Annotated in this window: 52 protein-coding genes and 1 tRNA gene (2 of these 53 running past the window's edge); 21 read left to right on the top strand and 32 right to left on the bottom strand. The window is 58.5% G+C overall.

Annotated features, from left to right (window positions below; all coding sequences use genetic code 11):
* Positions 1-109, top strand: partial view of a peptide-methionine (S)-S-oxide reductase MsrA gene (msrA, locus tag JZI28_RS20320; protein WP_297339384.1) — the 3' portion only. Its footprint begins 401 nt before the window's first position; only the last 109 of its 510 coding nucleotides appear in the window; the start codon falls outside the window, past its left edge; its stop codon occupies positions 107-109.
* Positions 110-179: 70 nt separating this feature from the next.
* On the opposite strand, the gene JZI28_RS20315 is transcribed toward msrA, so the two are convergent.
* The 8 genes from JZI28_RS20315 to JZI28_RS20280 form a co-directional block, all read right to left on the bottom strand.
* Complete coding sequence (locus JZI28_RS20315; RefSeq protein WP_375698771.1) at positions 180-2,186, bottom strand: hydantoinase/oxoprolinase N-terminal domain-containing protein; 2,007 nt, start codon at positions 2,184-2,186, stop codon at positions 180-182.
* A 69-nt stretch (positions 2,187-2,255) separates the two neighbouring features.
* Positions 2,256-3,308: a tRNA epoxyqueuosine(34) reductase QueG gene (gene queG / locus JZI28_RS20310; protein WP_375698770.1), complete on the bottom strand. Its 1,053-nt coding sequence runs from the start codon at positions 3,306-3,308 to the stop codon at positions 2,256-2,258.
* Positions 3,309-3,410: 102 nt separating this feature from the next.
* A complete protein-coding gene (locus JZI28_RS20305) occupies positions 3,411-4,076 on the bottom strand; it encodes a glutathione S-transferase family protein (RefSeq protein WP_122074534.1) in 666 nt (221 codons plus the stop codon).
* A 69-nt stretch (positions 4,077-4,145) separates the two neighbouring features.
* Positions 4,146-4,886: a monofunctional biosynthetic peptidoglycan transglycosylase gene (gene mtgA / locus JZI28_RS20300; protein ID WP_375698769.1), complete on the bottom strand. Its 741-nt coding sequence runs from the start codon at positions 4,884-4,886 to the stop codon at positions 4,146-4,148.
* A 152-nt stretch (positions 4,887-5,038) separates the two neighbouring features.
* On the bottom strand, positions 5,039-9,571 hold the full coding sequence (gene gltB / locus JZI28_RS20295) for a glutamate synthase large subunit (RefSeq protein WP_375698768.1): 4,533 nt from the start codon (positions 9,569-9,571) through the stop codon (positions 5,039-5,041).
* 12 nt (positions 9,572-9,583) lie between these two features.
* The gene (locus tag JZI28_RS20290) at positions 9,584-10,420 is read right to left on the bottom strand and encodes a hypothetical protein (RefSeq protein WP_375698767.1); all 837 of its coding nucleotides are present in this window, start codon (positions 10,418-10,420) and stop codon (positions 9,584-9,586) included.
* Positions 10,421-10,446: 26 nt separating this feature from the next.
* Entirely contained in the window at positions 10,447-10,887 is a 441-nt protein-coding gene (locus tag JZI28_RS20285) for a GFA family protein (protein ID WP_348154127.1), read from the bottom strand.
* 33 nt (positions 10,888-10,920) lie between these two features.
* The gene (locus JZI28_RS20280; protein WP_375698766.1) at positions 10,921-12,366 is read right to left on the bottom strand and encodes an NAD(P)-dependent oxidoreductase; all 1,446 of its coding nucleotides are present in this window, start codon (positions 12,364-12,366) and stop codon (positions 10,921-10,923) included.
* Between the two features lie 252 nt (positions 12,367-12,618).
* Here JZI28_RS20280 and JZI28_RS20275 point away from each other — a divergent pair, with 252 nt between their 5' ends.
* Positions 12,619-13,425, top strand: a complete 807-nt coding sequence (locus tag JZI28_RS20275) for an undecaprenyl-diphosphate phosphatase (protein ID WP_375698765.1) — start codon at positions 12,619-12,621, stop codon at positions 13,423-13,425.
* Between the two features lie 107 nt (positions 13,426-13,532).
* On the opposite strand, the gene JZI28_RS20270 is transcribed toward JZI28_RS20275, so the two are convergent.
* A complete protein-coding gene (locus tag JZI28_RS20270; RefSeq protein ID WP_375698764.1) occupies positions 13,533-14,522 on the bottom strand; it encodes a complex I NDUFA9 subunit family protein in 990 nt (329 codons plus the stop codon).
* 244 nt (positions 14,523-14,766) lie between these two features.
* On the opposite strand from JZI28_RS20270, the gene JZI28_RS20265 reads away from it, so the two are divergent.
* From JZI28_RS20265 to JZI28_RS20225, 9 genes are all read left to right on the top strand, one after another.
* Positions 14,767-15,198, top strand: coding sequence for a globin (locus JZI28_RS20265; RefSeq protein ID WP_375698763.1), 432 nt, complete (start codon positions 14,767-14,769; stop codon positions 15,196-15,198).
* 121 nt (positions 15,199-15,319) lie between these two features.
* Positions 15,320-15,406: transfer RNA gene (locus tag JZI28_RS20260), tRNA-Leu, on the top strand.
* Between the two features lie 514 nt (positions 15,407-15,920).
* Entirely contained in the window at positions 15,921-16,535 is a 615-nt protein-coding gene (locus JZI28_RS20255; RefSeq protein ID WP_375698762.1) for a ribonuclease D, read from the top strand.
* Positions 16,532-17,500, top strand: a complete 969-nt coding sequence (locus tag JZI28_RS20250; RefSeq protein ID WP_375698761.1) for an SIS domain-containing protein — start codon at positions 16,532-16,534, stop codon at positions 17,498-17,500. The genes JZI28_RS20255 and JZI28_RS20250 overlap by 4 nt, the downstream gene beginning before the upstream one ends.
* A 17-nt stretch (positions 17,501-17,517) precedes the next feature.
* Positions 17,518-18,114, top strand: coding sequence for an LPS export ABC transporter periplasmic protein LptC (gene lptC, locus JZI28_RS20245; protein WP_348154138.1), 597 nt, complete (start codon positions 17,518-17,520; stop codon positions 18,112-18,114).
* Between the two features lie 3 nt (positions 18,115-18,117).
* Positions 18,118-18,630 (top strand): LptA/OstA family protein, encoded by a 513-nt coding sequence (locus tag JZI28_RS20240; RefSeq protein ID WP_295449645.1) that lies wholly within the window; start codon positions 18,118-18,120, stop codon positions 18,628-18,630.
* Positions 18,630-19,391: an LPS export ABC transporter ATP-binding protein gene (gene lptB / locus JZI28_RS20235; RefSeq protein WP_295449642.1), complete on the top strand. Its 762-nt coding sequence runs from the start codon at positions 18,630-18,632 to the stop codon at positions 19,389-19,391. Before JZI28_RS20240 ends, lptB begins: the two co-directional genes overlap by 1 nt.
* A 321-nt stretch (positions 19,392-19,712) precedes the next feature.
* Positions 19,713-20,282, top strand: coding sequence for a ribosome hibernation-promoting factor, HPF/YfiA family (hpf, locus tag JZI28_RS20230; protein ID WP_295449639.1), 570 nt, complete (start codon positions 19,713-19,715; stop codon positions 20,280-20,282).
* A 45-nt stretch (positions 20,283-20,327) separates the two neighbouring features.
* Positions 20,328-20,792: a PTS sugar transporter subunit IIA gene (locus JZI28_RS20225; protein WP_375698760.1), complete on the top strand. Its 465-nt coding sequence runs from the start codon at positions 20,328-20,330 to the stop codon at positions 20,790-20,792.
* A gap of 475 nt (positions 20,793-21,267) precedes the next feature.
* Here the strand turns inward: JZI28_RS20225 and JZI28_RS20220 are convergent, their stop codons facing one another.
* From JZI28_RS20220 to cysQ, 9 genes are all read right to left on the bottom strand, one after another.
* The gene (locus JZI28_RS20220) at positions 21,268-22,431 is read right to left on the bottom strand and encodes a sulfotransferase family 2 domain-containing protein (protein WP_375698759.1); all 1,164 of its coding nucleotides are present in this window, start codon (positions 22,429-22,431) and stop codon (positions 21,268-21,270) included.
* Positions 22,392-22,700, bottom strand: a complete 309-nt coding sequence (locus JZI28_RS20215; protein ID WP_375698758.1) for a hypothetical protein — start codon at positions 22,698-22,700, stop codon at positions 22,392-22,394. The genes JZI28_RS20220 and JZI28_RS20215 overlap by 40 nt, the downstream gene beginning before the upstream one ends.
* Positions 22,701-22,703: 3 nt before the next feature.
* The gene (locus JZI28_RS20210) at positions 22,704-24,407 is read right to left on the bottom strand and encodes a beta-1,6-N-acetylglucosaminyltransferase (RefSeq protein WP_375698757.1); all 1,704 of its coding nucleotides are present in this window, start codon (positions 24,405-24,407) and stop codon (positions 22,704-22,706) included.
* Positions 24,404-25,390: a glycosyltransferase family 2 protein gene (locus tag JZI28_RS20205; RefSeq protein ID WP_375698756.1), complete on the bottom strand. Its 987-nt coding sequence runs from the start codon at positions 25,388-25,390 to the stop codon at positions 24,404-24,406. The genes JZI28_RS20210 and JZI28_RS20205 overlap by 4 nt, the downstream gene beginning before the upstream one ends.
* Positions 25,391-25,657: 267 nt before the next feature.
* Positions 25,658-26,701 (bottom strand): glycosyltransferase family 2 protein, encoded by a 1,044-nt coding sequence (locus JZI28_RS20200; RefSeq protein ID WP_375698755.1) that lies wholly within the window; start codon positions 26,699-26,701, stop codon positions 25,658-25,660.
* 1 nt (position 26,702) lies between these two features.
* Entirely contained in the window at positions 26,703-27,686 is a 984-nt protein-coding gene (galE, locus tag JZI28_RS20195) for a UDP-glucose 4-epimerase GalE (protein ID WP_375698754.1), read from the bottom strand.
* Positions 27,687-27,754: 68 nt separating this feature from the next.
* On the bottom strand, positions 27,755-28,657 hold the full coding sequence (locus JZI28_RS20190) for a UTP--glucose-1-phosphate uridylyltransferase (RefSeq protein WP_375698753.1): 903 nt from the start codon (positions 28,655-28,657) through the stop codon (positions 27,755-27,757).
* 244 nt (positions 28,658-28,901) lie between these two features.
* A complete protein-coding gene (locus tag JZI28_RS20185; protein WP_375698752.1) occupies positions 28,902-29,702 on the bottom strand; it encodes a 3-deoxy-manno-octulosonate cytidylyltransferase in 801 nt (266 codons plus the stop codon).
* Positions 29,702-30,499: a 3'(2'),5'-bisphosphate nucleotidase CysQ gene (cysQ, locus tag JZI28_RS20180; protein WP_297340292.1), complete on the bottom strand. Its 798-nt coding sequence runs from the start codon at positions 30,497-30,499 to the stop codon at positions 29,702-29,704. Before cysQ ends, JZI28_RS20185 begins: the two co-directional genes overlap by 1 nt.
* 134 nt (positions 30,500-30,633) lie before the next feature.
* Here cysQ and JZI28_RS20175 point away from each other — a divergent pair, with 134 nt between their 5' ends.
* Positions 30,634-31,455: an ABC transporter permease gene (locus JZI28_RS20175; RefSeq protein WP_375698751.1), complete on the top strand. Its 822-nt coding sequence runs from the start codon at positions 30,634-30,636 to the stop codon at positions 31,453-31,455.
* Complete coding sequence (locus JZI28_RS20170; RefSeq protein ID WP_375698750.1) at positions 31,452-32,063, top strand: SH3 domain-containing protein; 612 nt, start codon at positions 31,452-31,454, stop codon at positions 32,061-32,063. Before JZI28_RS20175 ends, JZI28_RS20170 begins: the two co-directional genes overlap by 4 nt.
* Here JZI28_RS20170 and JZI28_RS20165 read toward each other — a convergent pair.
* A complete protein-coding gene (locus JZI28_RS20165; protein WP_295449599.1) occupies positions 32,060-32,662 on the bottom strand; it encodes an alpha-ketoglutarate-dependent dioxygenase AlkB in 603 nt (200 codons plus the stop codon). The two genes, JZI28_RS20170 and JZI28_RS20165, sit on opposite strands and share 4 nt — an antisense overlap.
* A 210-nt stretch (positions 32,663-32,872) precedes the next feature.
* Between JZI28_RS20165 and dnaK the strand changes: the two genes are divergently transcribed.
* The 3 genes from dnaK to radC all read left to right on the top strand — a co-directional run bounded on the left by dnaK (position 32,873) and on the right by radC (position 36,951).
* Complete coding sequence (gene dnaK, locus JZI28_RS20160; RefSeq protein WP_375698749.1) at positions 32,873-34,792, top strand: molecular chaperone DnaK; 1,920 nt, start codon at positions 32,873-32,875, stop codon at positions 34,790-34,792.
* Positions 34,793-34,870: 78 nt separating this feature from the next.
* Positions 34,871-36,034 (top strand): molecular chaperone DnaJ, encoded by a 1,164-nt coding sequence (dnaJ, locus tag JZI28_RS20155; RefSeq protein ID WP_297340550.1) that lies wholly within the window; start codon positions 34,871-34,873, stop codon positions 36,032-36,034.
* A gap of 134 nt (positions 36,035-36,168) precedes the next feature.
* The gene (gene radC / locus JZI28_RS20150; protein ID WP_375698748.1) at positions 36,169-36,951 is read left to right on the top strand and encodes a DNA repair protein RadC; all 783 of its coding nucleotides are present in this window, start codon (positions 36,169-36,171) and stop codon (positions 36,949-36,951) included.
* A gap of 153 nt (positions 36,952-37,104) precedes the next feature.
* Here radC and JZI28_RS20145 read toward each other — a convergent pair whose 3' ends face one another.
* From JZI28_RS20145 to secA, 3 genes are all read right to left on the bottom strand, one after another.
* A complete protein-coding gene (locus JZI28_RS20145; RefSeq protein WP_297340552.1) occupies positions 37,105-38,661 on the bottom strand; it encodes a phosphate ABC transporter substrate-binding/OmpA family protein in 1,557 nt (518 codons plus the stop codon).
* A 24-nt stretch (positions 38,662-38,685) separates the two neighbouring features.
* The gene (locus tag JZI28_RS20140) at positions 38,686-39,651 is read right to left on the bottom strand and encodes a hypothetical protein (RefSeq protein ID WP_375698747.1); all 966 of its coding nucleotides are present in this window, start codon (positions 39,649-39,651) and stop codon (positions 38,686-38,688) included.
* Positions 39,652-39,900: 249 nt separating this feature from the next.
* Positions 39,901-42,606: a preprotein translocase subunit SecA gene (gene secA / locus JZI28_RS20135; protein ID WP_375698746.1), complete on the bottom strand. Its 2,706-nt coding sequence runs from the start codon at positions 42,604-42,606 to the stop codon at positions 39,901-39,903.
* 179 nt (positions 42,607-42,785) lie between these two features.
* Here secA and JZI28_RS20130 point away from each other — a divergent pair, with 179 nt between their 5' ends.
* Genes JZI28_RS20130 through mutT form a run of 3 tightly spaced genes read left to right on the top strand, consistent with a single transcriptional unit; the run spans position 42,786 to position 45,261 of the window.
* The gene (locus JZI28_RS20130; RefSeq protein ID WP_295449579.1) at positions 42,786-43,637 is read left to right on the top strand and encodes a peptidylprolyl isomerase; all 852 of its coding nucleotides are present in this window, start codon (positions 42,786-42,788) and stop codon (positions 43,635-43,637) included.
* 2 nt (positions 43,638-43,639) lie between these two features.
* Positions 43,640-44,866 carry a bifunctional glutamate N-acetyltransferase/amino-acid acetyltransferase ArgJ gene (argJ, locus tag JZI28_RS20125; RefSeq protein ID WP_375698745.1) on the top strand — a complete coding sequence of 409 codons (1,227 nt, stop codon included), beginning with the start codon at positions 43,640-43,642 and terminating at the stop codon, positions 44,864-44,866.
* Positions 44,863-45,261, top strand: a complete 399-nt coding sequence (mutT, locus tag JZI28_RS20120) for an 8-oxo-dGTP diphosphatase MutT (RefSeq protein ID WP_297341247.1) — start codon at positions 44,863-44,865, stop codon at positions 45,259-45,261. The genes argJ and mutT overlap by 4 nt, the downstream gene beginning before the upstream one ends.
* 597 nt (positions 45,262-45,858) lie before the next feature.
* Here the strand turns inward: mutT and infB are convergent.
* From infB to pip, 6 genes are all read right to left on the bottom strand, one after another.
* Positions 45,859-48,366, bottom strand: a complete 2,508-nt coding sequence (infB, locus tag JZI28_RS20115; RefSeq protein WP_375698744.1) for a translation initiation factor IF-2 — start codon at positions 48,364-48,366, stop codon at positions 45,859-45,861.
* A gap of 8 nt (positions 48,367-48,374) precedes the next feature.
* The gene (locus tag JZI28_RS20110) at positions 48,375-48,995 is read right to left on the bottom strand and encodes an RNA-binding protein (RefSeq protein ID WP_295449566.1); all 621 of its coding nucleotides are present in this window, start codon (positions 48,993-48,995) and stop codon (positions 48,375-48,377) included.
* Between the two features lie 31 nt (positions 48,996-49,026).
* On the bottom strand, positions 49,027-50,652 hold the full coding sequence (gene nusA / locus JZI28_RS20105) for a transcription termination factor NusA (protein ID WP_348154165.1): 1,626 nt from the start codon (positions 50,650-50,652) through the stop codon (positions 49,027-49,029).
* Positions 50,652-51,242, bottom strand: a complete 591-nt coding sequence (gene rimP / locus JZI28_RS20100) for a ribosome maturation factor RimP (protein WP_295449560.1) — start codon at positions 51,240-51,242, stop codon at positions 50,652-50,654. The genes nusA and rimP overlap by 1 nt, the downstream gene beginning before the upstream one ends.
* Before the next feature lie 262 nt (positions 51,243-51,504).
* The gene (locus tag JZI28_RS20095; protein ID WP_375698743.1) at positions 51,505-52,362 is read right to left on the bottom strand and encodes an ABC transporter substrate-binding protein; all 858 of its coding nucleotides are present in this window, start codon (positions 52,360-52,362) and stop codon (positions 51,505-51,507) included.
* A complete protein-coding gene (gene pip, locus JZI28_RS20090) occupies positions 52,359-53,339 on the bottom strand; it encodes a prolyl aminopeptidase (RefSeq protein ID WP_295449554.1) in 981 nt (326 codons plus the stop codon). Before pip ends, JZI28_RS20095 begins: the two co-directional genes overlap by 4 nt.
* A gap of 50 nt (positions 53,340-53,389) precedes the next feature.
* Between pip and ubiG the strand changes: the two genes are divergently transcribed.
* Positions 53,390-54,136: a bifunctional 2-polyprenyl-6-hydroxyphenol methylase/3-demethylubiquinol 3-O-methyltransferase UbiG gene (gene ubiG / locus JZI28_RS20085; protein ID WP_375698742.1), complete on the top strand. Its 747-nt coding sequence runs from the start codon at positions 53,390-53,392 to the stop codon at positions 54,134-54,136.
* Positions 54,137-54,512: 376 nt separating this feature from the next.
* On the opposite strand, the gene JZI28_RS20080 is transcribed toward ubiG, so the two are convergent.
* From JZI28_RS20080 to JZI28_RS20065, 4 genes are all read right to left on the bottom strand, one after another.
* Positions 54,513-54,953, bottom strand: a complete 441-nt coding sequence (locus tag JZI28_RS20080; protein WP_295449547.1) for a MarR family winged helix-turn-helix transcriptional regulator — start codon at positions 54,951-54,953, stop codon at positions 54,513-54,515.
* The gene (locus tag JZI28_RS20075; protein ID WP_375698741.1) at positions 54,953-55,783 is read right to left on the bottom strand and encodes a carbon-nitrogen hydrolase family protein; all 831 of its coding nucleotides are present in this window, start codon (positions 55,781-55,783) and stop codon (positions 54,953-54,955) included. Before JZI28_RS20075 ends, JZI28_RS20080 begins: the two co-directional genes overlap by 1 nt.
* Positions 55,784-55,815: 32 nt before the next feature.
* Positions 55,816-56,073, bottom strand: a complete 258-nt coding sequence (grxC, locus tag JZI28_RS20070; protein ID WP_295449541.1) for a glutaredoxin 3 — start codon at positions 56,071-56,073, stop codon at positions 55,816-55,818.
* Positions 56,074-56,156: 83 nt separating this feature from the next.
* The gene (locus JZI28_RS20065; protein WP_375698740.1) at positions 56,157-56,885 is read right to left on the bottom strand and encodes a ComF family protein; all 729 of its coding nucleotides are present in this window, start codon (positions 56,883-56,885) and stop codon (positions 56,157-56,159) included.
* Between the two features lie 13 nt (positions 56,886-56,898).
* On the opposite strand from JZI28_RS20065, the gene JZI28_RS20060 reads away from it, so the two are divergent.
* A protein-coding gene (locus JZI28_RS20060) for an SAM-dependent methyltransferase (RefSeq protein WP_375698739.1) crosses the window boundary here: on the top strand, positions 56,899-57,671 show its 5' portion. The gene runs 58 nt beyond the window's last position; only the first 773 of its 831 coding nucleotides appear in the window; its start codon is at positions 56,899-56,901; its stop codon lies beyond the right edge, outside the window.

The raw sequence follows: 57,671 nt of genomic DNA, 5'->3' as shown, positions 1-57,671 counted from the left end.
GGCAGAGCCCGAGCACCAGGACTATCTGGAACGCCGCCCGGATGGCTACACCTGCCATTTTGCCCGCCCCGACTGGGTGCTGCCCAAACGCAGCGCAGCAGCACAATAACCCAAGTTAGAGCCAAAATTGAACCAAGACCCGCGCCATTATGAGGCGGGTCTTTTGGTTTCTCCCCTGCCTAACCCTTGGCCACACGGGGGCGGCCGCTGGCCTCAACCGTCAGCATCGCCTCGACAAAGACCTCACGCGCCTCGACCTCAGCCATGCGGATATCGCGGGTGACATGGATATGGATATCCTCCGCCCCCGCCGCTTCGGCAGCGGCGCGGGCCTGATCCCCCAGGGCCTGCTCCAGCACCTGCAGGGCCTCCTGTGAGGCTGAAAAATCCTGCGGCGCGCTGTCCAGATGAACCCGAAACTTGCCCTCAGCCGGCGCGGTTACGCTGCCACTGCGTCGCATGGTGATACGGCCCACCACAGCACCAATGGCATTGGCCACCCCTGCGTGTTCCGGCAACAGCATTCGGCATTTCAGCCGCTCTCCAACCGCCGGGTAATAGCACGGCGCCGAGGCCCCCAGCCCTACCACATCAAAATTCACCGCCAGGTCCAACGACAGGATGCCACGATGCGAGGCCAGCCCCCGCTGGGTGAGAACATGCCGCGCCAGATCCGCGGGCGGCAAAGGAAAATCCGCAGCCTCCTCGGCAAAAGCCGACTCTAACAGGGTCAAAGAGGTCTGTTCCGTGAGCTGATCCACAATCATCCGCGCCAGGGTTTCTGCATCCGGCGCCAGCCCCTCTCCACTGCCAACCCGCCGCCGGGCGAACAGGGTAAGGGCCTTTTCAGCGGCCTCGGCATCCCAGGCCTGAACCCAGCCCAAAATATGGCTGGCATCCGATGGAGTCACGCCCGCGACCTGCACCAAACCGCGATCCAGCAGGCGGCTTAACGCGCCCTGTTCCATCCGGGTCCGCAGAATAACGCCCAAAGGGTGCACTTGGGTGCCAATGCGCCCCAAAAGGGCCTGTTCGCGCTCCCCCAGACCGACAGCGGGCAGGCCAATCACGGCACGCACAAATCGGCCGTCATATTCCCCTACCACTGGCGCATTGAGTTGCTTGTCCAGCGCCGCATGCACCACCTCAGGGGCCTCTGCCGCGATCAAAGACACCGGCACCACCCGGCGCGGGCCCAGCGTCACCCCACCTTGCAGCCCGCTAGACTGCAGGTGCACCTGGCTGTCACCGCCCAGACCGGTGGTGCGCATGGCCACTGCCTCGACCATGGTGCGAAAATCACCCACCCGCGCACCCGCCGGATCAATCGCAGGCTTGCCGTCGCGGATCAGGGCCACATCCGTGGTGGTGCCACCGATATCGCTGACCAGGGCATTCTCCACCCCGGTCATCCAGCGCGCCCCGACGATTGAGGCCGCAGGCCCGCTGAGAATAGTCTCGATCGGACGTTCGCGGGCCTGCGCCGCCGACATCAGGGCGCCATCGCCGCGCACCACCATCATCGGAGCCGTCACCCCAAGCTCCACCAGCACATCCTGCGCCCGGCCAATCAGCCGGTCGATCATCCCAATAAGCCGCGCATTCAGCACCGCAGTCACCGCCCGTTTGGGGCCGTTCAGCTTTGCCGACAGCTGGTGCGAGCAGGTAACCGGCGCCTGGGTCATCTCTGCGATGATACGCGCCACCTCCAGCTCATGCGCCGGGTTCCGGGTGGCAAATACAGAGGCCACGGCGAAGCCGGAAACCCCCGCCGAATCTGTCTCTAAAAAGGCGCGCAGTGCATCTACATCCAGGGCGCATGCCTCGGCCCCGGCATGATTATGCCCCCCGGCAAGAATCAATGCGGGATCGCCCTTCAAGGCATCCCGCAGCCCGTGGCGATCCAGGTCGGCCCCGCTAAATCCAACATAGATCAACGCCACCCGGCCACCCTGGCCTTCGACCAGAGCATTGGTTGCCAGCGTGGTCGACAGCGCCGTCATCGACACCTCTGCGGCCGCACAGCCGGATTGCTCGAGAACCGCCCGAATGGCGCCACCAACCCCGATGGCAAGATCCGCTCGCGTGGTCAGTGATTTGGCGCTGGCAATCACCTCTTTCTCGTCACGGATCAAAACCGCATCCGTGTAGGTTCCGCCTGTATCCACCCCCAGAAGCACCGTCATTTCAATCGTCTCCAAGCCGTTCGCTCAACTGGTCTAACGCCTATTTGAGACAGGTCCATCCTGTTTGCGTCATGACAGCCGCTGAACCGCCCATCGTGCCGCATCGGCCACCGTTGAATCCGGATCCTGGGTCAACCCCTCTGCCACGCTGCGCAGGGCCGGCAGATCAGAATTGCCAATGGCATACAGCACATTGCGCACAAACCGGTCTCGCCCCACCCGTTTGATCGGTGAACCGGCAAAAAATGTCCGAAACCCTGCATCATCCAATACCGCCAGCTCTGCCAGCTTTGGCGCCTCCAGCTCGGCCCTGGCGGCATAGCGCAGATCACTGGCGGCAACGGCAAATTTATTCCAGGGGCAGGCCGACAGACAGTCATCACAGCCGTAGATCCGATTGCCCAGCTTACTGCGCAACTCCTCGTCAATTGGACCTTTGTGCTCAATCGTCAGATAAGAAATGCACCGCCGCGCATCCATCTGATAGGGCGCGGTAAAGGCCTCTGTCGGACAGGCCGTCAAACAAGAGGTGCAGGATCCGCAGCGGTCCACTTCAGCTGGATCTGCTGGCAGATCCAGCGTGGTAAAAACAGAGCCTAAAAAAGCCCAATTTCCCCAGTCTCGGCTCACCAGGTTAGTATGCTTGCCCTGCCACCCAAGCCCCGCCGCCTGCCCCAAAGGCTTTTCCGGCACCGGAGCCGTATCAACAAAAACCTTAACCTGTGCCGCCTCATCCTGGGCCTTGGCCTCTTCTATCAGCCAACGCGCCAAACGCTTCAGCCGCTTCTTGACCAGATCATGATAGTCCTTGTTGCGGGCATAAACCGAAACCGCCCCCCGGTCGGCACAGCCCACAACCGCCATCGGGTCTTCTTCCGGGGTGTAGCTTTCCGCCAGCATGATAACGGAACGCGCCTCCGGCCACAGCACACTTGGATCGCCGCGCCAATGGCTGCGCTCTGCCATCCAACCCATCTGCCCATGATAGCCCTTGTCGAGAAACTGCTGCAGCCGATCTGGCACCAGTGGCACATCCCAGGGGCGACAGATCTTGCAGGCGACAAACCCTTCAGCAAGGGCCTGCGCCACCAATCGCGCCTTCAGATCAGCACCGTGTTTCATTTGGCCAATAATATCCTCGGGGGTGAATTGCCTACGCCAACAGGCAAAAGAGGGCAGACAGCCCCCTTACTGTGCCAGCCGTTGCAGCAAAACGCCAGTCTCTCAGAAATCGAGATCGGCGTAATGGGCGGGCGGACGAAAGCCCGAAATCTGATCCGCCAGAATGGACCGAAAAGCCGGACGCGATTTGATCTTGGCATACCAGTCCTTGACCACAGCCGAGCGGTTCCAATCCACATCCGAGATATAGTCCAATGACGACAAATGCGCCGCAGCGGCAAAATCTGCCAGGCTCATCTGATCCCCTGCCAGCCAGCGCCGATGGTCCAACAGCCAGGTCATATAGTCGAGATGGTATTTGATCGCCTTGGCCCCGGCCTTGACGTTCTTGCTGTCGGGGTAGCCTTCACCGGTGACCTTCTTGTTGACCCGCTCATAGAGCAGCTTGGAGGTCACTTCCGAATGAAATTTGTCGTCAAACCAGCTGACAATGCGGCGCACCTCATAACGGCCATCCGGGTCACTGGGCATCAGAGAAGGTGTCGGCCGCGTTTCTTCCAGATACTCGCAGATGGCAGCACTCTCAGACATCATTTTGCCATCCAGACGGATAACCGGCACCTTGCCCGCCGGGTTGCGGCGCAAAAAGTCCGGGTCTGCTTCCCAGTACCGCTCTTCAACCAACTCTACTTCGATCTTCTTCTCCGCCAGGGATAGACGGATTTTCCGACAAAACGGGGAAAGCGGGACATGATAGAGACGTGCCATATGGTCTTTTGGAACTCCGGGTCGGACTGCGAGGGACTGATCCAGCAATGCCCTGTGCGCGGCAAAACTTCAATGCTCGAAACAGCCCGCACGCCCATCTGCGCGGATGGTGGCCGCTCCATCTCGAATTTTTGCGGCCCGCCGTTTGAGATTCTGGCTCGGCCGCGCCGCAGAACGTTGTTTTGGGTTTGGCAAAACTGCTGCGATCAATGCCGCCTGACGCGCGTTCAATTCATCTGGACCAACTCCAAAATAGTGCCGCGCCGCCGCCTCCGCACCAAAAATGCCTTCATCCATCTCCGCCACATTCAAATAGACTTCCAGAATGCGCCGCTTGCTCCAGATCGCTTCCACCACGGGTGTCAGCAGGGTTTCCAGCGCCTTACGCCCCCAACTGCGCCCCTGCCATAGAAAGACGTTTTTCACCACCTGCTGCGACAGGGTAGAGCCGCCACGCTGGCCGCCCTCGGCAAGGGCTGCGCGAATCGCCCGCACATCAATGCCCCAGTGCTGACAAAACCGCGCATCTTCCGCCGCCACAACCGACCGCGCCAAAACCGGAGCCATGTCCTCCAGGGGCACCCATTCCTGGTCGACATCGCCAAGACGGCGCTTTTCGCTCCAGATTGTATGGGTGGTTGGTGGGTTCACCACAGAAAACAGCGTGACCAAAAGCACCGCCCCTAGGGCAAATGCAAACACCCCCCGCAGGATCCACCGCCGAAACCAGCGCAGAGGCTGCGCCAAACGGGCTTTGATCCAGGATCGGCCTGATTTGTTCTTTTTGGTCTTTTTCGCTGCCTTTGCCATGTCTCTCTATAAGATAGCCAAGCCCCCAAAACCAACCAAGAATCGCGGCGCGTTCTTGTGGGCTCCGCCGCGAGGAAGCGCAGCCCAAAAACAAAAAGCCCCGCAAGCGACCAGCTTGCGGGACAATTTTGTAACAGCAGATCTGTCTGGGCTTATTCAGCCGGAACCGCTGATTGTTCCAGGCTCAAAGGATGCGCCAGCTTGTCCAGCATCTCGGTTGGGCAGACCTGCAGGAAGTTGCTCTTCTCCAGATCCCAATTCTGCAGGATCTCTGCTGCCTTGCCGCTTCCGGTCTCTTCCAGATGCCGCTCGATCAGCGTTTTCAGCTGGCTCTCCCAATGCGCCACAGTCACCGCACAGGTTACCAGACCTTCCATATTCATCATGGTCTGCGCCTTGCCTTCTGGATCATAGAGATAGGCCATGCCACCGGTCATACCAGCGCCAAAGTTGGCGCCGATCGAGCCCAAAATCACTGCGACACCACCGGTCATGTATTCACAGCCGCAAGCGCCACAGCCCTCGATCACCACCGACGCACCGGAGTTGCGCACCCCAAAGCGTTCACCGGCACGACCCGCCGCAAAGAGATACCCATCGGTGGCACCATAAAGAACGGTATTGCCGACAATGGTATTCTCGCTGGCCGTCAGCGGCGAGGACATCGGCGGGCGCACCACAATGGTCCCCCCTGACAGGCCTTTGCCGACATAGTCGTTTGCATCACCAGAGACTTCAAGCTTCAGCCCCGGTGCCGCAAAGGCCCCCAGCGACTGCCCGGCAGAGCCCTGCAGTTTCACCGTCAGGTGATCCGGCTGGAAGGCATTGCGCATGCCAAAGTTGCGCACGATATGGCTCGAGGTGCGGGTGCCCACGGAACGATGGGTGTTCTGCACCGCATAGGACAGCTGCATCTTTTCGCCATCCTGCAAGAAACGCGCCGCATCGCGGACAATTTCGCTGTCCAGAGTATCCGGCACCGCGTTGCGCTCCTTATCGCGATTGTAGACGATATCAGCCGCGCCATCGACAGTGATCAGCAGCGGGTTCAGGTCGAGGTCATCGAGGTGGGCCGAGCCACGCGACACCTGCGCCAGCAGATCCGCACGACCGATGATGTCATCCAAACTGCGCGCGCCGATAGAGGCGAGAATTTCCCGCACCTCCTGCGCATAGAAGGTGATCAGATTGACAACCTTATCCGCATTGCCGGTGAACTTGCCCCGCAGTGCTTCGTCCTGGGTACAGACACCCACAGGACAGGTGTTGGATTGGCACTGACGCACCATGATGCAGCCCATGGCAATCAGCGCCGCGGTGCCAATGCCGTATTCCTCGGCGCCCAGCATCGCCGCCATAACGATGTCGCGCCCGGTGCGCAGGCCACCATCGGTCCGCAGGGTGACGCGTTCACGCAGGTTGTTCATCGCCAGCACCTGATGCGCCTCGGTGAGGCCCATTTCCCAGGGCAGACCCGCGTATTTGATCGAGGTCGCAGGCGAGGCCCCGGTACCGCCATTGTGGCCCGAGATCAGGATGATGTCGGCCTTGGCCTTGGCCACGCCAGCCGCGATGGTGCCAACCCCGGAAGAGGCCACCAGTTTCACGGTCACCTTGCAGCGCGGGTTGATCTGTTTCAGATCGTAAATCAGCTGCGCCAGATCCTCGATCGAATAGATATCGTGGTGCGGCGGTGGTGAGATCAGGGTCACACCCTTGGTCGAGTGGCGCAGACGGGCAATCAGATCGGTGACCTTCATCCCCGGCAACTGGCCACCCTCACCGGGCTTGGCCCCCTGGGCCACCTTGATCTCCAGCTCTTCGCACTGGTTCAGATATTCAGCGGTGACGCCAAAGCGCCCCGAGGCCACCTGTTTGATCTTGGCAGACGGGTTGTCACCATTGGGCTCCGGTACAAAATGCGCCGGATCTTCGCCGCCCTCACCCGAATCGGACTTGGCGCCGATGCGGTTCATCGCAACATTCAGGGTCTTGTGGGCCTCAGGCGACAGGGCGCCCAAGGACATGCCCGGCGTGACAAACCGTTTGCGGATCGAGGTGATGCTCTCCACCTCTTCAATCGGCACGGCTTTGCCCATGGGCTTGATGTCCAAGAGATCACGCAGATGGATCGGCGGGTTGCTTTGCATCTTTGCTGAATACTGCTTCCACATCTCAAACGAGGCACGGTTGCAGGCCATTTGCAGCATATGCATCGAGCTTGCTTCCCAGGCATGTGTCTCGCTCGACTTGCGGGCCTTGTAGAACCCACCGATGGGCAGGATGTTTTCTGCACCCTTCCAGCCATTGGCATGAATCTCCTCAGCCTTGACCTGAATCCCGCTGACACCGATGCCGGAAATCCGGCTGGTCATACCAGGGAAGAACTCAGCGCACATAGCACGGGACAGGCCAACGGCCTCAAAGTTCAGACCACCGCGATAGGAGGAGATCACCGAGATACCCATCTTCGCCATGATCTTGAGCAGACCCTGGTCGATGGCATCGCGGTAGCGCGCCACGTTTTCAGTCAGAGTACCATCCAGCAATCCGCGCTCGATGCGATCCGCCAGCGAATCCTCGGCCAGATAGGCATTCACCACGGTGGCGCCACAGCCAATGAGCACAGCAAAGTAATGGGGATCGACACATTCCGCCGCCCGCACATTGAGCGAGCAGAAAGTCCGCAGCCCCTTGCGGGTCAGATGCGAATGCACCGCAGAGGTTGCCAGGATCATCGGCATCGCTACACGGGTTGCATCCGAGAACTGATCGGTCAGCACCAGGTGACCAGCCCCCGAGCGCACCGCGTCTTCGGCCTCGGCGCGGATACGGTCCAGGGCCTTGCTCAGCGATCCTTCGGCGGGGTCAAAGGAGCAGTCGATCTCGACCAGGGGCGCGTTGAACTGATCAGCCAGCTTGTCCCATTGGGCATTGCCGACAAAGGGGCTTTCCAGCACCACAATTTCGGTCTGGCTGCTGTCTTCATCCAGCACGTTCTTGAGATTGCCAAAGCGGGTCTTCAACGACATCACCCGGAATTCCCGCAAGCTGTCGATGGGCGGGTTGGTCACCTGGCTAAAGTTCTGGCGGAAGAAATGCGACAGTGGACGGTACTGTTTGGACAGCACAGCCGAGGGCGTGTCATCCCCCATCGAGGCCAAGGTCTCTTTGCCATCTTCGGCCATCGGAGACAGGATCTGCTCCAGCTCTTCGATGGTATAGCCCGCGGCCACCTGACGGCGACGCAGTTCATCCCCGCTAAAGATCGGCGCCTCGGTCACAGTGGCAAGGGTGGAATCCACATCGTTGATCTTGCTTACCCAGTCACCAAAGGGCAGCGCCGCAGAGAGTTTATTCTTGATCGCGGTATCGTGGTAGAGCTTGCCCTTTTTCATATCCACAGCCAGCATCTGGCCGGGGCCAAGCGCGCCTTTTTCCACCACCGATGCTTCGTCGATTGGCACCATGCCCGCCTCGGAACCGGCAATCAGCAGGCCGTCGCCGGTCACCACATAGCGCATTGGGCGCAGACCGTTCCGGTCCAGGCCAGCGCAGACCCAGCGACCATCGGTCATCGCCAGGGCAGCAGGGCCATCCCAGGGCTCCATCACCGAGTTGCAGTAGGAATACATGTCGCGCCAGGCCTGTGGCAGCTCGACCGCCTGTTTTGACCAGCTTTCGGGCACCAGCATGGTTTTGGCCATCGGCGCAGAACGACCGGCGCGCACCAGAACCTCGAACACGCCGTCCAAAGCCGCCGAATCAGAAGCACCGCCTGCGATGATCGGTTTAATGTCTTCGGCGTGGTCGCCAAAGGTGGCGCTGGCCATGCGGATTTCATGGCTCTTCATCCAGTTGACGTTGCCCTTCAGGGTGTTGATTTCGCCGTTATGGGCCAGCATGCGGAACGGCTGCGCCAACCACCACTGCGGGAAGGTATTGGTAGAATAGCGCTGGTGATAAATCGCAAAGGAGCTCTCGAAACGCTCATCCATCAGGTCGGGGTAGAAGACCGCAACCTGTTCAGCCAGCATCATGCCTTTGTAGATGATCGAGCGGCAAGACAGCGACGCCAGATAAAGCTCGCCAATGCCTGCTGCGGCGGCGGCCTTTTCGATGCGGCGACGGATCACATAAAGCTCGCGCTCGAATGTATCCTCGTCCACCCCCTTGGAGTTCGAGATCAGAATCTGTTCGATCTCGGGGCGGGTGGCGTTAGCTTTTTCGCCCAGGCAGGTCACATCAACGGGCACATGACGCCAGCCATAGATGTAATAGCCCATACGCAGCACTTCGGTTTCAACGATGGTCCGGCAGGTTTCCTGGGCACCAAAATTTGTGCGTGGCAGAAAGACCTGACCAACCGCCATCAGCTGATCTTCGCGGGGCTCATGACCGGTACGTCTGATTTGATCATAAAAGAAGGGAGCCGGGATCTGCACGTGGATCCCAGCGCCATCGCCGGTTTTACCATCGGCATCAACGGCGCCACGGTGCCAGATCGCCTTCAGCGCATCAATACCGGCTTCAACCACGCTGCGGCTGGCCTTGCCATCAACGGCAACCACCAGACCCACACCACAGGAGGAATGTTCTTCTTCCTCAGTATAAAGACCATTGTCGGCCATCCACTTGCGCTTGGTTTCCTCGGCGCGGACCCAGTCAGCATCAAATTTGGTCATGAGGTTCTCCGATCAATTAGTGGCATAGCTTGTCGCAAGCTGGGCATGTGTTGCCCGATTGTTGTTAAGGTCTTCAGCGCGCTCTCCCAGCCTTCGTGGTAGGGCGCTGATTTTCTGCATCAGACTGCGCATTCTCGTTCGATCATTCATCCAGGCTGCATCGACAATCGGATACAACACACCCGCCTCTCGTAGAGGATCGATGACATCATGGCTGCTACGATCGGCCAGGAAATGGTCAATTTTGGCCCCCTGAGCAAAGGCCTGCCAGTGCAGGCTATCCTCTGCATTCCAGCGGCCATGCAACAGGGTATACTGTATCTGAGACCCCATGGTCTCATTCAGTGAGGGGCGGGAAAACTCGGGGATCCGTGCACGGGCCTCAGCCCAGCGGAGATCGGTGGGAAAGGTTTCCGGGCGCGGGCAATACTGCGGCGCAAAGGCCAGGGCACAATCGGCTCCGATCTCGGCCGCATAGGACATTGCACCATAGCCGCCCATGGAAACGCCGACTGTCATCAACCGTGTCAGCCGGTGGCGCGCGACATACTCAGAAATCGCCTGTAGAACCGCAGATGAGAAATCGCGCCCCTGAAACCACCCCTGGCGACGGTCAGTCACAAATATACAATGGCGCGCGCCCTGGTTTGAAGCACTGGCTGCAAATTCCAGCAGGCCCCGCTTCGCCGCATTGGCGTGATAGCTGGTGAAAACCACAATCCCACCGCTTTCTACACCGTCTTCGCGGCCCGCAAGCGCGCGAATATCCGCCCCAGCCTCATCACAGAGGCTGCGTGACTTCAGGCGAAACATTGCCTGACGGAGTGATTTGCGGATCCCGATTTTCATAGTCAGTCAGCAAAGATCACAGTGACCTAGCTATCCCCTTCTTGTTCTGCTGCCGCCCGAAAGGCTTCCATTACATCTGCTTCGGTCATTTGCCGTTGATTTCCAGCAAAGGCGTAGCCTTCGGGTTTCTTGTCGATAAAAAACTCCAGGTCGAGCGTGGTCCCGCCTGCATTGTCAAAGAGGCCAGCCGCCATATTGGTTTGGCCGTGGAGCTCACCGGGGACCGTCATCCGATACCAAAGCATCGAACCGCACTCAGAACAAAATGCGCGCTCTGCCCAGTCTGATGAGACAAAGGTCTTTACCGGCCCCAAAGCAGCATAGCCAGAGGCCGCCGGGATGGTCATCAGAGCCGAACTGGTCCAGCGGCGGCACATGTCGCAGTGACAGGCACGCAAGGTATTTTGCGCCGGTGTCATCGAGACAGTGACGGCGCCGCACATGCAATTGCCCTTCAATTCACTCATGACCCATGGCTCCCTTGCGGTGGCTTTTCCAGGTTACTCGGCCGCAACCTGTGCAGCAGCACTGTTGAAACGCTCAACCAAAGCATCAGCGCAGTCGCGACCGTCCTTGATGGCCCAGACCACCAGCGAGGCACCGCGCACGATGTCACCAATGGCATAGACGCCGTCCAGATCAGTGGCTCCGGTGCGGAACGCGGCCTTGACGGTGCCCCAACGGGTCACCGGCAGGTCGGGTTGCCCCCAGAGCGTCGGCAGGTCTTCGGGTTCAAAGCCCAGTGCCTTGATCACCAGATCGGCCTCTTCGACGTAGTCCGCGCCCTCGATCACTTCAGGAGCCTGACGGCCCGTTGCATCGGGCTGACCCAGGCGCATCTTTTGCACCATGACACCGGCAACCTTGCCACTGTCATCGGTAAAGCCCTTGGGCGCGGTCAGCCATTCAAATTGTACGCCTTCTTCTTCGGCGTTCTGGGTTTCACGCTGCGAACCGGGCATATTGGCGCGGTCACGACGGTACAGACACTTGACCGAGGTCGCGCCCTGACGGATTGAGGTCCGCAGGCAGTCCATCGCGGTGTCACCACCGCCAATGACCACAACCTTTTTGCCTGCGGCGTTCAGGGTGCCGTTTTCAAACTCTGCAACGGTATCGCCAAAGTTCGAGGCCCGGTTGGCTGCGGTCAGGAAATCAATCGCTTTGACGATGCCTGTGGCCCCCGAGCCGGGCATTTCCAGATCGCGGGATTTGTACACGCCTGTGGCGATGATCACGGCGTCATGTTTGGCGCGGATCTCGTCAAAGGTGATGTCGGTGCCGATGTTGCAGTTCATCACAAAGGTGACGCCGCCATCCGCCAGCAGCTGGTTGCGGCGCATCACCACGTCTTTTTCCAGCTTGAAGCCGGGAATACCATAGGTGAGCAAGCCACCCGCGCGGTCGTAGCGATCATAGACCGTCACCTGGATGCCAGCCTTGCGCAGCATATCCGCTGCCGCCAGACCACCAGGGCCGGCACCGATGATGCCAACGCTTTCACTGCGCTCTTGTGCTGGGGCGTTGGCTTTGACCCAGCCTTTGTCCCAGGCGGTATCGGTGATGTATTTCTCAACAGCGCCAATGGTGACGGTGCCGTGGCCGGATTGTTCAATCACACAGTTGCCTTCGCACAGCCGGTCCTGCGGGCAGATGCGACCGCAGATCTCGGGGAAGGTATTGGTGGCCTGGGAGGTCTGATACGCCTCTTTCAGGCGGCCAGTGGCGGTCAGACGCAGCCAGTCAGGAATATTGTTGTGCAACGGGCAATGGGACTGACAATAGGGCACACCACACTGGCTGCAGCGACTGGCCTGTTCTTCTGCCTTGGCCGCAGCGTACTCCGAATAGATCTCGTCAAAGTCTTCGCGACGGGTGTCAGCGGCACGCTTTTGCGGCATATCGCGATCAATCTTCACGAATTTGAGCATCGGTTGCTTGGCCATGGGCGAACTCCCTAGTTTAGCTGGCTGCGACAGGCCCGACTAAGAGCGCTGCGGTATTTTGGTCAACAATGCTGACCTAAAATGACCAGCTTCCACCCCTGATACTGCTTCTCGCCGGAATGTACAGCAATTTTAGGTCCGCTTCGGACCCAAAAGCTCCCTTCCCTATCCAACAGCAAGATTTATACAGAGACAGGTTACCCCGGCCCTGCCCCGACTCAGCCAGGGCGCCTCAGTCCAGGACTTTATTTTATGCCGTTTTTACAGCTTGTACTTGTCGCGCTGATCCAGGGGATTACCGAATTTCTCCCGGTTTCCTCCTCCGGCCACCTGATTCTCCTGCCTGGATTGACCGGCTATTCAGATCAGGGCCAGGTGATAGATGTCGCCGTCCATCTCGGCACTCTGGCGGCGGTGGTGATCTTTTTCTGGCGCGATGTGCGCATGGGACTGGTTGGACTGCCCCGCCTTGCCTGCGGGCGCGCCGATACCGAAGGGGCCCGGCTGGCTCTGGGATTGATCATTGCAACCATCCCCACCGTGCTGTTTGGCGCCTTCCTGCATTTTTCCGGCCTCAGCGACGCGCTGCGTTCACCAGCGGTGATTGGCTGGACCATGCTGGTCTTTGGCATCGTGCTGTATATCGCCGATCAAAAAGGCCCCGAGCAAAAGATCGCCAGTGACTGGGGAATACGGGATGCGCTGATCATGGGGCTTTGGCAGATGATCGCGCTCATCCCCGGCACCTCGCGCTCTGGTATAACCATCACCGGTGCGCGTCAGCTGGGCTACACACGTGAAGATGGCGCCCGCATCGCCATGCTGATGTCAATTCCCACCATTATCGCCTCGGGCGTGCTGCTGGGCACAGAAGTGGCATTAGAGGCCAATATGGCGCTGATCCGCGACGCGGGCATTGCTGCCCTTCTGGCGATGCTCTCGGCGCTGGCAGCACTGAGCCTGATGATGCGGCTGCTGCGCTCGGTCAGCTTTACCCCCTATGTCATCTACCGGGTGATTCTGGGCCTGGTGCTGCTCGGCTATGCCTACGGAGCCTAGAGGCTGGCCCCTCTTCAAGGGCACATGGCAAACGTAAAAGGGCGCTGGATTTCTCCGCGCCCTTTAGTCATTCCGCTACCGATGGTTTTGGCATCAGCCGTTCAAGATCAGGCATCGCCCTTTAGGTTGCGCGCCGAGGCGGTCATCTCATCATACTGGCCCGAGGGACGGAACTTCCACAGATAGCTGGGCAGGATCGGCCCCATCCGCTCTGGCGTGATCCCCAGATCGGCAAAGCCCTTGGCGCCTTCGGAAACCACATTGTCGGTGCCCAGGGATTTCAGCTGATCCCGGCTCAGCACTTTGTTTTCGATCAGTTGCAGGCTAATCGCCTGCAGCATGTCAAAGCCAAAGGCCAGCGGCCAGACCGCAAAACCCGGCAGCGAGACAATCACACGACGCCGCAGGATCACATCACACATCTGACGCATCAGCGCGGCAAAGCTCTTTACCTCTGGGCCGCCCAATTCATAGGTTCCGGGTGCGGCCTCCCCCAGGATCCCCTTGACTGCGGCACGGGCTACATCGTCGACATAGACCGGCTGGAACAGGGTCTTGCCCTTGGCAATCGGCAGGATCGGCGACAGGCTAGCCATGCCTGCAAAGCGATTGAAAAATTCATCTTCGGTGCCAAAGATAACCGAAGGGCGCAGGATCACTGAATTGGGGAAGTGGCTGCGGACAGCCTCTTCGCCCTGTGCCTTGGTGCGGGCATAGTCGCTGTCGCCTTCGGCATCCGCCCCCAGCGCCGAGACATGCACCAGCTGACCAATGTCTTGGTCATGGGCGATCCGCGCCACCCGCGCAGCACCGTCAACCTGCACCGCTTCAAAGCTGTTTTTGCCATGGGCATTGAGAACACCAACGCAGTTTACCACTGCATCCGCCCCCTGCATCGCCGCAGCCACAGAGGCATCGTCGCGGATGTTACACAGAACCGGCTCAACCTGGCCCGGCACGCCATAGGGTTTGACATGCATGGCTTCATTGGGCCTGCGTACGGCAACCCGTACCCGCCAGCCCTCTTTTGCCATGCGGCGCGCGATATAGCGGCCGACAAAACCAGACCCGCCATAAATCGTGACCAGTTTGGACATCTCTTGGCTCCTGCAAATAGCTATGGCTCCGATCTACCGTTCCTGCGCTTTTCAAACAAGGCGCAAAACGCGAAGCCACAGGCACAATGGGGCCAGAAACTGCATTTGACGTTAACAAAAATGCCCTGAGATCCAGTTTCCTCTGTCACACATTCCAAACTAGTAATAAGTTCAGCAAAATACCGCGCAACAGACTTAAACATATAATTAAAATACCTATTTACGATAGCCGAGGACGACTCCGATGGAAGCCAACGCCTGCAAAACCCTGGTGCTTCGCAGCCTTGAAAGTGATCGAATGGACCTCGACACTTTCATCCCTGCTTTTTATCAGCGCTTCTTTGAGGTTTGCCCCGAGGCCCGCGCCATTTTCCCAACCGACACTGCACGGCTTGAGGCAAAGATACTCGCTTCCCTGACCCATCTGGCCGAAGCTCTGGAGAGCACCGAGAGACTGGATGGTATTCTCATGAAGCTGGGTAATATGCATCGCAAAATGGAAATTTCCGATGCGCATTTTGGCCAATTCATTTCCAGCTTCACCAGCACGCTTGCCGCGATCCTGGGGTCCGAGTGGAGCCAGGAAACCGAAGAAGCCTGGACACAATTTCTAAGATTTGTCGCCAAAAGAATGAGCTTCTTTGCAGCCTCCGAACCTGCAGGCGAAGCGTTCTGATCCCCTGACCGGACCAGTGCACAGATGTGGGACATTCAGGCCGAGACAGAGTTTTTGCAAAAATGTCAAAAATCCGTTTGACGCCCCCGACGCTGCAGCCTATACGCCCCTCACGACACCTGCCCAGGTGGCGGAATTGGTAGACGCGCTAGCTTCAGGTGCTAGTATTGGCAACGATGTGGAGGTTCGAGTCCTCTCCTGGGCACCAAAGTTTCTTTTCGCAGAAAATTGACAATTTCCATCAGAGAGATGTGCTAGGCGGCAATCGTTCTGAAAGAACGATGAGAGCTTCGACGGTCCTAGCTTTGTCCGCTCAACTGCACCACGCTTTTCTCCCTTTCAGGAAAACCTCCGCCCCTGCTCCGGCAGGGAGGCGCGCAAGGTAAATCGCCCCCAAACTCATCACGCCGAACGGCCTGCCTGTATCGGCTTAACCTCCCCTTCAGGCCAGGCCCTTAGAATCAGGCTGCGGGCGTGCTCGCCCCTGGGGTATGTCCGTTTCCGCCGACCTTATATTAGACCTGAATGGGGAGGAGCCGGTAGCGCCGCAAAAATGCACGCTCCAACAGGGGGTAACGGCAGCCTGGGAGTTGAGTTCGCGCCGTATTGCCCTTATTTCGAATTCATCGGCGCATCGCGTCAAAGACTGACCCAAACGACGACCCAGACTGCGACCAGGATGAGACCCGCCACGGGTCCGCTACCGGCAAAGGATTTCTGCATTGGCCAACCACCTGTATCAAAACGACCTACCCGATGATCTACAACTCGGCCCGGTGGTGGCGATTGACTGCGAAACCATGGGGTTGAACCCCCATCGAGATCGGCTCTGCGTCATTCAATTGTCAGACGGCGATGGCAATGCCCATATTGTGCAGGTTGCCAAAGGGCAAACCGAGGCGCCCAATCTATGCGCCATGCTGGAAGACCCAGACACGCTCAAGCTGTTCCACTTTGGCCGCTTTGACATTGCCGCCATGTATCATGCCTTTGGCGCCCTTACCACGCCGGTCTATTGCACCAAGATCGCAAGCCGCCTGGTGCGCACTTATACGGATCGCCATGGGTTGAAGAACCTGACCCATGAGCTGATCGGTGTGGATATCTCCAAGCAACAACAGATGAGTGACTGGGGCGCAAAGGTGTTGTCGGATGCGCAGTTGGACTACGCGGCCTCGGATGTGTTGTACCTGCATCGCCTGCGCGAAGCCCTGAACAAGAGGCTGGAACGCGAAGGACGCATGGAAATGGCCCAGGCTTGTTTTGACTTTTTGCCGATGCGTGCCAAACTTGACCTGGCCGGTTGGCCCGAAACGGATATTTTTGCGCACTCATGACCGCTTCTGAAAAACTCCTCGCCACCGCCCGTCAGGTGGCCACAGACGAGGCCCGCGCCCTGCAGGCCCTGGCCGATAGCTTTGATGAGCGCTTTGTCGAAGCCGCCAATCTGGTTCTGGCGGCAACCGGGCGTATCATCATCAGCGGCATTGGCAAATCCGGCCATATCGGACGCAAGATTGCGGCCACCTTGGCCAGCACCGGCACCCCTGCCTATTTTGTTCATCCCGCCGAGGCCAGCCATGGCGACCTGGGCATGTTGTCCAAGGGCGATGTGGTGATCGCGATCTCCAACTCCGGCGAAGCGCCGGAACTGGCAAACCTGCTGGCCTTTACCCGCCGGTTCGATATTCCGCTGATTGGCCTCTCCAGCAAACCCGACAGCACCCTGATGACCCAAGCCGATGTGCAGCTGCAGATCCCCGCCATGGGCGAGGCCTGTGGTTATGGAATTGTGCCATCGAATTCGACCACATTGACCCTGGCCATGGGCGACGCCCTGGCCATTGCCATTATGAAACACCGCGATTTTCGCCCCGAGAATTTTCGCGACTTCCACCCCGGCGGCAAACTTGGCGCCCAGCTCAGCAAGGTCTCCGACCTGATGCACGGCGGTGACGCCCTGCCAGTTGTGGCCGCTGCGACGCCAATGTCAGACGCCCTGATCGAGATCAGCCAAAAGGGATTTGGCGTTTCTGGCGTGACCGATGCGGAGGGCAATCTGCTGGGCATTATCACCGACGGTGACCTGCGGCGCCATATGGACGGACTGCTGCAAAAACAGGCCGACGCTGTTATGACCAAAGATCCAACAACCATTGCGCCGGAGGCCCTTGCGGCGGAGGCCGTGGCCATCATGAACCAGCGCAAAATCACCTGCCTGTTTGTGGTGGATCCAGCCAAGGGACACCGCGCCGAGGGGCTGTTGCACATCCATGACTGTCTGCGCGCTGGTCTCGGATAGGAGCAGGCACCCCGGTCATGGATCAGTATTCCCGCATGGTAAGCTATCTCAAGGTGTTTCTGCCGCTGGCAGCCCTTGCCTTGTTGTCGACCCTGTTTCTCATCTCGCCCGGATCTGACACCGAGGCGGTTATTCCCTTTGCCGACCGGGAAATAGAAGAGCGCCTGCGCGGCCAACAGGTCACCGCTCCGTTTTTTTCCGGCTCAACGGCCCAAGGGGATGAAATCTGGGTGACCGCTGAAATGGCCAGCGCCAGCGCGGATCAGCCAGTGATTGCCAATGCGCTCAGGGCGGAAATCCGCATGGTCGCGGGCGGGCAAATCACCCTGACCTCGGATCGTGGCACTGTGCACCCCGATCAGGATCTCGCGCGCTTTGTCGGCAATGTCGAAATCACCACAACCGACGGTATGGTGGTTGAAACAGAGGTGTTGAAAACCCAGCTGAGCAAGGTGCACGCCGAAAGCCCCGGTGCCATTCGGGCCACCGGGGATTTGGGAGATTTAACCGCCGGACATATGGAGATCAGTTCAGAAACTGTCGGTGGCCCGGTGCATCTGCTCTTCACCAATAGCGTCAAGCTGGTGTACGCTCCTCAAAAATTGGAAAGATAAATTGTGACTCATTTGCGTGCCCTCTTCATTGTCCTGATCTCCACGCTGTGGTTTACCCTGCCCGCAACCGCGCAGAATGTGGCCTTTGGTGCGGTCAAGGCAGACCCTTCATTACCGGTTGAGGTCACCTCCGATAACCTGGCCGTCAACCAGGCTGATGGCTCGGCCGAATTCACCGGCAGCGTGTTGATTGTGCAGGGGGTAATGCGGCTGGCGGGCGATCGGGTGCTGGTGATTTACAAAACCGACGCCGATGGCAAGCGCGCCATCGAACGGCTCGAAGCCACCGGAAACGTCATCTTGGTGAGCGGCCCGGATGCCGCCGAAGCCCAGCGGGCAGAATACACCATCGACTCAGGCACCATCGTCATGAGCGGAAATGTCCTGCTGAACCAAAGCGCGGGCACTCTGGCGTCACAGCGGATGGTGGTCAATCTCACCACCGGGACCGCCAGCATGTCCGGGCGGGTCAAAACCATCCTGAACCCAAGCTCAGGTACGAGCGAAAACAACTGATGTCCCCAGCTCCTGATCTCACACTGACCGAAGGCTCTTCGGGTCTGCATATCGAAAAGATACGCAAAAGCTACAGCAAGAAAGTCGTCATCCGCGACGTCTCGATCTCCTTGGATCGCGGTGAGGTGGTGGCGCTGCTGGGGCCAAACGGGTCTGGTAAAACCACCAGCTTTTACGCCATTGCCGGGCTGATTTTCCCAGAGGCCGGCACCGTCACCATTGACGGGCAAAATGTCACCTCACTGCCGATGTATCGACGCGCCCGGCTGGGCATTGGCTATCTGCCGCAGGAGATGTCGATCTTTCGCGGCCTTTCAGTCGAAGACAACATCATGGCGGTGCTGGACATTGCGGTAAAACACAGCCACCGCCGCCGCGAACGCCTAGAAGAGCTGCTGTCGGACTTTTCTATCGAGCACCTGCGCCGTGCGCCTGCATTGGCGCTGTCGGGCGGCGAACGTCGCCGGGTTGAAATCGCCCGCTGTCTGGCGGCCGATCCAAAATACCTGTTACTGGATGAACCCTTTGCCGGTGTGGACCCTATTTCGGTTGGCGATATCCGCCATCTGGTTGCGGATCTGAAAAAACGCGGAATTGGTGTTTTGATCACCGACCACAATGTGCGCGAGACACTCGAAATCGTGGACCGCGCCTATATCCTGCATGACGGTCAGGTTCTGATGTCCGGCAGCCCTGCCGAAGTTGTCGAGAATGAGAACGTGCGCCGCGTCTATCTGGGTGACAATTTCCGCATATCTTAACTATTTGGCAGTCACTGGTTTCATTGAGCTGGCTGCAAAAACTTGCCTCAAATCCTGAGTTTTTTCGCCAGCCATTTTTTGCCAAGCAATGGGGTTAGCGACCATCAATTTGCCGCAACTCCATTGACTCTCTGCCCAGATTATCATCGAATTGAGACATGGCAAAAGTGCAGTATGAGGTAGTCCGACGCGTGGTCTTGGCAACAAGACCCGGAGGGTTGCAATCCTGTGCCCAGCCTAATCCCCCGACCCAGAACTGACGACACCCCTGCGGGCCCGGCCCGGAGGGTGTTTTGGGTGGAAATTTGTGAAGGAGATCACATGCGTTACAAAATCACCGGTAAACAGATCGACATTGGCGAAGCCCTGCAGACCCATGTTCAGACCGAGCTGGGGACTGTCGTCTCGAAATATGCAGAACGCCCAACAGACGCAAATGTCGTCTTTTCCAAGTCTGCACATGAATATGTTTGCGAAGCCACTATCCACCTTTCAACCGGGCTGACCGCGCAGGCAAAGGCGCATGCCACTGAAATTTATTCAGCTTTTGAGGCCTGCTGCGAAAAGATGGAAAAACAGCTGCGCCGCTACAAGCGCCGATTGAAAGATCACCATCGCGATCGCAGCGAACCGGTTGAAATTCTCGGCGGCAGCTCGTATATCCTCGCCTCTGATAACGCGGAAACCGTAGCCGAACCTGAAACGCTGCAGCCAATCATCGTTGCCGAGATGGAGACTAGGATTCAATCCCTCTCTGTTGGTGAAGCCGTGATGCAAATGGAGCTTGCAGGCGCCCCGGTGCTGGTGTTCCGCAATGAAAGCAAAAACGGGGTGAACGTGGTATATCGCCGGGAAGATGGCAACATTGGTTGGATCGACCCCACGGCATAGGCTGTAACAAAGCCGAACCACGGCATCTGAACGGAGCAGGTGACTATGCAGATTTCAAGCATCCTTAAGCCGGGCGCAGTCCGGGTTATTGGAGCCGTATCCAGCAAGAAACGCCTGTTTCAGGAGGTCGCCGAGGTGGCGCAGTCCGCCTATGGGCTGTCCGCCCAGTCAACGGTTGAGGCTCTCTTAGACCGGGAGAGCCTTGGCCCCACAGGGGTTGGTCACGGCGTCGCCCTGCCCCATGCTCGGCTCAACGGCCTTGATACGGTGCGCGGTGTGTTTTTGATTCTGGAAAAACCCCTGGATTTTGATTCCGTTGATCGCCAACCGGTGGATATTGCCTTTTCTCTCTTTGCCCCCGAAGACGCCGGGGTAGAGCATCTGAAGGCCCTGGCCCTGGTGTCACGCACCCTGCGGGAGCAAAGCTTTTGCACCAAACTGCGCGCCAATCCCGACCCGGCAACGCTGTTTACCATCCTGACTGAGGCACAATCGGTACAGGCCGCCTAAGGTCACGGCAGTCCGGCGTTTTTTTTCCAAAACCTCTCGGATATTGAGCGTCAGCGATTTGACCCGCCCCAAACGCTCCCGCCCGTCAGGAGATCTTTTTCAAAGATCTCTTCCCGTTGGGCCCGGCGTGCCACCTCCGATGGAGGTTGCACGCGTCGCCTAGGGCCACCGCCTGGTCAGGCAGCCAGCGCATGGGACCTGGGGCGATCTGCGCACCCCTCTCTGCATGCCCTGTCAGACCACCACCAATCATGTCACCTATCCTCCGCTGGTACACGGTACAGCGCCGCCCCAAGGCGGCGCCACGCCCAAGGCCGTTTTGGTGTTTTACCCTACAAAACACCAACGGGCGCGGGAGCCCCCCTTTGCCAGCGCCACACCTGTAGAGTTTTCTCACCCAGAGGCTGCGTCACCCAAAAGGACAGATCCTGCATATTTGAACAGAGAGACATTCGCCTTTGATTTGGAGCAGACCCTAGGGCGCGCGCCACGGAGCAAAACCAAACATCACATAGTCACGTTGATACAGAGAAGACACCTGTTTCTCCAGCGCCGCATCCCAGATATCCCCCAGGCGATAGGGGTGATCCTCAGGCGCAGGCGTCGGCTGACCCGGTGTTGTGCGGCCCAGTTTCTGCGCCAGAGCAGGCAAGGCCTCGGCCAACTCTTCCTCGCGCAACACCAGATCTGGCGCGCCCAGCTCTGCCAGTCCGGACAGGGCCAGCGATTGGCTGGCCCATTCCGCATCCACCCGCACCGAGGTTTGTCCCGCCAGATTGGCCTGCAAAAAGGTCAGAAACTGAGAGAAAGCCGCATAGTGATCTGCCTTGCTATAGCTGTCATCCGGGCCATCCTTGGGCAGCGGCAGCTTAAACTGCCGTCTCAGTGTCTCGCGAATGCTGCCATAGCTGCTGCCGCCTTTTTGCAAAATTCTGCGACAGAACACGGAATGCACCCGCGCTGCCGGATGCCGCAAGACGGTAAAGCTGCGAAACCCCGGGTTTCCCCGCTTCCACTGGCGCAGCTGTTTCTGGTTCATTTTTTGGATCAAACCCTCGGGCGTCACATTGTCGAGCCCCGCCATCCAGACCGTCACTTCCGTCTCAGGTCCGCCCCTGATGGGCAGATACAGCAGCGGTGTCACCACCCCAGCCACATAGCCCGGCACCGACAGCCCCCTGCGGGGTTCAAAATTGGGGGTGCGGCTCAGGTTGAAACGGTCCATCTCCGCCAGCGCCTCTGCCATCACGCCTGGGTTCTCCACCTTTGACACAACCGGCGCCGGATTTTGCCGTTTCAGACTATCATCCAAAGCCTCAAGCTGGGAGTCTACGCCCAGCCAGCGCGCCAGGCCGTTCATCACCTCGAGGTTCTGAAGATCCTCATAGGCCACGTAAAAGCCCGTCTGTCCGGATTTCTGCAGCCGGTTCAGCAGGGTGATCTGAAAGTCCTGCAACGCCTCTACATGTTGAGCAAATTCAACACCATCAAACTGCGCCAAGGCCTCTTTGCGACGTTTCACATTGGTCAGTTTCCACTGGCCCGTGGCCTTGGCAATCTTCCAGGAGACATAGCTGTCCAACGGATTTCGGGTCAGGATTACCTTGGCGCAGCACGGATCCTCCAGCGCCAAATCCAAAACCCGTGGATCATGGTCGTGAAAGTAGCGCCCCCCCCCAATACCCCCGCTTCGGACTTGATCTGAGAGATCAGACAGCCGGGGTTGTCTTCGCGCATGTCCTGAGTGATCCCCAGAATATTGTCCTTGTTGGGATAGCCAATGAAATGTGGGTTAAACGCCTCGCCATGGCAGGTTACCCCATCAAAGGCGTTGAGATTGGCTTCCAGAAAATTGGACCCCGTCCGCATTTCGGCAAAGACAATGAAATAGTCAAAAGAAGCTGTCATATTCTATTTACGCACCAGATAGGGTTTTCTGGGAGGTTTTGGCATGTTTACCGGCCCTTGCTCCACCGAGAAATCCCCCATCAGATAGGGGTGCATCCCCTGGTTCTTTAGATTTTGCAGGAACTGACCAAAACCATCAAGGTTGACCATCGTCGGGGCCTCGCTCAAATGCCGGGGTAACTGCGGGCCCAGTTCATCAAGAATGGTTTGCAATGGCTCCATCGGCGCCTCGATGAATTCGGCCATCGTCCAGATCCGCACCCGTGCCTTGGTTTGCTGATCGCGCAACAGGTTCAGATATTTGGCCTCAAGCTGCTGCAGCCGGGCCGCCTCGCGGCGCAGATCGGTAAAATTCTGATTCGAGCGGAACAGTGGAATCGCCCAGGCGCCGCTAATGACCGAGATCTGCGCATTTGGATCGCGCGCCAGCACCTTGCAGATCTTCTGGTTGTCCCCAGGACCAAACTGAAAACACTGACGCTCGCCACGGGTGTTCCAGATCAGATTGGTCAAAAAGCTCTGCACGTTGTAGTCGCGGGTTTTGGCATTGTCGGTCAAAGCGCCATTGATCATCGCGCCCCCCCCGGCCAGCTCGGCCCGCTCTGGGGCAAAGAGATGGCCATGCACCCTTGCCCCGGTGATCCGCGACAACCAGCTCTCAAAATCTTCAAACAGCTCTGAAAAGCCCTGAAACACCGAATAGGGATTTGAGGTGACGCTATTGACCGACCAGCGCCCGGGAAAGCGGCTTTGCATATTCAGCCCCGGACGGCCACGGGTCCGCCGCTCCACCGCCTTGGCAAAAATGCGGTCGATTTTTCCGGGGTTGGGTTCGGTTTTTTTCATCGCCCCGGCGCTATCGGTTAGAAATGTCTGATACAGCCGGTCCGCTTTTGGCCAGATTTTGCGCGCAACAAAACAATCCGAGCGTCGCAACAGCTGCAAATGGTCATCATAAAAGATATGCGGCTTGCCCTGAAAATCGAACTTTGACAACGTCAGCGAGCGGCTTTCGATATTGGTGGAGTATTGCCGCGCCAAAGTCTGATAATAGCTCTCGTCCGGGATCCAGACTTTTTGAAAATAGGCGTCATAGGTTGGCCGCTCGGGGTCCTCCAGGATGGCTGACAGGGTTTGACGCGTCAGGCACCACCATTGGCTGCCCATATGCGGCACCAGCCCCGCCGGAATGCGACGGCGCATACCAAGGCGTCGTTGCAGATCCACATAGCGATCAAACAGATAGCGGTGTTTTTTCCAGGAGAAGGGAAAGCGCAGGGTAAAGCGTTCAAAATCCAACCCGCCAACGATCCAGGGCACATCCGCCGTGGTGGCGCTTTCGATAAAATCGGTACGCGGACGGGCGGCAAGATAGTCTACCAGCTCCTCAACCGGGCGCAGCGGCAGGCAGGATCCGGAGGACAGATAGACATGACGCACCGCTGGAAACTCTTTCAGCATCAGCGCCGAGGCCGATTGCGACGCGGCAACAATGCCCCAGGTGCCCCATTCGCAACGATGCCTTTTGCAAAAATTGATCAGCGGATCCTGCGCCAGGCTTTGGCGGAATTTGCGAAAGACGACCCCATCAACATTCCTGTCCACATGCAACACCACCGGGCAGCCGCTGGCCGTCCAATGGCGCGCCACCTGAGCAGCACGGTCCAGTGCGGTATGCACCAGCATGACAATGCCAACGGCGCTCATGCCCAGTTCCCTTTGGACATCAACCCCAGGATCTCCAGCTGGCGCCAGTTGATATATTTCTCGCTCCATTTGCACCAAAGCTCGGGCTGCTGCTCCAGACCTTCGGCATAGGCCTTGTATTCGCGCGAATTGGCGTAATGCTCGCTGCGTGCCAGCTCCTCTGCCGCCTTGGCCCCCAGGGTATCTAGAAACTTGGTATGCAGCAGCGCGCCACTGGCCTTTTCACCGCCGTCTGTTTCATAGACTTGGTTCAACCCGCGCGGCAGCAAGGAATGGGTTGAGCTGACATAGGCATAGCGGCGATCCCATTTCACCAGCGGCGTCTTGTTCAGCGCCGGCGCCCGTTTCGGCTCATCCGCAAAAAACACCCGCGCCCGCGGCCCGCCCTGGATCCAGAGATTGCCATACATCAGGTTCTTGCTGATGGTGTAATTACCACTGTCGAACCAATTGGCGATCTCCAGCGGGTTTTGACCGGCCTGATAGGGCACATCGCCCAAACGTCCCTTGGGATAGGTATCAATCAGCATCGCTGAAAAGCTGCGGATTGCCGAATTGTCCAACCAATCCGTGAGGGCCTGAATGGGGCGGGTGTCGCAGAACGGATAGATGAACAGCTCATCCGGATCGACCACCAGCACCCAATGCCCGTGGGCGTATCTGCGCTTGAGGTAGTTCATCCAGTCGACCCCAAAATGCGCCCGCCGATAGCTGGCCCTGGTCTGCCACAGTGACACATCCGTCATCCCCTTGAGGTAGTCAGCGGTGCCATCCTCGGACCCGTTGTCGACAAAAAGAAAGTGATCGATCCCCAGCTTGCGGTAATAATCGAGGAAATAGGGCAGCCGGATCTGTTCGTTGCGCATGGTCGAGACCAACAGGATGTCGCTGGGCCGGATGCGGGCGGTATTGTCCTGAACAGACCGCAGCTCGCTGGATTTGCGCACAGCACGGATCAGCCGCCGCTTTCGCCTAACCCGCATACAATATGACTGCCAAATCTTCAAAAGCCTGCCCTTACGATACCAATACCGGCTGCCGATACCCGGTTACTATAGCTTTCCAGCCCCTAATATGATGTTTCGATGAGGAAAGGCGACATGAATATTGTTTCTACTTCAGGAACAATACGGATTGCCACAAGCGAGGTAAACAGATTGTTTCCCAAGAACCCTGCCAATCTGCCCGCCGCAAAACCTGTCTTCACTCCCCAATAGATAGCCGGAAAACCCGCCTTGAATGAGCGCAGGCTAGGCCCAGGCCCCCCGTGTCATCAACCCGAGATTCTCCAGCTGCCGCCAGTCCTGATACTGTAGGGACTGCGGAGACCAGAGATCCGGATTGGCGATCAAACTGTCGTAATAACTGTCATAGCGCTCCACATGGGTAAAATGCTGGCGGCGCTGCTTTTCTTCCGCCGATTTTTCCAGCACCTCTTCCAGGAACTTGTTGTGCAGCAAGACCCCCGTGGGCAAGTCGCCGCGCGCATCAAAGACCTGGTTCAACACCGGCGGCAGGGCGATATGGGTGGAGCTGACATAGGCAAACCGGCGATCCCAGCGCACCAGGGGCACCTTGTGCAAATGCGGGGCGTGCTCTGGCTCGCGGGCAAAGAACAGCCGCTTGCGCACCCCTCCGCGGATCGAAATATTGCGATAGCGCGGCTGATACTCCCAGGTGTAGCCCTCGCCATCGAACCAATCGAGCACGGCAAAGGGATCGGCGCCCGGCTGATAACAGGTATCTCCGATAGGGCCTTTGGGATACATGTCCAGCATCATGGCGCCAAAGGCCTTTGCACCCCGCTGGTCCAGCCACCGGGTGAGATCCGCCAGACTGCGCTGATCGGCATGGGGGTATGTCAAGATTTCATCGGCATCCACCGTCAGGCACCAATGACCATGGCCATAGCGCATCAACAGCCATCCAGCCCAATCAACACCAAAGCGGCTGTCGCGGTAACTGGCTCCGGTTTGCCACAGGGACACATCCGGCTGCTCCTGCAGATAGGCGGCGCTGTCGTCCGTGCTCTCATTGTCGACGATCAGAAACTGAGAGACCCCCAGATCCCGGTAGTGTTGCAGGAAATAGGGCAGCCGCGCCATCTCGTTGCGCAACACCGCAATGCCCAGGATATCACCGGGGGAAATCTCGGCAGTCCGGTCGACCAGCCGCGTCAGGTGCTGGCGGGCACGCAGGCAGCGCCACAACAGGCGCCGCCGCTTGAGACGCAACCGATAGCGCGCGACCCAGCTCTGCCCAGAGGTCAGAGTATGGCTGCGCCCGCCTGTCATCTCAGGCCTCGTAATGGCCCATCTGGTGCCATTTCCAGGCATCCTCGATCATCACCTCCAGACGAGAACGGCGCGGCTCCCACCCCAGATCGGTGATGGCACGGGTCGAACCCGATACCAGTTTGGTGCAATCTCCGGCCCGGCGCGGACCTTCGTTGCAGGACACTGCGCGGCCCGTCACGGCCTCGGCCTTGTCCATGACCTCACGCACCGAAAACCCGGACCCCGTGCCCAGATTGAAGATCTGCGATCCCTTTTCAGCCTCCAGCCATTTGAGACCCAGCACATGCGCATCCACCAGATCGCAAACATGCACATAATCGCGAATGCAGGTGCCATCGGGGGTGTCGTAATCGATGCCGAAAATGGTCAGGGCATCGCGTTTGCCATCAATGGCATCCAGCACCAGTGGCACCAGATGGGTTTCGGGGCGGTGGAACTCGCCCACTTCGGCTTCTGGGTCCGCGCCTGCCACGTTGAAATAGCGGAAAATCACCGAGCGCAGCCCGTCAGAGGCGCCAAAATCCTTGAGAATATCCTCAACCGCGCGCTTGGAGGCGCCATAGGCGTTCAGCGGCAACTGTGGGGTATTTTCGTCGAGCACCACGTTGTCATGCTCTCCATAGGTGGCGCAGGTGGAGGAAAACACAAAGTCCAGACATCCCGCCGCCACGGCGGCCTCAATCAAGTTAAGCGACCCGCCGGTATTGTTGGCCCAATAACGCCCCGGTTCGCTCATCGCTTCGCCGACCTGGCTCAGCGCCGCAAAGTGCATAACCGCCACTGGCTTATACTTGGCAAAGACCTCATCCAGCCGGGCACGATCCTGCAAATCCCCCTGTTCAAAGGGGCCAAATTTCACCGCATCCTTCCAGCCTGTCACCAGATTATCAAAGGTCACAGGGCTATAGCCCGCCGCCCTGAGCGCCTTGCAGGCGTGTGATCCGATATATCCGGCACCGCCGGTCACAAGAACAGTCTTCACGTCAGTATTGCCTTTTCAAAGGTCCCAAACTTCAGCGGCCCCACCCGTGCGGCAGGGCCATGGTCGATTTACTCGGCGGCCTGGTCCATCTGGGTGATCTTGTGGAGGTGCTGCATCAGATCCTCGCGCAGCTCGGGGCGCGACAGGGCAAAGGAGACCGTCGCCTGCAGGAACCCCGCCTTGGAGCCGCAGTCAAAGCGTTCGCCCTCAAAGCGGAAGCCATGGGTCGGCACCTGGGCGGCAATATCCTCGGCGATGGCATCGGTGAGCTGGATCTCGCCACCGGCGCCCGATTTCATCTTGTTGAGATTGCGCAGCACCGAAGGCGACAGAATATAGCGGCCGATCACCGCCAGGTTCGAGGGCGCCTCAGCCGGTTTGGGCTTTTCCACCATGCCCCGGGCGGCAACCACCGCGCCAGAGGTCTCGGCCCCGTCGCAGGGATCCAGAACCCCATAAGAGGCGGTCTGCGCGGGGGAAACCTCCATGGTGGCGACCATATTGCCACCGGTTTCTGCATAGGCTTCAACCATCTGTTGCAGGCAGGGTTTTTCCGCGGCAATGACATCATCGGGCAGGATCACCGCGAAGGGTTCATTGGCGATCAGACGGCGGGCGCACCAGACCGCATGGCCCAGCCCCAGGGCCTTGTGCTGGCGGATATAGGCGATGGCGCCGCTGTCCATGCAGGTGTTCTTGAGGATCTCCAGCAGATCATCCTTGCCCTTTTTGCGCAGCTCCTGTTCCAGCACCGGGGCGTGATCAAAGTAATCCTCCAGGGCGCCCTTGCCACGGGAGGTGACAAAGATGAATTCCTTGATGCCCGCCGCGCGGGCCTCGTCGATGGCGTATTGCACCAGGGGGCGATCCACCAGGGTCATGATTTCCTTGGGCACCGATTTGGTGGCGGGCAGGAACCGGGTGCCAAGACCCGCAACCGGGAATATCGCTTTTGTTACTTTTTTGCGCATCAAATTTCTCACTCATCTACGTCCAAGGCTAACGCGCTTTGCATGAAGGCTGTTACCTGGATTTCTTGCTCGTTTGTCCGTCCCCTCTTTTGGGGGCCTGCATGGGCTCAGCTGCCCCGACGGCGTCACCTAGCGACGCCCCCGCAGATTACTTTAACCACAAATTGGGCAAATTTCATGACCCAGCTCAACTCTGTACTTTAGATTTGCAGAATAGCGACTGCGCCTAATAGGGGAATTTTGCTTAATTTTTGCCCATTTTTACCATCATTGCCTCAATACGCGCCACATCTTCGGGGTTGTTCAGCTCCCAGAATTCCCGGCCACGCGCCTCCACCTGAACGCAAAGTATCTTGCGGTTGTTTTCCAGAAACCGCAATTGCTCTAAACCCTCTAGCTGCTCCAGCGGACCAACTGGCCAGCTCGGGTAGTCAGCCAGCGCATCAGGCCGATAAGCATACACCCCAACATGATGATAAACTGGCGTCGGCGCCGCGCCCTCAAAGTGCTCGGCGCAGAAGGGGATAACCTCTTTGGAGAAATAGAGCCCGCTGTGATCGCGGCCAAAAACCGCTGTGGTGCCGCCAACGCGCCCCGCTGCGCGATCGGCCAGCAGACTGTTGAGCGTCTCCCCATCGCATTGCAGCACCGGTGTTGCCAGCCCCATGTCGGGGGCGGCACGCAGCCCCGCCACCAGATCTTCGATGAACCAATGGGGCGTCAAAGGCGCGTCCCCTTGCAGGTTCACCACCACCTCATAGCCACCACCCAGCGCCGCATGGGCCTCGGCGCAGCGTTCGGTGCCGTTGGCACAGCTCTGCGAGGTCATCACAACTTCGGCGCCAAACCCCCGGGCTGCGGTCTGAATGCGATCATCATCAGTCGCCACAACCACCCGATCAACCCCCTGCACGGCGCAGGCCGCGCGCCAGGAGCGTTCAATCAAGGTGAGCTTATCTCCATTGGCGCCGGTCAGCTCGACAAGCGGTTTGCCGGGGTAACGGCTGGAGGCATAGCGGGCGGGAATAACGATCAGTACAGACATCAGGCTTCTTTCAACTCAACATCAGGTGCATGGGCAATAAAGAAGGGGTTGGCATAGTCTTCCTTGCCATAGAGCAGCGGCGAATGATCGTCAAAGCGGACCACTTTGCCACCGGCCCCAGACAGCACCGCATGGCCGGCTGCGGTGTCCCATTCCATAGTGCGACCAACGCGGGGGTAGATATCCGCCTCGCCGGTGGCCACCAGACAGAATTTCAACGAAGAACCTGCGCTTTTGCTGTCCTTGACGGCGTATTTATTGATGTAGTCCTCGGTCGCTTGGTCGCGGTGTGATTTGGAGGCCACAACCATCAACGCGGCATTGTCACTTTTGGCAACCCGGATGGGGCGCGTCTCGCCCATCACGGCCGGATCAAAGGCGCCGGTTTCTTCCACAGCGGACCCATCCGCCAGAGTAAAGAACATGCGGTTCTTGGCCGGGGCATAGACCACACCGCGGGTGGGCATGCCCTTTTCGACCAGAGCGATATTCACGGTGAAATCGCCGCGCCGGTGGATGAATTCCTTGGTTCCGTCCAGGGGATCCACGATCAGGAAAGTATCACCGCGTGCCTTGTGCGATTCGGATTGCTCTTCGGTGACCAGCATCACATCGGGGAATGCACTGCGCAGCCCCGCCGAGATCAGAGCATCCGCAGCCTCATCCGCAGCCGTTACCGGGCTGTCGTCAGACTTTACCTTCACCTCGAACTCATCGGAGTTGTAGATTTCCATGATCTTGTTGCCGGCCTCGATCGCCAGGCGGCGGATCACTGGGATAAGCTCTTCGTAGGTCACACAAGCGCTCCTTGCTCGAAAGGGTTAATTGAAAATTTGCCTCCGCCCCCTTATGCTGACTCGCAGGTGGATCATCAAGAAGTCCCTTGGAATATCGGTCAGCTCTTTTGGCCCCCATACAGATCGCAGGCAAAATGTTTCAGATCCGTCCAAAGACGACAGGAATTTTCAGCGCCATCTCACTCTTTGAGGTGGTGTTTCATTCTGTCGTGCGCAGTGTCCGTTCAAAACACAATAATGCGCTCATCGCTTTGGGAATGAATATTATGCAGGCGGTGATGTTTGTCGCTGTCTTCTACTTTATGTTCTCGGTGCTGGGGATGCGCGGGTCTGCTATTCGGGGCGACTTCCTGCTCTATGTGATGTCGGGTATCTTTCTGTTCCTGACCCATACCAAAACCGTTGGTGCCGTTGCCGGCGCCGAAGGCCCTGCCAGCCCGATGATGCAACACGCGCCAATGAATACAATGGTGGCGATTCTCTCGGCAGCGCTTGGCTCGCTTTACATCCAGACGGTGTCGCTGTTTCTGATCCTGTTTGTCTACCATGTGGCCTTTACCCCGCTGGAGATCGAACAGCCCATTCAGGCCTACGGCATGATCCTGCTGTCCTGGGTCACCGGGGCCTCTGTTGGCCTGGTGTTTCTGGTACTGAAACCCTGGGCGCCTGGCGTAGTGGGCATCATGACCACCATCTATCAACGTGCCAATATGATCGCTTCGGGCAAGATGTTCCTGGCCAATACCCTGCCCAGTTTCATGTTGGCGATGTTTGACTGGAACCCGCTGTTTCACTGTATTGATCAGGCGCGGGGCTTTGTTTTTATCAACTACAACCCCCATTACAGCAACTGGGAATACGCCGCCTGGGTGGCGCTGATCCTGGTGGTGGTTGGCCTGATGGGAGAGTTCTATACCCGTCGGCATGTCTCGATCAGCTGGAGCGCGCGGCGATGAGGCAAAGTCTGGCTGCCGTCCTCTTTGGATTGACCTGCCTGACTTTTCCCGTCGCAGCGCAAGATCTCCCGGCGCTGTTTCACGTCGTCGATGTGTCTGAGAATGACGTTTTGAACATACGCTCAACTGCATCCGCAAAATCGCAGATCATTGGCTTCTTCGCTCCCGCTGAAGATCAAATCGAGGTCATAACCCAAGATGAGACCGGAAACTGGGGGCTGGTGAATGTTGGTGAAACCTCAGGCTGGGTCTCCATGCGTTTTCTCACCGCTTCACAACCAAACAATCACGGCCCCAGCTGTTTTGGCACCGAACCGTTCTGGTCAGCCCGTGCCCTCTCGCAATATCAAGGCCGAACGCTGACCTTTTCGCTGCTCGGAGGTCCAAAAGAGACGGTTCCGCTGATCGAGCGTCGCTCGCGCAACAATCAAATGCGCGAAAGCGGCAGCTTCACTGGGCAGTCGCTTTCCGGTCACTACGTAATCTCACGTCAGGTCTGTTCAGACGGGATGTCGGACAGGGTGTTTGGCCTGACGGCCGATTTCTTGATCAACCAGAATGGTGAATGGACCCAGTACTCGGGCTGTTGCTCGCTAAGTTCTAACTAGGTTACCACCCGCAGGGTCAGGTTTATGCGCCCGCCCTTGGGCAGCAGTCGCGATGATTGGAACCGGATCCGGTCCACCCCGTGATAGGCAAGCCGCGCCGCGCCACCCATCACCACCACATCGCCAGAATTGAGCCAGATACTATCCGTTTTGCCGCCGCGCCGGGTGTCACCCATCCGAAACAGCCCATCGTCCCCCAGGCTGACCGACACCACGGGAAAAGAAAAATCCGCCTCATCCTTGTCCTGGTGCAGCCCCATCTTGGCATCCGGGCCAAAATAATTCAGCAGACAGGACTCCGGTTGCCGCTGCAAACCCGTAACCCCATGCCAAAGCTCCAGCAGCCTGTCAGGGATCGCAGGCCAGCCCATGCCCTTGGGGTGATTTTCGACGTAGCGATAGCCGGTCTCATCTGCAATCCAGCCGAATTTTCCTGCCGATGTCATACGCACCGACAATTTTCTTCCCCCCGGCGCGGTAGGAGAGAACAGCGGGGCAGTCCGTAAAATCGGGCGCAGGACCTCAATCAGGGCGCGCTGAGAGGCGAGATCCAGATAGCCCTTGTGGATTTCAAACCCACGCAATCGCAACAAGCTCATGCCGATTATTCCATTCTTAACTACATCACATGCAAAAAAGCGCACTGAATCGCATTTCTCGGTGCGTTCTGGCGCTTGCAGGGTCAATTTCTGCTCCCTATATACGCCGTGACGCAGTGAGGTGCAGACCCCGCTGCAACAAAATCGGGGCCTGGATGCCACAACGGGTTCAGGCCGCGGGTAATCGCCTTAGTAAGTAAAGGGATCAAAATGAGCAAAGTTATCGGGATTGACCTCGGAACCACCAACTCTTGTATTGCTATCATGGATGGCTCGCAGCCGCGCGTTATTGAAAACGCCGAAGGCGCACGCACCACACCATCGATCGTCGCCTTCACCGACGACGAGCGTCTGGTTGGTCAGGCCGCCAAACGCCAGGCCGTCACCAACCCGGACAACACCGTCTTTGGCGTCAAGCGCCTGATCGGCCGCCGGTTTGACGATGCAGACCTCGCAAAAGACAAAAAGAACCTGCCGTTTGAATTGATCAGCGGTGGCAATGGCGATGCATGGGTAAAAGCCAAGGATGAGAAATACTCTCCTTCGCAGATCTCCGCCTTCATCCTCGGCAAGATGAAAGAAACCGCAGAATCCTACCTGGGCGAAGACGTAACCCAGGCAGTGATCACGGTTCCTGCCTATTTCAACGACGCCCAGCGTCAGGCCACCAAAGACGCCGGCAAAATTGCTGGCCTCGAAGTGCTGCGCATCATCAACGAGCCAACAGCCGCCGCGCTGGCCTATGGTCTCGACAAGGAAGAAACCCAGACCATCGCGGTTTATGACCTTGGTGGTGGTACCTTCGACGTGACCATCCTGGAAATCGACGACGGCTTGTTCGAAGTGAAATCGACCAACGGCGACACCTTCCTCGGCGGTGAAGACTTTGACATGCGCATCGTCAACTACCTGGCGGGTGAGTTCAAAAAAGAACACGGCGTTGATCTGACCAAAGACAAAATGGCCCTGCAGCGTCTGAAAGAAGCCGCTGAAAAAGCCAAGATCGAACTGTCGTCTTCCAGCCAGACAGAAATCAACCAGCCGTTCATCTCAATGGATCCCTCCTCGGGTCAGCCGCTGCACATGGTCATGAAACTGACCCGTGCCAAGCTGGAATCGCTGGTCAACGACCTGATCAAAGCCTCGATGAAACCCTGCGCTGCCGCTCTGAAAGACGCTGGCCTGTCGGCCTCTGACATCGACGAGGTTGTTCTGGTTGGTGGTATGACCCGGATGCCAAAAGTGATCGAAGAGGTCACCAAATTCTTTGGCAAAGAGCCCCACAAGGGTGTGAACCCTGACGAAGTGGTTGCCATGGGTGCCGCCATTCAGGCCGGCGTTCTGCAGGGCGATGTCAAAGACGTTGTTCTGCTCGACGTGACGCCTCTGTCGCTGGGTATCGAAACCCTGGGCGGTGTTTTCACCCGCCTGATCGACCGCAACACCACCATCCCGACCAAAAAGTCTCAGGTCTTCTCGACCGCCGAAGACAACCAGTCGGCTGTGACCATCCGGGTTTTCCAGGGTGAGCGCGAAATGGCGGCGGACAACAAAATGCTGGGTCAATTCAATCTCGAAGAGATCCCACCAGCGCCCCGTGGCCTGCCACAGATCGAAGTGACCTTTGACATCGACGCCAACGGCATCGTTTCGGTTTCGGCCAAAGACAAAGGCACCGGCAAAGAGCAGGTTATCACCATCCAGGCTTCTGGTGGTCTGTCCGACGCCGACATCGACCAGATGGTCAAGGACGCGGAAGACAACGCCGAGGCGGACAAAGAGCGTCGCGAGCTGATCGAAGCGCGGAACCAGGCCGAAAGCCTGATCCACTCGACCGAAAAGCACGTCGAAGAGCATGGCGACAAGGTGGATCCCTCCACTGTCGAAGCCATCGAGCTGGCTCTGGCCGCGCTGCGGGATGATCTGGAAGGGGACGACGCCAGCGCCGAAAAGATCAAGGCAGGCATCCAGAACGTCACTGAGGCCTCCATGCGTCTGGGTGAAGCCATCTACAAGGCTGCTCAGGAAGACGCGGGCGACGAGCCTTCTGCCGCTGACGACAGTGCCGCTCCTGGTGATGACGACATTGTCGACGCCGAATTCGAAGATCTGGACGGCGACAAGCGCTAAGGTCTGAACTACTTGGCCGCAACGGGCCGGTCCGACCACGGACCGGCTCGTTGTCGTTGAGGCAGCAGGGGTAAACCGATGTCGAAACGCGATTATTACGATATTCTCGGTGTGGCCAAAGGCGCCAGCGCTGATGAAATCAAAAAAGGCTTTCGCAAGAAGGCCAAAGAGCTGCACCCGGACAGCAACAGCGATAACCCGGATGCAGAAGCACAGTTCAAAGAGGCCAACGAGGCCTATGACGTCCTGAAAAACGCCGAGAAGAAGGCCGCATATGACCGCTTTGGTCATGCTGCCTTTGAAAACGGCATGGGCAGCGGCGGCGGTCGTGGACCCGGCGGTCCCGGTGGCGGCAACGGGGACTTCTCCTCGGCCTTCTCCGATGTCTTTGACGATCTGTTTGGGGACTTCATGGGCGGCCGTGGTCAGGCCGGCGGTGGGCGTCAGCGCGCCTCTCGTGGGGCTGATCTGCGCTATAACCTGCGCGTCTCTCTGGAAGAGGCCTTCTCTGGGCTGCACAAGACCATCAAGGTGCCCACGTCGGTCTCTTGTACCTCTTGTGACGGCTCCGGTGCTGAAGGTGGCGTAGAGCCCACCACCTGCCCTACCTGTTCCGGTATGGGCAAGGTGCGCGCGCAACAGGGCTTCTTTACCGTGGAACGCAGCTGCCCGACCTGTTCCGGTCTGGGCCAGATCATCAAGAACCCGTGTAAAACCTGCCACGGTCATGGCCGGATCGAAAAGGACCGCTCTCTGTCGGTGAACATCCCCGCAGGCGTGGAAACCGGCACCCGCATTCGCCTGGCTGGCGAAGGCGAAGCTGGCCTGCGTGGTGGTCCTCCGGGTGATCTCTACATCTTTGTCGAGGTCTCCGCCCATGATCTGTTCGAGCGCGACGGCAACAATCTCTATTGCCGGGTGCCCGTCTCCATGGCCAAGGCCGCGCTTGGGGGCGCCATCGAGGTGCCCACCATCGACGGTGGCCGGGGCCGCGTGCAGATCCCCGAGGGCAGCCAGTCTGGCCGCCAGATGCGTCTGCGCAGCAAGGGCATGCCCGCCCTGCGTGGCGGCGGCGTTGGCGACATGTTCATCGAACTGGCGGTGGAAACACCCGTCAGCCTGACCGCTCGCCAAAAGGAAATCCTGCGCGAATTCGAGGACCTGTCGGAAGACACCACCAACCCCGAATCCCGCAGCTTCTTTTCCTCGGTCAAGGGCTTCTGGGACGGTATGAAAGGGTGATGTGAGCCTCGCTCACCCCCTCAAAACCAAAACATCACCATTAAAAGCGCTCCTTTGGGGGCGCTTTTCTTTTGCGGCCTGCCTCTCACCGCCTAGCCTTGCCCCCGCTCCAGACCAGCAGCAGAGGGCTCCAGATGGCACATGGCAAGGCAGGCAGCACTGGCACCCTGCCGCTGTTCGCAAACGAGGCTCTGACGACGCAGGAGGCCCCGGCTCCAGCGCCACTAACGGCCGGGCGCCTGCCCTCTTACATCAAGGACCACCGCATACGCCTGCGGCAACGGTTCCGCGAAGGCGGGGCTGCAGCGATGCCGGACTATGAGCTGCTGGAGCTGGTTCTGTTTCGCGCCCTGCCGCGCCAGGATGTGAAACCGCTGGCGCATCAGCTGCTGAAACAGTTTGGCGACTTTGCCCGCGTTGTCAGCGCCCGGCCGGAACGGCTGGCCCAGGTCAAAGGTGTCGGCGAGGCGCTGATCACTGACCTCAAGGTGCTGGAGGCCGCCGCTCAGCGTATGGTCCGCGCCCGGGTGATGCAGCGGCAGGTGATTTCCAGCTGGGACGCTTTGCTGGACTATTGCCACACCGCTATGGCTCACCGCAGTACGGAACATTTCCGAGTGCTGTTTCTGGATCGCAAAAACTGTCTGATCGCGGATGAGGAACAGGCCCGCGGCACCGTTGATCATGTGCCGGTCTACCCCCGTGAGGTGGCCAAGCGGGCGCTGGACCTGAACGCCAGCGCGCTCATTTTAGTGCACAACCATCCTTCTGGCGATCCGACGCCCTCTGCCAGTGACATCGACATGACCGAGCGAATCAATCAGGCGCTCACTCCGCTGGGGATCACCCTGCATGACCATCTGATCATTGGCAGTAATGCTGAACTCAGTTTCCGTGCAGAAGGTCTGTTGTTGTAACCGCCACGGTGGCCAGGGGCGCCAACTGCGCCGCGTCAGCGGCGCCGGGCCCAAAGCGCTTTGTCTCATCTGTGATGAGAGGCCAAAAGCTGCGGGAGCCCCCCTTTGACGGCGCAACACAGCGGCCTGAGGACTGGGCAAGCGAGCCTCGGCTTACTGCACCCAGACCTCGACCCGGCGGTTGACCTGGCGGCCCCAGCCACTGTCATCGCAGGCCATGGGCAGCGCCTCACCAAAGGCATCCACCTGCACCGACACCCGCGCGACGCTGCCTGGCTCCGCCGTGGCCAGCACCGCATCACGCACACTCTCCGCCCGCTTTAACGCAATACTCCGGTTGCCGGCCGCCGCCCCGTCCCCATCCGAGAACCCTACAAAATTAAGCACCTTACCGTCGTAAAGCCCGGTTTCCAGCGCCCGGGCCAATTGTTCCACGTTGCTGCGAGACTGCGCATCCGGGCGGGCGGACCCTGCCTCAAAGCGAAAAGAGGTGGTCAGACGGCGAAACCCGGTCAATCTGCGCACCAGTCGTTGCAATTCTGCCAGTTCCACCTCGGGTCCGGCCGCCAAAATCGCATTGCTTAACCGATCCCCTTGGGCGTTCATCGAAATATGCTCAGGCGCCTGATCGACAAATCCGGCCCGTCTGATCACGATCTGTGCCCCTGGGCCGCGCACATAGGCAAGAAAGTCCCGCGCGACCTTGGCCAGACGGCGTTGCGGCAGATATAAAAACATCGGCGCCGTCAGCGGGTAGTCTTCGGTTTTGATCCCACGCCGATTGGCCCGAAGCGAAAACCCGCAGCCCCCTGTCAGGGTCAACATCCGGGTAGAGCCGACGTTGGAAAAACTGCTGATGCCAATTGCAAAGGGATCGGTCGCAACCCTCCGCACCAGGGCCGCGCCGCGCTCGTGATATCGCAGATCCTGCGTCAGCTGCACCCCTGACGCGGCCAAAACCCGATCTGCAAAGCCCTGGGTCAATCCAGAGTTCGCCAGGGGCATATGCACGGAAATCGGCGCATCCGGTCCACCCAGCGTCTGCCAATTGGTGATTGCGCCGGAAAACACTGCCGCCAGATCCGGGATCGATATCCGCGTGACCGGGTTCTCGGGCGAGACCACCGGTACCATGGCATCCAGCGCCACAATCCGGCTGCGTTGAGCCACCGTCATATCCCCCAGCCCAGCGGCACGGGCCAGTGTTTGTTCCGTGGGGCGCATTTCACGCAGGGCCATCACGATATCGGCCTGCTGTGCGATCAAATCGGCAAAACCCACATCGGTGGTGCTGACCAGAAAGGAAAACCGCGCCACAGGACGCCCCTCACGCTGGACCAGAAGATATTCGAAATTGCCGTCAGGCAGGGATTCGCGTTGGGTTTTATAGCCATTGCGCAGGGCAAAACCTTCGATCAAGGCCGGCAAAAGAACCTCTGCCATCTGCGCCGAACCGGACAGGGTAACCTCGGCGACAAAATCCGACAGGCTGGGACAGCCTGGCCCTTCGCAACTGACCCCTGATCCATCAAGCGTCAACTCTCCAAACTTGGTCTCGACCCGATAGAATTCTCCATCGAATCCCAAAAGATTGCCGCTGATCTCAACCACGCCATCGGGGGACGACAGGGTGACATCCTGCGCCCGTCCACTGTGCGCAGTGACAAAAAGGAGAAGTGCGGCGCAAACCGCCGCACGAAAATTGACCATGTGAAGTCCTGAATTAGCTGCAGATTATCTTGCAGCGATTTTCAGGTTTTCTACCAGATTATTCAACACCAGAAAGTCACCAGTCGCCGTGCAATCTGGCATGTTGAGAACCAGATCCCGCGTTTGAACCCGTCCGGCGACAACCCGCAGGCTCTGCGCTGCGATTTCGCGGCCACAATTTATTTCGGTGATCTCTGCCTCGATACTGATTTCGATGACACCCGCTTGTGCGGCGGGCGCGCCCGTATCTCTTTGAAAGCTATAAATCTCTGCCAGACGCGGCACCAGTTGAGCGGCATCGCCTAGCTGAACCATCTTGCCAGCGGAGGCCTGATTGGGATCAGCCCCATGCCAGACATGACCGTTTTCGCCGTATTGCGCCCCGAACTCGCGGGCATGTATTTCGAAGCCGCTGTTGCCGCTCCATTGCACCATAACCCGGTCGACCTCTGCCATATCCGGCACCGCCACCTGCACTACCGCACCCAAAGGCGCCGGGTCTGCATCCGTCGCAAGACTGGCAGGCTCAATAATAAAGGTGGCCGTTCTGGACAGCGCTGGGATCACCAGATCCAACAACCCGTCCGGTCCAAGTGTTTCTGTGACCATCATGCCCTGATGGTGCAGGGTAATCCGTTCATTACCCCGGCAAGGCGCGGCGATTTTCAGCGCCACCAAGGCGCCAGGAAGAGCGGTAGCACCTGCTGTCACACCGCAGGCTGCAACCCGCAACTGACGGCCCCCTGTCGGTTGTTCCGAAGCGGTGGTTTCATCTGCATCCGCAAGATCAGGGTTCGCAGACGTCAGGGTAATTTTTTCGATGGAAATCGGTTTGGCCAACGCTGGTTCCTGCGGCAACTGCTGTCCAGCCAGATCAGAATCGCCGCCCGAACCCGCAGGCGCAACGGTGGAAGGCTGCATAAAGAAGCCAATCCCCAAGGCACAGGCCGCCGTGGCCGCGCTGATCAGAAGTATGCGTTTGTTCAGCATTTCAACTCTCCAACGCCCGATCAATAAACCTAATTCGGGCCTTTAGATCTGACCCGCAAAAGGAGGCCGGTTTATGGCCACCCGTTGATATGATTTGGGCATTTATCCTCAGTTTGACCAAATAGGGCGCAGCGATCTGCCACGCCGTTTTGGTGAACTCGGGATTAGAGCTAGCCAAAAAGAATTAACCCCGACCAAAGGCCGGGGCTATTTATGATTAGTTTATGATGTATCCCACCGGGCCCAGGGTCAGGTCAGGCGTCCGTGGCAATGTTTGAACTTTTTACCCGATCCGCAGGGACATTTGTCATTGCGCGACGGGTTGCCCCAGGTCGACGGGTCATCCTCAACAAATCCGGGCGCCGCATCCTCTGGGTTGGTTTCTGGTGTTGCAGCAGCCCCACCCAACGCCATTTGCTGCATGGCAGCCTGACGTGCGGCCATTTCAGCCAACATCTTCTGCTGCTCTTCATCGGTCATTGGACGCACCCGGCTCAGCTGCTGGGTCACATCTTCGCGCAGCGAATCGAGCATGGTTTCAAACAGCTGGAAGCTCTCGTTTTTATACTCGTTCAGCGGATCACGCTGCGCATAGCCGCGGAAGCTCACGACCGAGCGCAAATGTTCCAGCGTCAACAGATGTTCACGCCATTTGGCATCAATGGTCTGCAGCAGCACCTGTTTTTCGATGTTGCGCATGCTTTCCGGACCAAAGGCTGTGGTCTTTTCCTGCATCATCTGGTCAGCGGCTTCGGCCAGGCGTTCCGACATTTGCTCATCGTCGACGCCCTCTTCGGCGGCCCAGTCAGCTACCGGCGCATCCATGCTCAGCTTTTCCAAAACAGCGGCATGCAGGCCCTCAATGTCCCACTGCTCAGCATAGGTTTTGGGCGGCATATAGGTGTCGATCAACTCTTCGATCACTTCATGGCGCATATCGCCGACGATTTCAGACAGGTCTTCGGCTGCCATGATTTCACGACGCTGACCAAAGATCACCTTACGCTGGTCATTCATCACATCGTCAAATTTGAGCACGTTCTTACGCATGTCAAAGTTACGACCCTCGACCTTGGCCTGGGCGCGTTCCAGCGATTTGTTCACCCAGGGGTGAATGATCGCTTCACCTTCCTTCATGCCAAGGCTCGACAGAACCTTATCCAGCCGCTCAGAGCCAAAGATCCGCATCAGATCGTCTTCGAGACTGAGATAGAAACAGGTGCGCCCCGGATCCCCCTGGCGACCAGAACGGCCGCGCAGCTGATTGTCGATCCGGCGGCTTTCGTGACGTTCAGAGGCCATCACACAAAGGCCGCCCGCCTCCAGAACCTTTTTCTTTTCTTCGGCGTGCTTGGCTTCTTCCTCAGCCCGCAGAGCGACAGGATCCGCATCCGGGTTGGCCTCAAGCGCTGCCATCACGATCATATCGACATTGCCGCCCAGCTGAATATCAGTCCCCCGGCCCGCCATATTGGTGGCAATGGTTACCGCGTTGAGCCGACCCGCATCCGCAACGATCTGGGCTTCCTGCTCGTGGTGACGGGCGTTCAGCACGTTATGTTTGATGCCCTCTTTCTGCAGCATCATGCTCAGCAGTTCGGATTTCTCGATTGAGGTGGTCCCCAACAACACCGGCTGGCCTTTGGCATGGGCGGTCTTGGCCTCATCCACCATGGCCTGGAACTTTTCAGCCGCCGTTCGGTAGACCCGATCGTCCTCGTCAACCCGTGCGATGGGTTTGTTTGTCGGCACTTCAACCACGCCCAGGCCATAGATTTCGGCAAATTCCTCGGCTTCGGTCAGGGCCGTGCCGGTCATGCCGGACAGCTTGTCATAAAGGCGGAAGTAGTTCTGGAAGGTGACAGAGGCCAGCGTGGTGTTCTCCGGCTGGATATTGACCTCCTCCTTGGCCTCGATCGCCTGATGCAGCCCCTCAGAGAGACGGCGCCCCGCCATCATCCGTCCGGTGAATTCATCAATCAGCACCACCTCGCCATCGCGCACGATGTAATCCTTGTCCCGCTGGAACAGCTTATGTGCCCGCAGAGCCGAATTCACATGGTGCACCACAGTGGTGCTTTCAGGGTCATACAATGAGGCCTCTGCCTCCAGCAGGCCGTGCTCGCGCAGGGTCTGTTCCAGAAAATCATTGCCCTCTTCGGTGAAGGTTACACCACGGGTTTTTTCATCAATTTCGTAGTGTTCTTCCGACAAAAGAGGGATCATCTTGTCGATGGTAATATAGAGCTCGGAACGATCTTCTGCCGGGCCAGAGATAATCAGCGGTGTCCGCGCTTCGTCGATCAGGATCGAATCGACCTCATCCACGATGGCAAAGTTGTGCTGCTTTTGGAAAACTTGATCCAGGCTGGGCTTCATGTTGTCGCGCAGATAGTCAAAGCCAAGTTCGTTATTGGTGGCATAGGTGACATCGCAACCATAGGCCGCCATCTTTTCTTCATCAGGCTGCCCCGACCAGATCACACCTGTTGTCATGCCAAGCGCATCAAAGACCTTGCTCATCCATTCGGAGTCACGTTTGGCCAGGTATTCGTTCACCGTCACCACATGCACGCCACGTCCGGTCAGCGCATTCAGATAGGCCGGGAGGGTCGCCACAAGGGTTTTCCCCTCGCCGGTCTTCATCTCGGAGATGTTCCCCTGATGCAGGAAAATACCGCCCATCAGCTGGGTATCAAAGGCCCGCAAGCCCAGGGCCCGGCGTGCACCTTCGCGTGCATTGGCAAAGGCTTCTGGCAACAGCGCATCCAGTGACTCGCCCTCCAGAGCCCGCTTGCGCAGCTCAACGGTTTTGTCTTTGAGACCCTCGTCGCTGAGTTTCTCGAACGTGTCTTCCAGCGCATTGATTTGAGCAACCAATGGCCGTGTCGCCTTGATTTTACGGTCATTCGGTGTCCCGAAAACCTTTTTGGCGAGTGTTCCGATACCCAGCATGTGTTCTCCAACGATCCTCTTGGTGGCCCTGATGTCAGGCAGGCTTGCCCGTCGTGGTCGCAACCCATAAACAATAGTGGAAACGACGGTCCGGCCCCGGGCCTCTTTTGGGATGTAAGGGGCAGGAAAATAAGTGTCAACGCCGCGCCCCTTTGCGGCCCGGGAATAGGAAGAATTCAATGCGTAAAGGTCTCACTTTTTTGCAAGGTACAGCAGTGGCTCTATTTATGGCCCTGCCCCTGCCTGCATTGGCCGCGCCACATGCCAATACCGTGATTGCAACCGTCAACGGCGAAGAGATCACGCTGGGTCACATGATCATGGCCCGCGACAGTCTGCCAGAGCAGTACAAGCAATTGCCGGATGATGTGCTGTACAATGCCATCCTTGATCAGCTGGTGCAGCAAACCGCGCTAAAGCAGGAGCTGCACGGCGGTGTGCCCCATTATGTACAGCTGGCGGTTGAGAACGAACAACGCGCCCTGCTTGCCGCCAATGTCATCGAAACCGTGATGAACTCCGCGAGCAATGAAGAGGCTCTGCGTCAGGCCTATGAGGATAGATACTCGGATGGCGACGGCGGTGACGAATTCAACGCCGCGCATATTCTGGTTGAAACCCAGGAAGACGCGCTAGAGATCAAATCCGAGCTGGATACCGGAGCCGATTTTTCGATCATGGCAAAAGAACGCTCGACCGGACCCTCTGGCCCCAATGGCGGCGATCTGGGCTGGTTTACCAAGGGACGCATGGTGCCCGAATTCGAACAGGCCGTGCTGGAGCTGCGGGCCGGGGAAATCTCTGATCCCGTAGAGACCCAGTTTGGCTGGCACCTGATCCTGCTCAAAGAGCGGCGCAAGACCGCTGCCCCCGCCTTTGAAGAGGTCCGCGAAGCGCTTCAACAAGAACTGCAGAGTGCCGCTGTCGAGGCCCGCGTCAGCGACCTGACCGCTGCAGCAATCATAGAACGTCCTGAAATTGACGATCTCGACCCCGCGATTTTGCGCGATCTGAGCCTGGTAAGGAACTAATTATGGGCGATAGCCTCCCCCGTTCGCCTTTGGCGCCCTCCTCCTTTCCGCAACTGCCCGTGATCAAAGGCTTGCGTCTTTGCGCCGGGGCCGCCGGGGTGAAATACCAGGGCCGCAACGATGTGATGCTGGCGGTGATGGATCCCGGCACCACGGTTGCCGGCACGTTCACCCGCTCCAAAACCCGTTCGGCGCCGGTACGCGATTGTCAGGCAAAACTTGGCGGTGACAGTTCTGCCGGAGCTGCCATTCTGGTAAATTCTGGCAATTCCAACGCCTTTACCGGCCATTACGGCCAAACCTCGGTGGCAGAAATCTGTGCCGCAGTGGCTGACATCACCGGCCTGCCCGAGGCGCGTATCTTTACCGCCTCCACCGGTGTCATTGGCGAGCCCCTGCCCCATGACCGCATCATCGCCCAGATCAAAGATCTGAACGATGGCCTGGACGCGACGGCGCTGGAAGCCGCTGCAGAGGCGATCATGACCACCGACACCTTTGCAAAGGGGGCCTCGGCCGAGGTGACCATTGGTGGTGAAACCGTATCGATTGCCGGTATCGCCAAAGGCTCCGGTATGATCGCACCGGATATGGCCACCATTCTGGTTTATATCTTCACCGATGCACAACTGCCGCAAGCCGCCCTACAGGCCGAGCTCAGCCGTCTTTGTGACCGCAGTTTCAACTGCATCACTGTGGACAGTGACACCTCCACCTCGGACAGTCTGATGCTCTGTGCTACCGGTGCTTCCGGGGTTGATGTCTCTGACAGTGCTGAATTTTCCCAGGCGCTGGAAGCCGTGATGCTGGACCTGTCGCACCAGGTGGTCCGCGACGGCGAAGGCGCGACGAAATTTGTCGAGATCCAGATCACCGGTGCGGTGTCGGATGCTGAAGCAAAGACCCATGGGCTCTCCATTGCCAACTCACCGCTGGTGAAAACCGCAATTGCCGGCGAAGATCCCAATTGGGGTCGGGTGGTGATGGCTATTGGCAAATCCGGGGCCGAAGCTGACAGAGACCTGCTGTCGATCTCCTTTGGTGATGTTCTGGTGGCCGAAAAGGGCTGGGTTTCCCCAAATTACCGCGAAGAAGACGGCGCTGCCCAGATGACCCGCGATGAGATCACCATCAAGGTGGACCTGGGCCTGGGGGATGGAACCTGCACTGTCTGGACCTGCGATTTGACCCATCAATACATCACCATCAATGCGGATTACCGATCATGAAAACCGTTCTGGTGTCCGCTGTCGCGCTGATTGATATTGAAGGGCGGGTGCTGCTTGCGCAGCGCCCTGAAGGCAAATCCATGGCCGGTCTGTGGGAGTTTCCCGGCGGTAAGATCGAAACCGGCGAAACACCCGAAGCAGCCCTGATACGCGAATTGCAGGAGGAACTGGGCATCGACACCTGGTCTTCCTGCCTGGCGCCGCTGACCTTTGCCAGCCACAGCTATGAGACCTTTCACCTGCTGATGCCGCTGTTTGCCTGTCGCAAATGGGAGGGCATTCCTCAGGCCCGCGAGGGGCAAACCCTCAAATGGGTCCGTCCGCAGGATTTGCGCAGCTACCCCATGCCTGCCGCAGACATCCCGCTGATCCCCATTTTGCGCGACTGGCTGTAAACTGGCGCTAGAACGCAAAGCAAACAGGGCCTCTGCATCATCGCGTGCGGCCCTGTTTATGCGCTCCATGCAGCCTGTTTTGCACTAAACAGAGCAATCATGTGGGCCTTCATGCCAAGCGATCAGAAAATAACCGTCAAATGCCTGAAATTTTCTAGAAATGATTCGCACCGCGAATCACCGGAAACCTTTTGTTAACTATTTTGTCAGAAATTGGGCAGAACATTAACAAACCCACTCAAAATAGCGTTTATTCAAGGTCAACACAGACGACCAGAGGATCTCAAACGGCTCTATGTTCTCCCCAGGACGCCAACAAGAGATCCTCGGCAGGTTCATACAGGCAGTACCTATCGTGCAGTGCAGCTATAAGATCCTCAAGGATCACAACTTATCGCGCTGCTCTCGAAAGACCACCACTCACTCACAGAACCGGGGCAGCCATTGGCTGCCCCATCTGCGTTTTGACCTGGTTGCACGGGCGCACCGACATCCACAAAAACGCAGGCAGACAAAAACCAGTCTGCAAAAGAAAAAGCCCCGGCTGAACTGCCAGGGCTTTCTGTGTCTTAACTGATCAGGGATCAATCAAAGCGATTAGTCGAGGTTACGCTCAACTTCTTGACGCTCAAAGATCTCAATAACGTCATCAGCGCGGATATCTTCGTAGTTTTCAAAGGCCATGCCGCATTCCTGACCAGACTGCACTTCGGCAACCTCGTCCTTGAAACGCTTCAGGGTCTTCAGGGTGCCTTCGTGGATAACCACGTTGTCACGCAGCAGACGCACACCAGCAGACCGGCGGGCAACGCCTTCGGTAACCAGACAGCCGGCGACCTTGCCAACGTTGGAGACCTTAAAGACATCCTTGATCTGCGCGTAACCAATAAAGGTCTCTTTGATCTCGGCGCTGAGCAGACCAGAAGCGGCCTTTTTCACGTCGTCGACCAGATCGTAGATCACCGAATAATAGCGGATCTCAACGCCTTTTTGGTTGGCCGTGTTCCGCGCCGAGGTATTGGCCCGAACGTTAAAGCCCATGACAGGGGCGCCGGAGGCTTCGGCCAGGGCGATATCTGTCTCGGTGATGGCGCCAACGCCAGAGTGCAGAACCCGTACGCGAACTTCCTCGTTGCCGATCTTGTCCATCGCCTGAACGATGGCTTCGGCAGAGCCCTGCACGTCAGCTTTGACCAGAATGGGCAGCTCAGAGACGGTTTCGTCGTCCTTGGCCTTCTGCATCAACTGTTCCAGGGTTGTCGCAGCACCAGCAGCAGCGCGCTGGTCCTTGGCAGCCTGGGCGCGGTATTCAGCGATCTCACGGGCCTGTGCCTCGGTGTCGGTCACGTTCAACACGTCACCCGCTTCGGGTGTCCCATTGAGACCCAGAACCTCGACAGGAACCGAAGGACCGGCTTCCTGCACCCGCTCACCCTTGTCGTTGATCAGAGCACGGACCTTACCGTATTGCTCACCCACAACAAAGATATCACCCTGGCGCAGAGTACCGTTCTGAACCAGAACAGTGGCGACGGGGCCGCGGCCCACGTCCAGCTGAGCCTCGATCACGGCACCCTGGGCGGCACGATCGGGGTTGGCTTTCAGTTCCAGAATTTCGGACTGCAGCGCGATGGCTTCCAGCAGTTGATCCAGGCCCTGTCCCGTATGGGCAGACACCTCAACGTCCTGAACATCACCGGACATGGCTTCAACGATGACTTCGTGCTGCAACAAGTCTGTGCGCACCTTCATCGGATCTGCAGCGGGCTTGTCACATTTGTTGATCGCAACAATCATCGGCACTTCGGCTGCCTTGGCATGCGCAATCGCTTCGATGGTCTGCGGCATCACCGCGTCATCTGCAGCCACAACCAGAACCACGATATCCGTAACCTGCGCACCGCGCGACCGCATCGAGGTAAAGGCAGCGTGACCCGGCGTATCAAGGAAGCTCAGCACGGTGCCGCTTTCGGTAGTGACCTGATAGGCACCGATGTGCTGGGTGATGCCACCGGCCTCACCGGCCACAACGCGGGCGTTGCGGATGGCGTCTAGGATCGAGGTTTTACCGTGGTCAACGTGACCCATGATGGTGATCACAGGAGGACGCGATTTCAGGTCTTCTTCTTTATCTTTCACTTCGTTGATCACATCTTCGACGTCAGACGCCGAAACGCGGACAACCTTGTGGCCGAATTCTTCGATGATCAATTCCGCTGTATCGGCGTCGATGGTCTGGTTCTGTGTGACCATCATACCCATCTGCATCAGCGATTTCACAACCGCACCAACACGTTCTGACATCCGGTTTGCCAACTCAGAAACCAGGATCGCCTCGGGCAGCTGCACTTCGCGCAGAACCTTTTCGCGCTCGACCGTGCCACCCATCGCTTTTTGACGGGCGCGCTCTTGCTTACGCTTCATCGAGGCCATGGACCGGTGACGGTTGCCCGCACCCCCTGTGGCCTGACCCAGTGTCAGCTTGCCGGAACGACGGTTGTCGTCGCCAGTGCGCGCCTTGGCGCTGCGGCCACGCTCTTCACGTTCACGATCAGATTTGCGCGGTGTCTGCGCAGGCGCTGGCTTTGAGGCAGGGTTGTTGCGTGGCGCGGCGGCGCCAGCCCCAGCCGCAGGGGCTGCGGCCTTGGCTGCGGGCTCGGCAGAGCGTTTTGCAGCTTCTGCGGCCTCGCGCTTTTTGCGCTCTTCTTCTTCGGCCTTTTGACGGGCCTTTTCTTCCGCTTCGCGCTGTTCCCGTTCCTTGGCCTCAGCCTCGGCACGGCGACGGGCGCGCTCTTCTTCGCGGGCTTTTTCTTCCGCTTCGCGCTTGGCCGCGTCTTCAACTTCGCGGGCCTTTGCAGCCTGCAACGCCTTCAGGCGGCGGCTCATCTCTGCATCGGTAATCCCGGCAGGCCGACGCGAACCGTCGGTTGCAGGCGCGGCATTGCCGCCCTTGTTGCCACCCGGCTTGGGCACCACAACGCGTTTGCGTTTGGTTTCCACCACGACATTCTTGGTCCGCCCGTGGCTAAAGCTCTGTTTTACATTCCCAGGCCGGGAACCGCCGCCACGCAGACCCAAGGTCTTTTTGCCGTCACTATCGCTCATAAAGCTCTTTATCCTTCTGTGCGGCCGCTGCCGCCCACCATTTCACGCAAACCCTGCAACCGTTGCGCCTCGTCTACAACACGTTTGCTGAGTCCACCAGAGGCGAGCGCCGCATGTATCATAGTTTGACGCCCAAATGCCATCCCCAGCTCATCCGCAGTGAGACATCCAATGAAACTTCCCCGATGCGGGGTACTCAATTTCGATTTGCCGCGCCCTGATCCATCACTTGCCTGAATCAGAACTGTGGCATGCTCTTTACCTAGCCAATCCTTGACTTTTTCATATCCACCAACAGCCTGGCCAGATTTACGCGCCAGGCTCAGCAGATCAACCAACCGGCGTAGCGTCTGGCGCTCCACCTCATCTGCCAGACTATCCGGCAGCGTCACCGGAGCCTTGAATCCACGGGCAAAGAGTTTCTTCTTTACCGCCAGATCCAGCGCTTCGCGACTGGCTGTCACATAAACCCCACGTCCCGGCAGCTTGCCAAAGACATCGGGCACCACCTGAGACTCAGGCCCCATCACAAACCGAATCAGACCCTGCTTTGGCTGAGTCTCACCGGTCGCAATACATTTGCGTTCCGGACCATCGTCGTGATTTTTACTGGCGCCTGCGCGACCCATGCTGTCTCTCTCCTATCCGGAAACCCGAGGCTTACGCCTCGGCTTCCTCTTCGTCACCTTCGACGAGATCTTCTGCACCATCCTCGGCACCGATCAGATCATCAGGATCCACCCAGCCCAGCATGACACGCGCGGTCATAACCAGGTCCTGTGCCTCTTCCAGGCTCATGCCAAAGGGCTCCAGAATGCCGTCATCCTTGATCCGCTCACCGTTGTCGTTGGTCCAGCCACCGGCAAGTTCCCAATCGGCACAGGTGGCAAAATCTTCCAGCGTCTTGATGTCGTCCTTGGCCAGGGCTTCGATCATGACCGGGGTCAGGCCATCAAACTGGATCAGGCTGTCCTCGGCGCCCAGCGCGCGGGCCGCATCAATTGCTGCTTTTGCCTTGGCTTCCAAGTAGTCGCGGGCACGGGCCTGCAATTCCTCGGCAGTGCCTTCGTCAACACCGTCAATAACCGTCAGCTCGTCGAGCTCAACATAGGCAACTTCTTCCAGGTTGGTGAACCCTTCGGAGACCAGCAGCTGAGCAAAGAATTCGTCCAGATCCAGCGTTTCCATGAACAGGCCAGTGCGCGCTTCGAATTCCTTCTGGCGGCGGGCCGATTCTTCTTCTTCGGTCATGATGTCGATATCAAGCCCGGTCAGCTGCGAAGCCAGACGCACGTTCTGACCCCGGCGACCAATCGCCAGGCTCAGCTGCTCTTCGGGCACCACAACTTCGATCTTGCCGGCTTCTTCGTCCAGAACAACCTTGGAGACCTCGGCAGGCTGCAGCGCGTTCACCAGGAAGGTGGGTTGATCATCATTCCATGGAATGATGTCGATCTTCTCACCCTGCAGTTCGTTGACAACAGCCTGAACCCGGCTGCCGCGCATACCCACACAGGCACCAACCGGATCAATCGAACCATCGTTGGAGATCACAGCGATTTTTGCGCGCGAACCGGGATCCCGGGCTACAGCTTTGATCTGGATAATGCCGTCATAGATTTCCGGAACTTCCATCTTGAACAATTCGGCCATGAATTCTGGCGCGGTCCGGCTCAGGAAGATCTGCGGGCCACGGGGCTCGCGGCGCACGTCCTTGATGTAGCAGCGGATACGGTCATTGGGGCGATAGCTCTCGCGGCCAATTTTCTCGTTGCGACGCAGGATGCCTTCGCCCGCGCCCACATCGACGATGACATTGCCGTATTCTTCGCGTTTGACCAGCGCATTGATAATGGTGCCGGCGCGATCCTGGAATTCTTCGAACTGGCGGTCCCGCTCTGCTTCGCGCACCCGCTGCAGAATAACCTGCTTGGCCGATTGCGCCGCGATGCGGCCCATTTCCACTGGGGGAACTTCTTCTACGAAGGTATCCCCGACTTTGGGATCTTCCATATACTGTTTGGCCTGCTCGACGGTGAATTCTGCCTGGTAGTTTTCCAGCGCCTCATCCTCAACAACCGAGCGCACACGGGTAAAGGTCGCCTTGCCGGTCTTGCGGTCGATCGACACGCGGATATCCATCTCGCTGCCGTAGCGGCTCTTGGCGGCACGGGCGAGGCTCTCTTCCATCGCGTCAACCACCAGACCGGGGTCGATCATCTTTTCGCGTGCCACAGCTTCGGCAGTTTGCAACAGCTCTAGCTGGTTTGCAGAGGTGATAGCCATTACTTGTTCTCCTCTTCGGACCCTTCGGCCTCGATCTCGTCGAATGCGTCTTCGTTTAATGTGCCGGCAGCTTTGCGCTGACGCAGCATTTCCGTGATCAGATCATCGGTCAGAACCAGTTTGGCATCCGAGAGCCAATCAAATTTCAGACCAATGGTAACAGTCTTGCCCTGATCTTCGATGTTGATCAGGACCTCATCTCCTTCGGTGCCCGCCAGTTCACCCTTAAAGCGACGGCGCCCACCAACCAGCTCGTCGGTTTCCAGCTTGGCCTCGTAGCCTTCAAACATATCAAAGTCTTTCAGCCGGGTCAGCGGCCGATCGATGCCAGGGCTGGAGACCTCCAGCGTATAGGTATCAAGGATCGGATCCTCAACATCCAGCGTGGCGCTCACCGCGCTGGAAACGATAGCACAGTCATCCACCTCGATGCCGCCTTCAGGCTTGTCAGCCATGATTTGCAGCGTCGTGGTTTTGCCGGACATCAGGCGAATGCGCACCAGTTCATAGCCGAGATCCTCGATCACAGGGACAAGGATTTCGGCCAGGCGGCGGTCAATCGCGGCTTTGGCAATCAGGTCGTTGGTCATTAAGCTTCCCACAATCGGGTTGGCCACAATCAGGTTGGGCGGTGGATTCAGCATCCCGAAGGACACAAAAAAACGGGCGCGCGGCCCGTTGAACTAATCCGGAGGTGTCTTGAACCAGAGCTCAACACGCCGCTGTTGAAAAGCCATATACGCCCCTTGTTACGAATCTGCAAGCCTTCTGTTGCCAAGGCCAGGGTTGCAGCGGGTCGGCCCAAAACCCGGCCTCTGTCAGCGGCCCTGCCAAGCGCAACGGCAGCTCAGGTCACAGCCGCCACCAGCGTTCGGCGATACGGCCATCGTCCAGCGCGGATTGCTGCCCCACCACGCGGGGAATGCCCACATCTGATCGGGTCGCCAGGGCCATGTCCTCAGCCGAGGGGTGATAAAGAAAGCCACCGCATTTCAACAATTCGGCTGGCTGCGGCAGGGCTGCCACATCGACAAAGCCATCGCGCAGGGCCTCAGCCCGGACAGCGGCATCGGGAATGACAATCACCTCAAGGCTATCAACCCAGCCGGCCTGACCGTCTTTATAGTGTCCCACCACCTTGGTGGCGCGAAAATGCCGCCCGTCCTGGGCGCGTTCAACCTGGTAACAGCCGCTGCCCACCAATTGTGCCAGGGGCACATCGACCGCCCCCTGTGGCGCGATCACATGGTCCGGGCCTGCCAACAGATAGGGCAGATGCGGATTGGGCTGGGCCAGTTGAATTTCAACCCGGTACAGATCCAGCGCGGTCACTGACATCTGGTCAACCATCTGGTCAGCCCCCGCGACAGAACGCCCCTGCAGCGAAGCCACAACATCTGCAGCCTGCAGCGGCGTGCCATCGTGAAACGACACATCCTGGCGCAGATCAAACCGCCAGACCTGTGCGGCGTCACGGCTTTCCCAGGCGGAGGCCAGTTCCGCCCGCAGCAGCCCATCCGGGGCAATCTCGGTCAGACAATCCAGCACCGCCCCACGGGCCACCAGATCCAGCAGGCCGCTTTCCCGTGGCAAGGCTAGACGCAGTGCGCCGCCTGCCCGCGGTGAGGCCGCAAGCGAGGTTCCAGTGGCCGCCAGCAAAGCGGCAGCGGCACCAGAGGTAAAAAGGGCGCGGCGGTCGATACGGGTCAAGGCAGCAGTTCCTCGGCAATGCGGTCCATGGCCAGCACCAGCTCTGCGCTGATTCCCGGCTCTGACAAAGCATGCCCTGCATTGCGCACCATGATCAATTCCGCATTTGGCCACAGCTCATTCAGCTTCCAGGCCGACACAGGCGGGCAGATCATATCATAGCGCCCCTGCACAATGGTGCCCGGAATATGCGAGATCCGGCCCATATTGGCCAGAATTTGCCCATCAAAATCGAGAAAACCGCGATGGGTGAAATAATGATTCTCCAGTCGGGCAAAGGCACGGGCATAGTCGCCGGGGCCCTCAATCGAGGTGCCGTTGGAATGGATCGACGCCAGCGCATTTTCCCAGGCCGACCAGCTGCGGCCAAGCCGGACCTCTTCGCTGCGGTTGCCTGAAAACAGCCGTTTGTTATAGGCCGCGATCAAATCGCCGCGCTCAGCCTCGGGGATAGGGGCGACAAATTTAGCCCAGGGCTCTGGCCAAAACCGCCCAGCGCCGCCACCGTAAAACCAGTCCAGCTCGGCGGCGGTCATCAAAAACACCCCGCGCAGTATGATCTGCATCACCCGCTCAGGGTGGGTTTGCGCATAGATCAGCGACAAGGTGGCGCCCCAGCTGCCGCCAAAGACCAGCCAGGTCTCAATCTGCAGCTGCCTGCGGATCTCCTCCATGTCGGAAACCAAATGCCAGGTGGTGTTATCCTCGCAGGAGGCATGGGGCTGCGACCGTCCACAGCCGCGCTGATCGAACAGGATAATCCGGTAGACCATGGGATCAAAATAGCGCCGCATCGCCGGGCTGCTGCCGCCACCAGGGCCACCATGACAGACCACCACCGGGATCCCCCGCGGGTTCCCCGATTGCTCCACATATACTTTGTGGCCCTGTCCTACCTCCAGCATCCGCTGGTCAAAAGTATCAACCGGAGGATAAAGATAATGCACTGCGCGCTTTTGATCCGAGAATTTGTCCATTACTGACCTAGATGACATCATAGCGTACAAAAGAACATACGGAGACAGGAATGCAAGCGCCTCAATCCACGGTCGACCCGGCAGAAATCGCAAAGTTTGAGGCGATGGCAGCCGAATGGTGGGATCCCAATGGCAAATTCAAGCCGTTGCACATGCTGAACCCCTGCCGTCTGGACTATATTACCAGCCAGATTGCCGGAGAATTTGACCGCGATCTGACTCAGCCAGAACCGTTCAAAGGGCTGCGCCTGCTGGATATTGGCTGCGGCGGCGGCCTGCTGTGTGAACCCATGGCGCGTCTTGGCGCCGAGGTCACCGGCGCCGATGCGGCAGCGGGCAACCTGCCTGTGGCGCGACTGCATGCGGAACAGACCGGCCTCACCATCGACTATCGCCATACCACCGCTGAAGACATGGCCGCCGCAGGGGAACAGTTTGATGTGGTTTTGAACATGGAGGTGGTCGAGCATGTGGCAGACCCCCTGAGCTATCTCACCGCCACCCGTCAGCTGCTGCAACCCGGCGGGTTGGAGATCTGTTCAACCATCAACCGCAATCCCAAAAGCTATGCCATGGCCATTTTTGGCGCTGAGGTGGTGATGCGTTGGCTGCCGCGTGGCACCCATGAATGGCATAAATTCATCACCCCGGACGAGCTGGTGGAGCTGCTGCAAAAGGCCGGGCTGACGCCGGTAGACCGCAAGGGATTTGTGTTTAATCCGATAAGCTGGAAATGGTCGATCTCGGACCGGGACCTGTCGGTCAACTATGTTACCGCCAGCATAAAAGAGCGCTAAGGCGCAGAACCTCTACCCTGGGACACCTTGATGATGCGACCCACCTATCCTTTTGGATAGGTGGGTCGTAATCTTTTGCCACCTTTGGAAATCGGCTCAAAACAAATAAGGTAATTATGACTTACCTTTTAGGGCTTGTTCTTTTATGGCCCGTTTCAAAGTCCGTGTCACAGCGCTCAGTCTGGCCAGCATATGGCCACCAGACCGAAGCGCCCAGTTGAACCCATATGCCAAAGCGCATTATTGCTTTGGTTCTGCCACCACTCACATCTCGACAGTGGGTTCAGTTGGACACAAAGGGATGCCTGACCCAAACTGACATAGTTTGGCACTGGCATCCCTTTTTCAATTTGCAGTCCAAATTGTCGGAAAAGAATTAGGCTGTGGATTCCAGTTTTGCCCGCAGCTCACGCAGAATCGGCAGCGTCGCGCGGACACGGTCGCCACCAAGATCATTCACCACCTCGGAAATCAGCGGCACAATGCTGGCCAGGGCTGCGTCACGGGCCTGGCGACCCGCCGGGCTGATCGCCACCATCTTGCGCCGGGCATCGTCCCAATCCGGGCGGATATGGATATAGCCCGCCACTTCCAGCTTGTTCAGCGTATTGGTCATGGCGCCGCGCGTGACGTGAAAGGCCTTGGCCAATTGCGCCGGAGAGCGTTCGACCCCTGTGCGAGTCAGGTGATTGAGAACAGAGAAATGCGACAGTTCCATTCCCTTGGGTAAGGCTTTGCTAAGACGCGAGCGCGCCAGCTGGTCCGCCATCAAGATCTCGCTAAACAGCGAGACCGCCAGAGAATGGGATTCTTCCATCAGGGTCCGTTAAACTCTCGATCATGGGTCAGCGCAGGGACACGCCTGCGTGCTTCTGCCACTTTTCCCATATCAAGATCAACGTAACTTATCCCCGCAGCCCTGCCCGCGTCCGACAGAATTTCACCCCAGGGGGCAACCACTAAGGAATGACCGTAGGTTTTTCGCACCGCGCCCCTGCTGGTTTTATGGGTCCCCGTCTGCGCAGCGGCCAGCACGTAACACCCTGTCTCAATCGCGCGGGCCTGCAACAATGCGTGCCAATGGGCCGCACCTGTAACCGGCGAAAAGGCCGCCGGGGCGATTAGAATTTCAGCTCCTGCCTGGGCCAGGGCCCGATGCAGATGTGGAAAGCGCAGATCATAACAGATGGTCAGCCCCAAAGTACCAAAAGGGGTCTTGGCCACAACAGCGCGGTTGCCTGGCCGATAGCCATCAGATTCCCGAAAGGTCTCTTCCGGGGTGACCTCGACATCAAACATATGGATCTTGTCATAGCGCGCGGTGATCTCCCCCTGTGGCGAGATCAAAAACTGACGATTGGCAAAGCGGCCATCCCCGTCGTGGGTTTTGACCCCAAATGAGCCCAGCGACAGCCAGATGTTATGGTCAGCGGCACTGGCACACAGGGCAGCAAGCGTCGGGTCGTCTTCTTCAAGACACAGAACCTCTTGCTGATGCGCCCGGCTTAGGGAAACGCAATTGCTCACCTCTGGAGTGAGAACAAACCCGGCGCCGTTTTCAACCGCCTCAGCGATCAGGCGCTGAAGCAGGTCAAGGTTTTCACTGGGAGAGTCGCTCGATGTGATCTGCAACAGGGCGGCGCGCATCAGGGGTCCCTTCCGGTACTATTATCTGAGATTCAGGCGGCGAGCAGTGGATCCAGCTTGCCTGCTTGCTCCAGCGCATAGAGCTCATCACAGCCGCCCACATGGGTATCGCCAATAAAGATCTGCGGCACGGTATAGCCGCCATTAGCGCGCTGGATCATCTCCTGCTTACGGCTCGGGTTGGTCAACACGTTGACCTCGGAAAATTCCACGCCTTTCTGGTTCAGCAGGCGTTTGGCCGCGTGGCAAAAACCACAAAGTGGCGAGGTGTAGATTTCGACCGATTTCATGCGGGTCTCCATTTGTCAGGTTGTCTCGGTTCTGAGCCATATGGGCCCGCATTGCAATCATTGCCAGTCACAGCACGCCCGGATCACGCCCGTGTGACCCGCGCCAGCACCGCAACCCGCACATCGGCTGCCCCGGCAGCACGGCAGGCATCGGCGCAGGCCGTCAGGGTCGCACCCGAGGTCATCACATCGTCCACCAGTAAAACCACCCGCCCCTGCATCAAGGTGCGATGCCGAGGGTGCGCCACAATGGCCTGGTTCAGCGCCGAAAACCGCTGCGCCCGGGTTTTGCCCTCCAGGCTGGGGGTCACTTTTACCCGCTTTAACATATCCGGCCAATGGTCCAGCCGCGCCTGGCGCGACAGGTGTTCAGCCAAAAGGGCAGACTGATTATACCGCCGTTTCAACAGCCGCGACCAATGCAGCGGCACCGGACACACCAAAGGATTGTCCCGCAGCAGCGGCGCCGCGGCCCGTTCGATCCAGCTCGCGGCTGGCGCCGCAAGATCGGTGCGATCGCCATGTTTCAAGGCCATTACCAGATTGCGGGCCTTATCCTTATACAGCATCGCCGCCCGGCCCTGGCTCCAGGGGCGGGCCATCGACATACATTCATCGCAGTCTAGGCGGTGCCCGTCCTCATCACCCGGCAATGGTACACCGCAGCCTTCGCAGACCGTGCCACTAATGAAGTGAGCCTCCCCCCAACAGGTGCCACACAGGCCAAAGTCCTGCTCAACCAATTCATCACAGCCCAGACATTTTGGGGGATAAACAAGCGAAACAGCGGTTTGAAACTGCGCGCGCAACATCTAAATAGCCCCCATGACGCAAGCACCCAAATCACAGCCAGAGCTGTTTGACCGCCAAGCATTGGCAATCCATCGCACCCGCCACCAGCCTGAGGCATTGTTCCTTCACGACCTGGCACGGGATGAGGTTGAAGATCGCTTAACATTGGTTAACAGGACCTTTACGAAACCTGCGATTGTTTCACCTTTTGCTAATATTTGGCGAAATAGCTTCCCAGAGGCCCGGATTGTGCCCGATGAGGAGGTGCTGGACCTCACTCCTGGCGCCCATGATCTGGTGATTCACGCGATGGGCCTGCATTGGGCCAATGATCCGGTTGGGCAGCTGATTCAATGTCGGCGTGCCCTTGCCGAGGATGGGCTGCTGCTGGCTGTGATGCTGGGTGGGCGCACCCTACACGAACTGCGTAGCGCCCTGGCCGAGGCTGAAACCCGTGTGACCGGCGGGCTGTCGCCGCGTATTGTCCCCATGGGGGAGGTTCGCGATCTCGGCGGCCTGCTGCAACGGGCCGGATTTTCCTTGCCGGTTGCAGATGTCGTTCCCCTGACAGCGCAATACCGTGACAGCCTGCACCTGATGCAAGAGCTGCGCGCCATGGGTGAGGCCAATGCCTTGAACCAGCGCCTGAAACACCCCAGCCCCCGCGCTCTGTTTGCCCAGACCGAGGCGATCTACCGGGAGCATTTCGCCCTGGACAACGGCAAGCTGCCCGCCACATTCGAGCTGGTCTGCCTCACCGGCTGGTCGCCGTCTGAGACCCAGCAGAAACCCCTGCGCCCCGGCTC

The sequence above is a fragment of the Pseudophaeobacter sp. TrK17 genome, from assembly GCF_042192375.1.
GTDB lineage: Bacteria > Pseudomonadota > Alphaproteobacteria > Rhodobacterales > Rhodobacteraceae > Pseudophaeobacter.
Note: the sequence above shows the minus strand (reverse complement) of the source record. Positions and strands in the feature narration are given on the sequence as shown.

Coding starts and splice junctions, on each gene's coding strand:
- JZI28_RS20315 (WP_375698771.1), bottom strand. CDS start 2,186: ATGACGGTGCTTCTGGGGGTGGATACAGGCGGAACCTACACGGATGCG.
- queG (WP_375698770.1), bottom strand. CDS start 3,308: ATGAAACACGGTGCTGATCTGAAGGCGCGATTGGTGGCGCAGGCCCTT.
- JZI28_RS20305 (WP_122074534.1), bottom strand. CDS start 4,076: ATGGCACGTCTCTATCATGTCCCGCTTTCCCCGTTTTGTCGGAAAATC.
- mtgA (WP_375698769.1), bottom strand. CDS start 4,886: ATGGCAAAGGCAGCGAAAAAGACCAAAAAGAACAAATCAGGCCGATCC.
- gltB (WP_375698768.1), bottom strand. CDS start 9,571: ATGACCAAATTTGATGCTGACTGGGTCCGCGCCGAGGAAACCAAGCGC.
- JZI28_RS20290 (WP_375698767.1), bottom strand. CDS start 10,420: ATGAAAATCGGGATCCGCAAATCACTCCGTCAGGCAATGTTTCGCCTG.
- JZI28_RS20285 (WP_348154127.1), bottom strand. CDS start 10,887: ATGAGTGAATTGAAGGGCAATTGCATGTGCGGCGCCGTCACTGTCTCG.
- JZI28_RS20280 (WP_375698766.1), bottom strand. CDS start 12,366: ATGGCCAAGCAACCGATGCTCAAATTCGTGAAGATTGATCGCGATATG.
- JZI28_RS20275 (WP_375698765.1), top strand. CDS start 12,619: ATGCCGTTTTTACAGCTTGTACTTGTCGCGCTGATCCAGGGGATTACC.
- JZI28_RS20270 (WP_375698764.1), bottom strand. CDS start 14,522: ATGTCCAAACTGGTCACGATTTATGGCGGGTCTGGTTTTGTCGGCCGC.
- JZI28_RS20265 (WP_375698763.1), top strand. CDS start 14,767: ATGGAAGCCAACGCCTGCAAAACCCTGGTGCTTCGCAGCCTTGAAAGT.
- JZI28_RS20250 (WP_375698761.1), top strand. CDS start 16,532: ATGACCGCTTCTGAAAAACTCCTCGCCACCGCCCGTCAGGTGGCCACA.
- lptC (WP_348154138.1), top strand. CDS start 17,518: ATGGATCAGTATTCCCGCATGGTAAGCTATCTCAAGGTGTTTCTGCCG.
- lptB (WP_295449642.1), top strand. CDS start 18,630: ATGTCCCCAGCTCCTGATCTCACACTGACCGAAGGCTCTTCGGGTCTG.
- hpf (WP_295449639.1), top strand. CDS start 19,713: ATGCGTTACAAAATCACCGGTAAACAGATCGACATTGGCGAAGCCCTG.
- JZI28_RS20225 (WP_375698760.1), top strand. CDS start 20,328: ATGCAGATTTCAAGCATCCTTAAGCCGGGCGCAGTCCGGGTTATTGGA.
- JZI28_RS20215 (WP_375698758.1), bottom strand. CDS start 22,700: ATGACAGCTTCTTTTGACTATTTCATTGTCTTTGCCGAAATGCGGACG.
- JZI28_RS20210 (WP_375698757.1), bottom strand. CDS start 24,407: ATGAGCGCCGTTGGCATTGTCATGCTGGTGCATACCGCACTGGACCGT.
- JZI28_RS20205 (WP_375698756.1), bottom strand. CDS start 25,390: ATGCGGGTTAGGCGAAAGCGGCGGCTGATCCGTGCTGTGCGCAAATCC.
- JZI28_RS20200 (WP_375698755.1), bottom strand. CDS start 26,701: ATGACAGGCGGGCGCAGCCATACTCTGACCTCTGGGCAGAGCTGGGTC.
- JZI28_RS20190 (WP_375698753.1), bottom strand. CDS start 28,657: ATGCGCAAAAAAGTAACAAAAGCGATATTCCCGGTTGCGGGTCTTGGC.
- JZI28_RS20185 (WP_375698752.1), bottom strand. CDS start 29,702: ATGTCTGTACTGATCGTTATTCCCGCCCGCTATGCCTCCAGCCGTTAC.
- JZI28_RS20175 (WP_375698751.1), top strand. CDS start 30,634: ATGTTTCAGATCCGTCCAAAGACGACAGGAATTTTCAGCGCCATCTCA.
- JZI28_RS20170 (WP_375698750.1), top strand. CDS start 31,452: ATGAGGCAAAGTCTGGCTGCCGTCCTCTTTGGATTGACCTGCCTGACT.
- JZI28_RS20165 (WP_295449599.1), bottom strand. CDS start 32,662: ATGAGCTTGTTGCGATTGCGTGGGTTTGAAATCCACAAGGGCTATCTG.
- dnaK (WP_375698749.1), top strand. CDS start 32,873: ATGAGCAAAGTTATCGGGATTGACCTCGGAACCACCAACTCTTGTATT.
- dnaJ (WP_297340550.1), top strand. CDS start 34,871: ATGTCGAAACGCGATTATTACGATATTCTCGGTGTGGCCAAAGGCGCC.
- radC (WP_375698748.1), top strand. CDS start 36,169: ATGGCACATGGCAAGGCAGGCAGCACTGGCACCCTGCCGCTGTTCGCA.
- JZI28_RS20145 (WP_297340552.1), bottom strand. CDS start 38,661: ATGGTCAATTTTCGTGCGGCGGTTTGCGCCGCACTTCTCCTTTTTGTC.
- JZI28_RS20140 (WP_375698747.1), bottom strand. CDS start 39,651: ATGCTGAACAAACGCATACTTCTGATCAGCGCGGCCACGGCGGCCTGT.
- secA (WP_375698746.1), bottom strand. CDS start 42,606: ATGCTGGGTATCGGAACACTCGCCAAAAAGGTTTTCGGGACACCGAAT.
- JZI28_RS20130 (WP_295449579.1), top strand. CDS start 42,786: ATGCGTAAAGGTCTCACTTTTTTGCAAGGTACAGCAGTGGCTCTATTT.
- argJ (WP_375698745.1), top strand. CDS start 43,640: ATGGGCGATAGCCTCCCCCGTTCGCCTTTGGCGCCCTCCTCCTTTCCG.
- mutT (WP_297341247.1), top strand. CDS start 44,863: ATGAAAACCGTTCTGGTGTCCGCTGTCGCGCTGATTGATATTGAAGGG.
- infB (WP_375698744.1), bottom strand. CDS start 48,366: ATGAGCGATAGTGACGGCAAAAAGACCTTGGGTCTGCGTGGCGGCGGT.
- JZI28_RS20110 (WP_295449566.1), bottom strand. CDS start 48,995: ATGGGTCGCGCAGGCGCCAGTAAAAATCACGACGATGGTCCGGAACGC.
- nusA (WP_348154165.1), bottom strand. CDS start 50,652: ATGGCTATCACCTCTGCAAACCAGCTAGAGCTGTTGCAAACTGCCGAA.
- rimP (WP_295449560.1), bottom strand. CDS start 51,242: ATGACCAACGACCTGATTGCCAAAGCCGCGATTGACCGCCGCCTGGCC.
- pip (WP_295449554.1), bottom strand. CDS start 53,339: ATGGACAAATTCTCGGATCAAAAGCGCGCAGTGCATTATCTTTATCCT.
- ubiG (WP_375698742.1), top strand. CDS start 53,390: ATGCAAGCGCCTCAATCCACGGTCGACCCGGCAGAAATCGCAAAGTTT.
- JZI28_RS20080 (WP_295449547.1), bottom strand. CDS start 54,953: ATGGAAGAATCCCATTCTCTGGCGGTCTCGCTGTTTAGCGAGATCTTG.
- JZI28_RS20075 (WP_375698741.1), bottom strand. CDS start 55,783: ATGCGCGCCGCCCTGTTGCAGATCACATCGAGCGACTCTCCCAGTGAA.
- grxC (WP_295449541.1), bottom strand. CDS start 56,073: ATGAAATCGGTCGAAATCTACACCTCGCCACTTTGTGGTTTTTGCCAC.
- JZI28_RS20065 (WP_375698740.1), bottom strand. CDS start 56,885: ATGTTGCGCGCGCAGTTTCAAACCGCTGTTTCGCTTGTTTATCCCCCA.